Annotated in this window: 54 protein-coding genes, 4 tRNA genes and 1 pseudogene (2 of these 59 only partly in view); 23 read left to right on the top strand and 36 right to left on the bottom strand. The window is 70.8% G+C overall.

Translation table 11 applies throughout. The features are described from left to right. The 6 genes in view from aroC to QM611_RS07775 are tightly spaced (at most 30 nt apart) and all read right to left on the bottom strand, a layout consistent with a single transcriptional unit that may run on beyond the window. A protein-coding gene (aroC, locus tag QM611_RS07800) for a chorismate synthase (protein WP_415079336.1) crosses the window boundary here: on the bottom strand, positions 1 to 457 show its 5' end (the start). The gene continues 755 nt to the left of window position 1, outside the view; only the first 457 of its 1212 coding nucleotides appear in the window; it begins with the start codon at positions 455 to 457; the stop codon falls past the left edge of the window. A gap of 30 nt (positions 458 to 487) precedes the next feature. Beyond that, positions 488 to 1318: a shikimate dehydrogenase gene (locus QM611_RS07795; RefSeq protein ID WP_415079335.1), complete on the bottom strand. Its 831-nt coding sequence runs from the start codon at positions 1316 to 1318 to the stop codon at positions 488 to 490. Further along, complete coding sequence (mltG, locus tag QM611_RS07790; RefSeq protein WP_415079334.1) at positions 1299 to 2522, bottom strand: endolytic transglycosylase MltG; 1224 nt, start codon at positions 2520 to 2522, stop codon at positions 1299 to 1301. Before mltG ends, QM611_RS07795 begins: the two co-directional genes overlap by 20 nt. Continuing rightward, a complete protein-coding gene (gene ruvX / locus QM611_RS07785; RefSeq protein ID WP_415079333.1) occupies positions 2522 to 3022 on the bottom strand; it encodes a Holliday junction resolvase RuvX in 501 nt (166 codons plus the stop codon). The genes mltG and ruvX overlap by 1 nt, the downstream gene beginning before the upstream one ends. 3 nt (positions 3023 to 3025) lie before the next feature. Continuing rightward, positions 3026 to 5683: an alanine--tRNA ligase gene (alaS, locus tag QM611_RS07780; RefSeq protein WP_415079332.1), complete on the bottom strand. Its 2658-nt coding sequence runs from the start codon at positions 5681 to 5683 to the stop codon at positions 3026 to 3028. Next, positions 5680 to 5877, bottom strand: coding sequence for a hypothetical protein (locus QM611_RS07775; RefSeq protein ID WP_415079331.1), 198 nt, complete (start codon positions 5875 to 5877; stop codon positions 5680 to 5682). The genes alaS and QM611_RS07775 overlap by 4 nt, the downstream gene beginning before the upstream one ends. A gap of 110 nt (positions 5878 to 5987) precedes the next feature. On the opposite strand from QM611_RS07775, the gene QM611_RS07770 reads away from it, so the two are divergent. Genes QM611_RS07770 through QM611_RS07750 form a run of 5 tightly spaced genes read left to right on the top strand, consistent with a single transcriptional unit; the run spans position 5988 to position 10619 of the window. Further along, the gene (locus QM611_RS07770) at positions 5988 to 6812 is read left to right on the top strand and encodes an ABC transporter ATP-binding protein (RefSeq protein ID WP_415079330.1); all 825 of its coding nucleotides are present in this window, start codon (positions 5988 to 5990) and stop codon (positions 6810 to 6812) included. A gap of 36 nt (positions 6813 to 6848) precedes the next feature. Beyond that, on the top strand, positions 6849 to 7871 hold the full coding sequence (locus QM611_RS07765; RefSeq protein WP_415079329.1) for an aliphatic sulfonate ABC transporter substrate-binding protein: 1023 nt from the start codon (positions 6849 to 6851) through the stop codon (positions 7869 to 7871). Position 7872: 1 nt separating this feature from the next. Then, positions 7873 to 8754 (top strand): ABC transporter permease, encoded by an 882-nt coding sequence (locus QM611_RS07760; protein ID WP_415079328.1) that lies wholly within the window; start codon positions 7873 to 7875, stop codon positions 8752 to 8754. Further along, positions 8755 to 10053: an O-acetylhomoserine aminocarboxypropyltransferase/cysteine synthase family protein gene (locus tag QM611_RS07755; RefSeq protein ID WP_415079327.1), complete on the top strand. Its 1299-nt coding sequence runs from the start codon at positions 8755 to 8757 to the stop codon at positions 10051 to 10053. 47 nt (positions 10054 to 10100) lie between these two features. Beyond that, positions 10101 to 10619, top strand: a complete 519-nt coding sequence (locus tag QM611_RS07750) for a CoA-binding protein (RefSeq protein WP_415079354.1) — start codon at positions 10101 to 10103, stop codon at positions 10617 to 10619. Positions 10620 to 11009: 390 nt separating this feature from the next. Here QM611_RS07750 and rpsD read toward each other — a convergent pair whose 3' ends face one another. The 4 genes from rpsD to QM611_RS07730 all read right to left on the bottom strand — a co-directional run bounded on the left by rpsD (position 11010) and on the right by QM611_RS07730 (position 15353). Continuing rightward, positions 11010 to 11639, bottom strand: a complete 630-nt coding sequence (rpsD, locus tag QM611_RS07745) for a 30S ribosomal protein S4 (RefSeq protein WP_415079326.1) — start codon at positions 11637 to 11639, stop codon at positions 11010 to 11012. 369 nt (positions 11640 to 12008) lie between these two features. Then, positions 12009 to 12977, bottom strand: a complete 969-nt coding sequence (locus QM611_RS07740) for a hypothetical protein (RefSeq protein WP_415079325.1) — start codon at positions 12975 to 12977, stop codon at positions 12009 to 12011. A gap of 12 nt (positions 12978 to 12989) precedes the next feature. Next, a complete protein-coding gene (locus QM611_RS07735) occupies positions 12990 to 13907 on the bottom strand; it encodes a hypothetical protein (RefSeq protein ID WP_415079324.1) in 918 nt (305 codons plus the stop codon). A gap of 111 nt (positions 13908 to 14018) precedes the next feature. Beyond that, a complete protein-coding gene (locus QM611_RS07730; protein WP_415079323.1) occupies positions 14019 to 15353 on the bottom strand; it encodes a replication-associated recombination protein A in 1335 nt (444 codons plus the stop codon). Between the two features lie 100 nt (positions 15354 to 15453). Between QM611_RS07730 and QM611_RS07725 the strand changes: the two genes are divergently transcribed. From QM611_RS07725 to QM611_RS07715, 3 genes are all read left to right on the top strand, one after another. Continuing rightward, positions 15454 to 15771, top strand: coding sequence for a dioxygenase (locus QM611_RS07725; RefSeq protein ID WP_415079322.1), 318 nt, complete (start codon positions 15454 to 15456; stop codon positions 15769 to 15771). A 366-nt stretch (positions 15772 to 16137) separates the two neighbouring features. Next, entirely contained in the window at positions 16138 to 17403 is a 1266-nt protein-coding gene (locus tag QM611_RS07720) for a DUF349 domain-containing protein (RefSeq protein ID WP_415079353.1), read from the top strand. Between the two features lie 66 nt (positions 17404 to 17469). Continuing rightward, entirely contained in the window at positions 17470 to 18054 is a 585-nt protein-coding gene (locus tag QM611_RS07715) for a hypothetical protein (RefSeq protein WP_415079321.1), read from the top strand. Here QM611_RS07715 and QM611_RS07710 read toward each other — a convergent pair. From QM611_RS07710 to pdxS, 10 genes are all read right to left on the bottom strand, one after another. Beyond that, entirely contained in the window at positions 18041 to 20299 is a 2259-nt protein-coding gene (locus QM611_RS07710; RefSeq protein ID WP_415079320.1) for a RelA/SpoT family protein, read from the bottom strand. The two genes, QM611_RS07715 and QM611_RS07710, sit on opposite strands and share 14 nt — an antisense overlap. A gap of 53 nt (positions 20300 to 20352) precedes the next feature. Then, complete coding sequence (gene secF / locus QM611_RS07705; protein WP_415079319.1) at positions 20353 to 21342, bottom strand: protein translocase subunit SecF; 990 nt, start codon at positions 21340 to 21342, stop codon at positions 20353 to 20355. After that, positions 21342 to 23057 (bottom strand): protein translocase subunit SecD, encoded by a 1716-nt coding sequence (gene secD, locus QM611_RS07700; protein ID WP_415079318.1) that lies wholly within the window; start codon positions 23055 to 23057, stop codon positions 21342 to 21344. The genes secF and secD overlap by 1 nt, the downstream gene beginning before the upstream one ends. 36 nt (positions 23058 to 23093) lie before the next feature. Continuing rightward, positions 23094 to 23513: a preprotein translocase subunit YajC gene (locus tag QM611_RS07695; RefSeq protein ID WP_415079317.1), complete on the bottom strand. Its 420-nt coding sequence runs from the start codon at positions 23511 to 23513 to the stop codon at positions 23094 to 23096. Positions 23514 to 23594: 81 nt separating this feature from the next. Beyond that, on the bottom strand, positions 23595 to 24683 hold the full coding sequence (gene ruvB / locus QM611_RS07690) for a Holliday junction branch migration DNA helicase RuvB (RefSeq protein ID WP_415079316.1): 1089 nt from the start codon (positions 24681 to 24683) through the stop codon (positions 23595 to 23597). After that, entirely contained in the window at positions 24676 to 25299 is a 624-nt protein-coding gene (gene ruvA, locus QM611_RS07685; RefSeq protein ID WP_415079315.1) for a Holliday junction branch migration protein RuvA, read from the bottom strand. The genes ruvB and ruvA overlap by 8 nt, the downstream gene beginning before the upstream one ends. Before the next feature lie 54 nt (positions 25300 to 25353). Further along, a complete protein-coding gene (gene ruvC, locus QM611_RS07680) occupies positions 25354 to 25920 on the bottom strand; it encodes a crossover junction endodeoxyribonuclease RuvC (RefSeq protein WP_415079314.1) in 567 nt (188 codons plus the stop codon). Between the two features lie 56 nt (positions 25921 to 25976). Beyond that, on the bottom strand, positions 25977 to 26735 hold the full coding sequence (locus QM611_RS07675) for a YebC/PmpR family DNA-binding transcriptional regulator (protein WP_415079313.1): 759 nt from the start codon (positions 26733 to 26735) through the stop codon (positions 25977 to 25979). Between the two features lie 274 nt (positions 26736 to 27009). After that, a complete protein-coding gene (gene pdxT / locus QM611_RS07670) occupies positions 27010 to 27606 on the bottom strand; it encodes a pyridoxal 5'-phosphate synthase glutaminase subunit PdxT (protein WP_415079312.1) in 597 nt (198 codons plus the stop codon). Between the two features lie 63 nt (positions 27607 to 27669). Continuing rightward, positions 27670 to 28581 (bottom strand): pyridoxal 5'-phosphate synthase lyase subunit PdxS, encoded by a 912-nt coding sequence (pdxS, locus tag QM611_RS07665; protein WP_415079311.1) that lies wholly within the window; start codon positions 28579 to 28581, stop codon positions 27670 to 27672. Positions 28582 to 28653: 72 nt separating this feature from the next. Between pdxS and pdxY the strand changes: the two genes are divergently transcribed. Beyond that, complete coding sequence (pdxY, locus tag QM611_RS07660) at positions 28654 to 29505, top strand: pyridoxal kinase PdxY (RefSeq protein ID WP_415079310.1); 852 nt, start codon at positions 28654 to 28656, stop codon at positions 29503 to 29505. A 48-nt stretch (positions 29506 to 29553) separates the two neighbouring features. On the opposite strand, the gene QM611_RS07655 is transcribed toward pdxY, so the two are convergent. From QM611_RS07655 to QM611_RS07625, 7 genes are all read right to left on the bottom strand, one after another. After that, complete coding sequence (locus QM611_RS07655; RefSeq protein WP_415079309.1) at positions 29554 to 30030, bottom strand: hypothetical protein; 477 nt, start codon at positions 30028 to 30030, stop codon at positions 29554 to 29556. Positions 30031 to 30120: 90 nt separating this feature from the next. Continuing rightward, positions 30121 to 30627, bottom strand: coding sequence for an HIT family protein (locus QM611_RS07650; protein WP_415079352.1), 507 nt, complete (start codon positions 30625 to 30627; stop codon positions 30121 to 30123). A 175-nt stretch (positions 30628 to 30802) separates the two neighbouring features. Beyond that, positions 30803 to 32740, bottom strand: a complete 1938-nt coding sequence (gene thrS / locus QM611_RS07645; protein WP_415079351.1) for a threonine--tRNA ligase — start codon at positions 32738 to 32740, stop codon at positions 30803 to 30805. Between the two features lie 111 nt (positions 32741 to 32851). Beyond that, positions 32852 to 33361 carry a glycine cleavage system protein R gene (locus QM611_RS07640; protein WP_415079308.1) on the bottom strand — a complete coding sequence of 170 codons (510 nt, stop codon included), beginning with the start codon at positions 33359 to 33361 and terminating at the stop codon, positions 32852 to 32854. A 292-nt stretch (positions 33362 to 33653) separates the two neighbouring features. Next, positions 33654 to 33725: transfer RNA gene (locus tag QM611_RS07635), tRNA-Val, on the bottom strand. 28 nt (positions 33726 to 33753) lie between these two features. After that, a tRNA-Cys gene (locus tag QM611_RS07630) sits at positions 33754 to 33827 on the bottom strand. A 55-nt stretch (positions 33828 to 33882) separates the two neighbouring features. Further along, positions 33883 to 33955 (bottom strand) — tRNA-Gly (locus QM611_RS07625). A gap of 142 nt (positions 33956 to 34097) precedes the next feature. Between QM611_RS07625 and QM611_RS07620 the strand changes: the two genes are divergently transcribed. Then, positions 34098 to 34173 (top strand) — tRNA-Val (locus tag QM611_RS07620). A gap of 155 nt (positions 34174 to 34328) precedes the next feature. On the opposite strand, the gene QM611_RS07615 is transcribed toward QM611_RS07620, so the two are convergent. The 3 genes and pseudogenes from QM611_RS07615 to QM611_RS07605 all read right to left on the bottom strand — a co-directional run bounded on the left by QM611_RS07615 (position 34329) and on the right by QM611_RS07605 (position 35838). Beyond that, the gene (locus tag QM611_RS07615) at positions 34329 to 34613 is read right to left on the bottom strand and encodes a hypothetical protein (protein WP_415079307.1); all 285 of its coding nucleotides are present in this window, start codon (positions 34611 to 34613) and stop codon (positions 34329 to 34331) included. A gap of 45 nt (positions 34614 to 34658) precedes the next feature. Continuing rightward, positions 34659 to 34919: pseudogene (locus tag QM611_RS07610) on the bottom strand (alpha/beta fold hydrolase); the annotation flags it as partial. Between the two features lie 355 nt (positions 34920 to 35274). Beyond that, entirely contained in the window at positions 35275 to 35838 is a 564-nt protein-coding gene (locus QM611_RS07605; RefSeq protein WP_415079306.1) for a TetR/AcrR family transcriptional regulator, read from the bottom strand. A 96-nt stretch (positions 35839 to 35934) separates the two neighbouring features. Between QM611_RS07605 and QM611_RS07600 the strand changes: the two genes are divergently transcribed. Beyond that, positions 35935 to 36669, top strand: a complete 735-nt coding sequence (locus QM611_RS07600) for an SDR family oxidoreductase (protein ID WP_415079305.1) — start codon at positions 35935 to 35937, stop codon at positions 36667 to 36669. A gap of 185 nt (positions 36670 to 36854) precedes the next feature. On the opposite strand, the gene QM611_RS07595 is transcribed toward QM611_RS07600, so the two are convergent. Beyond that, a complete protein-coding gene (locus QM611_RS07595; protein ID WP_415079304.1) occupies positions 36855 to 37928 on the bottom strand; it encodes an ABC transporter substrate-binding protein in 1074 nt (357 codons plus the stop codon). Between the two features lie 164 nt (positions 37929 to 38092). Further along, entirely contained in the window at positions 38093 to 38884 is a 792-nt protein-coding gene (locus QM611_RS07590; RefSeq protein WP_415079303.1) for a helix-turn-helix domain-containing protein, read from the bottom strand. Between the two features lie 195 nt (positions 38885 to 39079). Between QM611_RS07590 and QM611_RS07585 the strand changes: the two genes are divergently transcribed. From QM611_RS07585 to QM611_RS07555, 7 genes are all read left to right on the top strand, one after another. Next, a complete protein-coding gene (locus QM611_RS07585; protein WP_415079302.1) occupies positions 39080 to 40135 on the top strand; it encodes an ABC transporter substrate-binding protein in 1056 nt (351 codons plus the stop codon). Positions 40136 to 40251: 116 nt separating this feature from the next. Beyond that, positions 40252 to 41190, top strand: coding sequence for a FecCD family ABC transporter permease (locus QM611_RS07580; RefSeq protein WP_415079301.1), 939 nt, complete (start codon positions 40252 to 40254; stop codon positions 41188 to 41190). After that, positions 41187 to 42281 (top strand): FecCD family ABC transporter permease, encoded by a 1095-nt coding sequence (locus tag QM611_RS07575; RefSeq protein WP_415079300.1) that lies wholly within the window; start codon positions 41187 to 41189, stop codon positions 42279 to 42281. The genes QM611_RS07580 and QM611_RS07575 overlap by 4 nt, the downstream gene beginning before the upstream one ends. Continuing rightward, positions 42278 to 43141 carry an ABC transporter ATP-binding protein gene (locus QM611_RS07570; protein ID WP_415079299.1) on the top strand — a complete coding sequence of 288 codons (864 nt, stop codon included), beginning with the start codon at positions 42278 to 42280 and terminating at the stop codon, positions 43139 to 43141. The genes QM611_RS07575 and QM611_RS07570 overlap by 4 nt, the downstream gene beginning before the upstream one ends. 7 nt (positions 43142 to 43148) lie before the next feature. Next, the gene (locus QM611_RS07565; protein ID WP_415079298.1) at positions 43149 to 45017 is read left to right on the top strand and encodes an SIP domain-containing protein; all 1869 of its coding nucleotides are present in this window, start codon (positions 43149 to 43151) and stop codon (positions 45015 to 45017) included. After that, positions 45014 to 46738 carry an ABC transporter ATP-binding protein gene (locus QM611_RS07560; RefSeq protein WP_415079297.1) on the top strand — a complete coding sequence of 575 codons (1725 nt, stop codon included), beginning with the start codon at positions 45014 to 45016 and terminating at the stop codon, positions 46736 to 46738. Before QM611_RS07565 ends, QM611_RS07560 begins: the two co-directional genes overlap by 4 nt. Then, positions 46735 to 48477: an ABC transporter ATP-binding protein gene (locus QM611_RS07555; protein ID WP_415079296.1), complete on the top strand. Its 1743-nt coding sequence runs from the start codon at positions 46735 to 46737 to the stop codon at positions 48475 to 48477. The genes QM611_RS07560 and QM611_RS07555 overlap by 4 nt, the downstream gene beginning before the upstream one ends. A 24-nt stretch (positions 48478 to 48501) precedes the next feature. On the opposite strand, the gene QM611_RS07550 is transcribed toward QM611_RS07555, so the two are convergent. From QM611_RS07550 to zapE, 3 genes are all read right to left on the bottom strand, one after another. Further along, positions 48502 to 49011, bottom strand: coding sequence for a type II toxin-antitoxin system PemK/MazF family toxin (locus QM611_RS07550; protein ID WP_415079295.1), 510 nt, complete (start codon positions 49009 to 49011; stop codon positions 48502 to 48504). 117 nt (positions 49012 to 49128) lie between these two features. Beyond that, positions 49129 to 50355: an ammonium transporter gene (locus tag QM611_RS07545; protein WP_415079294.1), complete on the bottom strand. Its 1227-nt coding sequence runs from the start codon at positions 50353 to 50355 to the stop codon at positions 49129 to 49131. 194 nt (positions 50356 to 50549) lie between these two features. Further along, a complete protein-coding gene (zapE, locus tag QM611_RS07540) occupies positions 50550 to 51584 on the bottom strand; it encodes a cell division protein ZapE (RefSeq protein WP_415079293.1) in 1035 nt (344 codons plus the stop codon). Positions 51585 to 51717: 133 nt separating this feature from the next. On the opposite strand from zapE, the gene QM611_RS07535 reads away from it, so the two are divergent. Together QM611_RS07535 and QM611_RS07530 are read left to right on the top strand one after the other, a co-directional pair. Next, positions 51718 to 52620, top strand: coding sequence for a sulfurtransferase (locus QM611_RS07535; RefSeq protein WP_415079292.1), 903 nt, complete (start codon positions 51718 to 51720; stop codon positions 52618 to 52620). A 12-nt stretch (positions 52621 to 52632) separates the two neighbouring features. Further along, positions 52633 to 53076 (top strand): SufE family protein, encoded by a 444-nt coding sequence (locus QM611_RS07530; RefSeq protein ID WP_415079291.1) that lies wholly within the window; start codon positions 52633 to 52635, stop codon positions 53074 to 53076. Positions 53077 to 53103: 27 nt separating this feature from the next. On the opposite strand, the gene QM611_RS07525 is transcribed toward QM611_RS07530, so the two are convergent. After that, positions 53104 to 54312: an alpha/beta hydrolase family protein gene (locus QM611_RS07525; protein WP_415079290.1), complete on the bottom strand. Its 1209-nt coding sequence runs from the start codon at positions 54310 to 54312 to the stop codon at positions 53104 to 53106. A 25-nt stretch (positions 54313 to 54337) separates the two neighbouring features. On the opposite strand from QM611_RS07525, the gene QM611_RS07520 reads away from it, so the two are divergent. The 3 genes from QM611_RS07520 to QM611_RS07510 all read left to right on the top strand — a co-directional run. Next, the gene (locus tag QM611_RS07520; protein WP_415079289.1) at positions 54338 to 54928 is read left to right on the top strand and encodes a DUF3000 domain-containing protein; all 591 of its coding nucleotides are present in this window, start codon (positions 54338 to 54340) and stop codon (positions 54926 to 54928) included. Continuing rightward, positions 54921 to 56117, top strand: a complete 1197-nt coding sequence (locus QM611_RS07515) for a ribonuclease D (protein ID WP_415079288.1) — start codon at positions 54921 to 54923, stop codon at positions 56115 to 56117. The genes QM611_RS07520 and QM611_RS07515 overlap by 8 nt, the downstream gene beginning before the upstream one ends. Positions 56118 to 56192: 75 nt before the next feature. Beyond that, on the top strand, positions 56193 to 57127 hold the 5' portion of the coding sequence (locus QM611_RS07510; RefSeq protein WP_415079287.1) for a thiolase family protein. 274 nt of this gene lie beyond the right edge of the window; 935 of the gene's 1209 nt are visible here — the first part of the coding sequence; its start codon is at positions 56193 to 56195; the stop codon falls past the right edge of the window.

The raw sequence follows: 57127 nt of genomic DNA, 5'->3' as shown, positions 1-57127 counted from the left end.
AGGCGCGCGCGACCGCGCCGAGGGCGACCCGCGCCGCCGTCTCGCGCGCGCTCGCGCGCTCGAGGATCGGACGCGACTCGTCGAACCCGTACTTCTGCATGCCGACGAGGTCGGCGTGGCCGGGGCGCGGCCTCGTCAGCGCCGCGCCGCGGCCGCGCGAGCGGTCGGTGAGCTCGACGGGCTCGGCGCTCATCACTTCGACCCACTTGGGCCACTCGGTGTTGCCGATGCGCAGGGCAATGGGGCTGCCGAGCGAGAAGCCATGCCGCACGCCCGCGGAGATCGTGAGCTCGTCCTCCTCGAACTTCATGCGCGATCCGCGGCCGTAGCCGAGCTTGCGCCGGGCGAGGTCGGCCTGGATGGCGGCGCGCGAGACGGGCACGCCGGCAGGCAGGCCCTCCATGACGGCGATGAGCTCGGGGCCGTGCGATTCCCCGGCGGTGAGCACGCGAAGCATCCGGCTATTCTCCCACGGCCGCAGCGCGCGTCACGCGAGCGCCGACCGCATGGCGGCTAGCACGCGGTTCTCGTCCGACAGCTCGTGCTCGGCGTCGCCGTGCAGAAACACGCGCACCTGCAGGAGCGCTTGCTGCACCAGCATCCCCCGCCCGTCGACGGCCTGCCCGCCCGTGCGCTCCCACGCGGAGGCGAGGGATGTCGGCCAGTGCCCGTACACCACGTCGTACAGCAGGCCCCCCGACGCGGCGAGGGCGTCTGCCAGCGGGTGCGACACCGACGCGCCGCCGGGCAGCGTCGCGACCGTGAGCGGCAGCTCGCCCTCGGACGGGACCGGCGCCGCGTGCACGGCCAGCCCGAGCCGCGCGCCCAGCTCGCGCAGGTGCTCCGCAGCGTCGGGCCGGCGCGCGACGACCTCCACGCGCTGCGCGCCGAGCTCCGCGAGCGCAACGAGCGCGGAAGCCGCCGTCGCGCCCGCTCCCACGATGCGGGCGTCGGCGAGCTGGCCGACGCCGTGCGCGCGCAGATCGCGCACGAGCCCGCCGATGTCGGTGTTGAACCCGTGCGGCCCCGCCGCGTCGAGCAGCAGGGTGTTCGCGGCCCCGGTCAGCTCGGCCGCGCGGTCGCGCGTGGCCGCGGCCTGGAACGCGTGCCGCTTGAGCGGGTGCGTGAGCGACAGGCCGCGAAACGACGCGTCGAGCCCGGCGAGCTCCGCGGCGAACGCCTCCCCGCCCACTCGGCGCCGGCCGTAGGCCCACGCCAACCCGAGCGCGGCGTACGCGGCCGAGTGCAGCCGCGGCGACTGGCTGTGCTCGATGGGGTCGCCCCACACCTCGAGCCGCTCACGCGCAGTAGGCGGCATTTTCCTTGCTCGCGGCGCACCACTTCTGGAGCTTCTCGACGGCGGCGAGGTGTTCGTCGTAGGTCGTCGAGAACACGGTCTTTCCGGTCTTCAGGTTCACTGCGACGAAGTACAGCCACGAGCCTTTGGCGGGGTTCATCGCCGCCGAGATGGCGTCCTCCCCGGGCAGGCTGATGGGCCCGGGCGGCAGGCCCTCGTGCACGTAGGTGTTGTAGATGTTGTCCTCGTCGGCGCGCTGCTCCTCGGTCGTCCACACCGTGCCCTCCAGACCCGCGCCGTACGCGACGGTCGCGTCGGACTGCAGCAGCATCCCGTCGTCGATGCGGTTGAGGAAGACCCGGGCGATCTTCGGCATGTCGTCGACGTCGGGCCCCGCCTCCTTCTGGATGACCGAGGCGAGGGTCAGGATGCGCAGCCGGTCGTCTTCTTCGACCCCGAGGGCGTCGAGCCTGTCGAACATCTCGTCGACGAGCCGCTGGATCGCGTCGTGCGCGGTGATGTCCGGATCGAACGTGTAGGTGGCGGGGAAGAGGAACCCCTCGATGCTCGGCGCGTCGGAGGGCACACCGAATTGCGTGAAGTCCTTCGCCTCCTTGACCAGGTCGTCGTGCGGCAGGCCCGTGGCATCGGCGATGCTCTGCAGCGCGTCGGTGTACGACATCCCCTCGGTCACCACGACGGTGTTCTCCAGCTTGTTGGCGGAGTCCTCGAGCGCGGCCAAAGCGTCTGCCGCGGTCATCTGCTGCTGCAGCTTGTAGACGCCCGGGTAGAAGGTCGGGCTCTGCGACGTCTTGATGAGCATGTCGTAGAAGGCCGACTCGGTCTTGGTGACTCCCGCCTCGTAGAGGGTCTTCGAGATCGCGGAGGGCACGTCGCCCTCGGAGATCGTGACGAGCGCCTCGCCGTGCGCGAGCCCGGGCTCGTAGTCCTTCGGCTCTTCCCAGCCCATCACCTCGCGGATCTTGTCCTCGTACGTGTTCCACGCCCAGAAGCCGGCGCCCACGACGCCGCCGATGAGCGCGAGGACGATGCCGAGCACGATCCACCCGCCCACGCTCCGCTTGCGCTTCGGCTCGCGACGGGAGTCGCCGCGGGCGGGCTCGGCGAACAGGTCGTCGAGCGTGGGTCCGGCGGAGGGCCGAGGAGCCGCGCTGGCCGCCTCACGGGCGGCACGACGCGACTGGGGGGCTTCGGGGTCAGACATCACGTTCCGGGTTCGGGGGGCATGGACACGGTCTCGCCAGGCGCCTGTCCGGTGCGCTTCTCGACGTCAAGAGCCTGCTGGAGGAGCACAACCGCGGCGACTTGATCGACGATCCTACGCGACGAACGTTGGGATCTGCCGGAGTCGCGAAGCGCGGCGTGGGCCGACACGGTGCTGAGCCGCTCGTCGACCAGGCGCACGGGAACAGTGGATGCCGCGGCCACGGCGGCGGCGAACGCCCGCGCGTCCGCCGTGGAGGCGGTGTCATCCCCGCGCAGGCTCACGGGGAGCCCGACGACGATCTCGACGGCGGCGTGCTCGACGGCGAGGGCGACGACGCGGGCCACGGGGTCGCCGACGCGGCGCGGAACGGTCTCGACGGGCGTGGCCAGCAGGCCGTCGCGGTCGCTGCGGGCGACGCCCACCCGGGCGCGCCCGACATCCACCCCCAGTCGCGGCCCCGGGCGGAAGCCGGAGGCTTCGGGCTCGACCGGCGCCACGCGTCAGGCCGCCAGTGCCTCGCGCACGGCGCGCAGCGCCGCAGGGATCGCCGCGGCATCCGCCCCGCCGCCTTGCGCGATGTCGTCGCGGCCGCCGCCTCCTCCGCCGAGCGCCGAGGCGGCGGCCTTGGCCAGCACACCCGCCTTCGCTCCCGCCGCGCGAGCGGAGTCGGTGGTCGCGGCGATCACAACCGGGCGGCCGCTCACGTCGGCGGCGAGGGCGACCACGGCCGCCGCGGAGCCGAGCCGATCGCGCACGGCCAGCACGAGCGTGCGCAGGTCGTCGGCCGACCCCACCGAACCGACGGCCTCGGCAACCACCGCGAACGCGCCCTCCTGGCTCGCGGTGGCAGCGAGCGCGGGGGCGCGCTCGGCGAGCGCGCTCGCCTCGAGAGCGGCGATCTTCTTCTCGGCCGCCTTCAGGTTCGCCGACAGCTCGGCGACGCGGCTCGCGAGTTGCTCGCGCGGCGCCTTCAGGGCGCTGCTGAGCTCGGCGACGATCGCGCGCTCGGCGGCCAGCGAACGGAACGCGTCGAGCCCCACGAGCGACTCGATGCGTCGGCCGCCGGCGCCCACCGACGACTCGCCGATGATCGAGACGATCCCGACCTCGGCACTGGTTGCCACGTGGGTGCCGGCGCACAGCTCGCGCGACCACGGGCCGCCGATGTCGACCATGCGCACCACGTCGCCGTACTTCTCGCCGAACAGCGCCATCGCCCCGGCTGCTTTCGCCTCGTCGAGGCTGACGATCCGCGTCTCCACCGGCAGGTTGTCGTGGATCGCCCGGTTCGCGATCTCCTCGATCTCGGTCTTCGTCTCCGGCGACAGCGCCTGGCCCCACGAGAAGTCGAACCGCAAGTATCCGGCGCGGTTGAGCGAGCCGGCCTGGGTCGCGGACTTGCCGAGCGTGTCGCGCAGTGCGGCGTGCACAAGGTGTGTGGCCGAGTGCGCCTCGCGCGCGGCGCGCCGGTTGGCGGCGTCCACGACGGAGGTCGCCGCTGCGCCCACCGACACTTCGCCGGTGGCGACCTGCACCGTGTGGCTGACGAGCCCGGGAACCGGGCGCTGCACGTCGAGCACCTCGAGCTCGTAGCCGGGCCCGACGATGGCGCCCTTGTCGGCGACCTGGCCGCCAGACTCGGCGTAGAGCGCGGTCTCGGCGAGGATCACCTCGGCGACCTGGCCCTCGGCCGCGCGATCGGCGGAGCGGCCGTCGACAAGCACGCCGAGCACGCGGGACTCGGTCTCCAGGTTGGTGTAGCCGGTGAACACCGTCTCGCCCCGCGCGCGGAACTCGCTGTAGACGCTGAGGTCGGCGAGCGTTCGCTTGCGCGCGCGGGCGTCGGCCTTGGCCCGCTCCTTCTGCTCCTGCATGAGCGCGTCGAACGCGGCGCGGTCGACGCTGAGCCCTGCCTCCTCGGCGATCTCGAGCGTGAGGTCGATCGGGAAGCCGTACGTGTCGTGCAGCAGGAACGCCTCCGATCCGGACAGCGCCGAGCCGCCGGCATCCTTCGTCTTCCGCACCGACAGGTCGAGGATCGTCGACCCTGCCGCCAATGTCCGCAGGAAGGTCTCCTCCTCGGCGAACGCGTACTGCGAGATGCGCGCCCAGTCGGCCGCGACCTCGGGGTAGGCGGGCTTCATCGCGTCGCGCGAGGCCGCGAACAGCTCGGGAAAGGTCGGCGTGTCCACGCCGAGCAGGCGCATGGCGCGGATCGAGCGGCGCATCAGGCGGCGCAGGATGTAGCCGCGGCCCTCGTTGGACGGGGTCACGCCGTCGCTTAGCAGCATGAGCGACGAGCGCACGTGGTCGGCCACGACGCGGTAGCGCACGTCATCGTCGTGCGCGCGACCGTACGGTCGACCGGACAGCTCGACGGCGCGGTCGAGCACGGGTCGCACCTGGTCGGTCTCGTACATGTTCTCGACGCCCTGCTTGAGGAAGGCGACCCGCTCCAGGCCCATGCCGGTGTCGATGTTCTTGTTCGGCAGCTCGCCGACGATGTCGAACTCGGTTTTGCCGCGGACGTTCTCGATGAAGTCCTGCATGAACACGAGGTTCCAGATCTCCAGGAACCGGGTGTCGTCGACGGCGGGCCCGCCGTCCGCGCCGTACGCCGGGCCGCGGTCGAAGAAGATCTCCGAGTCCGGGCCGCCCGGTCCGGGCTGTCCGGTGTTCCAGTAGTTGTCGGCGCGGCCGAGGCGCTGGACGCGCTCGGGCTTGATCCCGATCACGTCGCGCCAGATCGCCTCCGCCTCGTCATCGGTCTCGTAGACGGTGACCCACAGGTCCTTCTCGTCGAAGCCGAGGCCGCCGTCGGCCTCCGAGGCGGTCAGCAGCTCCCACGCGTAGCGGATCGCGCCTTCCTTGAAGTAGTCGCCGAACGACCAGTTGCCGAGCATCTGGAAGAACGTGCCGTGGCGGGCGGTCTTGCCGACCTCCTCGATGTCGTTGGTGCGAATGCACTTCTGCACATCGGCGATGCGCGGATGCGGTGGCGGGACGACACCGGTGAGGTACGGGATCCACGGCACCATGCCGGCGACCGTGAACAGCAGCGTGGGGTCGTCGCTGACCAGCGACGCCGACGGCATGATCACATGGTCGCGCTTGTCGAAATAGGCCAGGAACCTCTGCGCGATCTCGGCCGTCTTCATTCGGCGGCCTCGTCGGCGTCGCCGGCGAAGCGTTGCTCCTGCTCGTGGTACGCGTCGGTGATGCGGTCGGTGAACGCGCCGAGCCGGGCGTCGACCTCGGCGAGCAGCTCATGACCGCGCGGAGACTTGTCGAGCAGGTGCGCCGCGACAATGCCGCCCAGGATGCCGACCAGGAACCAGAACAGGCTCTTCATGGCACCTATCGTACTTCTCCCGGATTGTTACGCGGGATAACACGTGGGCGCGCTCGCGCGGCGCGCGCGGCATAGGTTGGTCATCCACCCACCCCCGCGACGGAGTCGACATGTCCCTGCTCAGCGAGCGCGCGCACAGCGGCCCCCGCAGCGCGTCCGGTCGCGCCTTCGCGGTGGGCCTGGACGGGATCGGCCGCGTGTTCACCCGCGGCGGCTCGCCTCGACCCGTGCTGCGAGACATCCGGCTGAGCGTGGCAGCCGGTGAGATCGTGGCGATCATCGGCGCGAGCGGATGCGGCAAGTCCACCTTGCTGCGCATCGTCGGCGGCCTCGACCAGCCGACCGCGGGCCGCGCAACGATCGACGACCGCGAGGTGGCGCCCTACGACGAACGCTGCGCGGTCGCCTTCCAGGAGCCGCGGCTGCTGCCGTGGCGCACCATCGTGGGCAACGTCGCGCTCGGACTGCCGCCGCGCACCCCGGCCGCGGAAGGCCGCTCGTCTGTGGCGCGGCTGCTGGAGCTCGTCGGGCTCGCGGAGTTCGCGTCGCATCGGCCGAGAGAGGTCTCCGGCGGGATGGCGCAGCGCGCGGCGCTGGCCCGCGCTCTCGCCCGCAACCCCGGCGTGCTCCTGCTCGACGAGCCGTTCGGCGCGCTCGACGCGCTCACACGCCTGCGGATGCAGGACCTGCTGCTGGACGTGCACGCCGCAGCCCCCGCCACGATCCTGCTCGTGACCCACGATGTCGACGAGGCGCTGCAGCTGGCCGACCGTGTCGTCCTGCTGGGCAGCGACGACGACGGGCCCGGCGCGCGCGTCCAGGCCGAAATCGCGGTGCCCGGCGACCGCCCGCGCGACCGCGGGTCGGCCGAGCTCGCCGAACTGCGCGGTCGCCTTCTCGACGGGCTCGGCATCGATCGCCACGCCACGCGCTGAACCCTTGCCCGACATCCCACAAAGAACGAGAGAACCATGACCAACCGAGCGCTCCGCCTGACCGCCCTTGTCGCCGTTGCCGCAGCCGGCGCGATGCTCACCGGCTGCGTCGCCGGCGAGGGCCAGCAGGCGCCGGCCGAGAGCGGCGCCGACCCGATCGCCGGGCAGACGCTGAACATCGACTTCGCCACCTACAACCCGCTGAGCCTCATCATCAAGGACCAGGGCTGGCTGGAGGCCGAGGGCGTCACCGTGAACTGGGTGCAGTCCGCCGGCTCGAACAAAGCCAACGAGGCGCTGCGCGCGGGCGCGATCGATGTCGGCTCCACCGCGGGCTCGGCGGCGCTGCTCGCCCGCGCCAACGGGTCGCCCATCCAGGCGGTCGCGGTGTTCTCGCAGCCCGAGTGGGCGGCGCTGGTCGTGCCCGGAGACTCCGACATCGCGTCGGTGGAAGACCTCAAAGGCAAGGATGTCGCGGCCACCAAGGGCACCGATCCGTACTTCTTCCTGCTGCAGGCGCTTGACGCGCACGGGCTGTCCGCCGACGACGTCACGGTGCAGAACCTCCAGCACGCCGATGGCTGGGCGGCGCTGCAGAACGAGTCTGTCGACGCGTGGGCCGGTCTTGACCCGATCATGGCGGGGGCCGAGGCCGCGGGCGCGAAACTGCTGTACCGCAACCTCGACTTCAACAGCTACGGATTCCTCAACGCCCGCGAGGACTTCCTCCAGTCGCGGCCGGAGCTCGCGCAGCTCGTCGTCGACGCGTACGCGAAGGCACAGCAGTGGGCCGCGGACAACCCCGACGAGACCGCCGAGATCCTCGCCGACGTCGCCGGGCTAGACACCGCGGTCGCGCAGAAGGTGATCCTCGAGCGCAGCAATCTCGACGTCGACCAGGTTCCCGGCTCAGCCCAGATCGACGTGCTCACCACCATCGGGCCGATCTTCGTGGAGCTGGGCGACGTGGAGTCGCAGCAGAAGGTCGACGACGCGCTGGCGAGCATCGTGAACGACACGCTCGCGAAGAACGCCGATCCGAGCCGCGTCGGGGGTTGAGGTGACGACCGTGGCGCACGAGCCAGAGCGCACCGCTGACTGGGCTGGCCCCGACGTGCCCGCCCCGCCCGCGGCGATCGCTCAAGGCGACGCGGTCCCAGCCGCTGCGCGGTTCGGCCGGCCGCGCGGCATCCCGCTGTGGGGGCGCGTGGTCGGCGGCGCCGCGTTGCCGGCCGCGCTGCTGCTCGTGTGGCACCTCGTCTCGGCGAACGGCATCGTCGACACCTCGCTGCTGCCCTCGCCCGGCATGGTGGTCTCCGCCGGGGTCGACCTCGCCGAGCGCGGGCTGCTCGGCCTGTACGTGGCGATCTCGACGCAGCGTGTGCTCATCGGCTTCGCGATCGGCGCGAGTGTGGGCCTCGTGCTGGGCGCGGTCGTCGGGCTCTCGCGTGCGGGCGACATCCTGCTCGCGCCCACTCTCGGCGCGCTGCGCGCGGTGCCGTCGCTGGCCTGGGTGCCGCTGTTGATCCTGTGGTTCAAGATCGGCGAGGAGTCGAAGATCATCCTCATCGCCATCGGCGCGTTCTTCCCCGTCTACACGGTGGTTGCCGCCGCCCTGCGGCACGTCGACCGGCACCTGCTCGAGGTCGGCCGCACGTACGGGCTCACCGGGTTGTCGCTGTTTCGCGCCGTGCAACTGCCCGCCGTCGTGCCGTCGGTCGTCTCGGGTCTGCGGCTCGCGCTCGCTCAGTCGTGGCTGTTCCTGGTGGCCGCCGAGCTCATCGCGTCGTCGATGGGGCTCGGGTTCCTGCTCGTAGACTCGGGCAACAGCGGCCGCATCGACCGCATCTTCCTCGCGATCATCCTGCTCGCGGTGCTGGGCAAGCTGTCAGACTCGCTGCTGCGGGTCTTCGAGACGTGGGCACTTCGGAGGTGGGCCTAAATGTCAGACCACGAGTACGGGTTCCGCACGCGCGCCATCCACGCCGGCAACATCCCCGACGCGGCATCGGGCGCGCGCGCCCTGCCGATCTACCAGTCCAGCGCGTTCGTCTTCGACGACACCGACGACGCCGCCGCGCGGTTCGCGCTGCAGAAGTACGGGAACATCTACTCCCGCCTTGCGAACCCCACCGTGGCGAGTTTCGAGGAGCGGGTCGCGAGCCTCGAGGGCGGGCTCGGCGCCGTGGCGACGGCGAGCGGGCTGTCGGCGCAGTACCTGCTGTTCGCGGCGCTCGCCGGCGCGGGCGACCACATCGTCGCGTCGTCCAGCCTGTACGGCGGGTCGGTGACGCAGCTGGATGTCACGCTTCGCCGGTTCGGAGTCGAGACCACGTTCGTGCGGGGGTCGGATCCGGCAGACTTCGCGGCGGTGGTGACGCCCCACACCAAGCTGGTCTTCGCCGAGACGATCGCCAACCCGTCGGGAGAGATCGCCGACCTGGAAGGGCTCGCCGAGGTCGCCCACGACGCGGGCGTCCCCCTCGTGATCGACTCGACGGTCGCGACCCCGTATTTGAACCGGCCGATCGAGTGGGGCGCCGACATCGTCGTGCACTCCGCGACGAAGTTCCTCGGCGGCCACGGCACGACGCTCGGCGGCGTCGTGGTCGAGAGCGGCCGCTTTTCTTATCCGGCCGAGCGCTTCCCCCTCATGCACGAGCCGGTGCCGTCGTACGGCAACCTGTCGTGGGTCGGCAACTTCGGCGAGTACGGCTTCCTCGTGCGCCTGCGCGCCGAGCAGCTGCGCGACATCGGCCCCGCGCTCTCGCCGCACTCGGCGTGGCTGTTGGCGCAGGGCGTGGAGACCCTGCCCTACCGCATCCAGGCGCACGTCGACAACGCGCGCGTGGTCGCCGAGTGGCTCGCCACGGACCCGCGTGTCGAGAAGGTCTTCTGGGCCGGCTTGCCGGGGCATCCGCACCACGAGCGGGCGGCCAAGTACCTCCCGGCGGGGCCGGGCAGCGTCTTCGGGTTCGTCGTGAAGGGCGGGCGCGCGGCGGGCAAGGCCTTCATCGAGAACGTCGAGCTCGCGAGCCACCTGGCGAACATCGGCGACGCGAAGACCCTCGTCATCCATCCCGCGTCCACCACGCACGCCCAGCTCACCGAGCAGCAACTCGTGGACGCGGGAGTCGAGCCCGGGCTCGTGCGCATCAGCGTGGGAATCGAGGATGCCGCCGACATCCTGTACGACCTCGACCGAGCCTTGTCGGCCGCGGTCGCGGGGGGTGCGCGGTGAGCGACGGGACGGTCTCGACGCAGCTGGTCAACGGCCTCACATGTGAACTGCCCGCTGACTCGCCCCTCGCGCGGCTGCTGAAGTCGCAGCGCGCGTGGAGCGGTCCGAGCGCGCAGGAGCGGCAGCGCATCCTGAACACCGCGCGCTCGATCGCGATCGTCGGGGCGTCGGCGAACCCCGCGCGGGCGAGCTTCTTCGTCGGCACTTACCTGGTTTCGTCGAGCGACTACCGCGTGTACTTCGTGAACCCGAACGCGACCGAGATCCTCGGCCAGCCGGCCTACCCCGACCTCGCCTCGCTGCCCGAGGTCCCCGACATCGTCGACGTGTTCCGCCGGCCCGCCGACATCCCGTCCGTCATGAACGAGGCGGCCGCCGTCGGCGCGCCCGTGGTGTGGGTGCAGCTCGGGATCTGGAACGAGGACGCTGCCCGCCACGGCGAGAGCCTCGGCCTGAAGGTCGTCATGGACCGCTGCGTCAAAGTCGAGCACGCGCGCTTCCACGGCGGGCTGCATCTGCTCGGCTTCGACACGGGGGTGGTCTCGGCGCGTCGCGCCCGCGGCTGAGCGCGCCCGGGCGGGGTGTCGAGCGTTGTCGCGGGGCATCGAGCGTCTTGCGAGGCGCTCGCGCCCGCGCGCTGCTTCGCGCGGCAGTTTCCTTCAGTCGCGCGTGCGTCTCGCACGCGCGACTGCGGGTTCCTGTAGCGCGAGCCACCCACGCGGCGCGAGTCCCCGCACGGCCTCGGTCGCGCCGGCACCGGCGCTCAGCAGTCATCTTCTGCGGGTTCGCGCGCCTCGCACCTGCACATCGCGACTGCCGAGCGGCGCGCTGAACGCTCAGCAGTCGCCTTCGGCGGGTCTGGCGGCGGGCGTATCAGCAGAAGGTGCCTGCTGAGCATTGGGCAGACGCGCGAGAGGGCGCCGGGGTCTTCCCCCGACACCCTCTCGGCAACACGCTTAGCGCGCGGCGTAGTACTCGACGACGAGCTGCACGTCACACGTGACGGGCACCTCGGCGCGCTTCGGGCGGCGCACCAGGCGCGCCTGGAGCTTGTCGAGCTCGACCTCCAGGTAGCCCGGAACCGGGGGCAGCACGTCGGCGTGGCCACCGGCGGCAGCGACCTGGAACGGGTCGAGACCCTCGCTCTTCGGCTTGACGTGGATGAGCTGACCCGGCTTCACACGGAACGACGGGCGGTCGACGAGCTGGCCGTCGACGAGGATGTGGCGGTGCACGACCAGCTGGCGGGCCTGCGCCGTGGTGCGGGCGAAGCCCGAGCGCAGCACGAGCGCGTCCAGGCGCATCTCGAGCTGCTCGACGAGGTTCTCACCCGTCAGGCCGTCTTTGCGGCGGGCCTCTTCGAACTGGATGCGCAGCTGCTTCTCGCGGATGCCGTACTGCTCGCGCAGACGCTGCTTCTCGCGCAGGCGGACCGCGTAGTCGCTGTCGGCCTTGCGCTTGGTGCGGCCGTGCTCGCCGGGAGCGTACGGGCGCTTCTCGAGGTAGCGCGCGGCCTTCGGGGTGAGTGCGACGCCGAGCGCGCGGGACAGGCGGACCTTGCGGCGGTCCTGGGACTTCGTGACCACGAAGTATTCCTTCCGATGACGCGGCCGTGTCTCTCACGGCTCGCGGACGTATCTCCCTCTCCTCGCCCTGTCAGGACTGCACGCCGGGGCACGCCTGAAGGTCGGTGAAGAGAAGAGGGGATGCCCAAAAACTCGGTTTCGAGCCGCTCAAGTCTAACAGAGCCGCCCTCGCCCGTTCATCCGCGGGTGGATCGGGAAAGCCCCCCACCTTCCCGCGACGACGAGCGTCCACCCCACGCGCACAACGCCCGCTGACGCCTCGCGCTACAAATGCCCGCATTCGCGCCTGCGAGAAACGCGCGCGATTGAAGGAAACAGCCGCGCGAAGCCGATTGCCATCGTCTCGCAGAGTGCAGGACACAAGCGCGGTCAGGATGCCGCAACGAGCGTCGACTGGATGCGCACGACGCCGGTGCCGTACCTGCTGTCGACCTCGCGCTGGAGAGACCCGTCGTCGTAGACCACGGTGACCACGATGTCTTCGCCCGCCGTCTCGCCGCTGGTGGTGATGAAGCCGGGGGCGACCTCGATGATCTCCTTCGTGATCGCGCGGATCTCCCGGCGCGAGCGCTCCGCGGCGGTGACGCACAGCATCCCGCCCCACACTTTCCGCAGCTCTGCTTCGGCTGCGGCGACATCGCCGGCGACCATGACGTTCACAATCATGAGCTCGGGCTTGTTCCACGAGGTGGTCGACTCGCCTCGCTCCATTGCCGCGATCTCCTCCGGCGTCGGGTCGGGCTCGAGCGAGGAGTCCATCCATGACGAGGTGTAGCCGTCGAGCTTCGTGGCCCGGCGGAACACCCGGTCCATCGCCTTGTCGGTGGTCGTGGCTTCGTCGAGCACGTGCCAGCCGCCCGCGGGCTCGGGGCATCGCGTCGTGAAGTCGACGTCGTCGTCCGGCTCGGGCTTGGTCGACCAGTCGAAGTCGCGACCGTTGCCGACCTCGGTCGGGGCCAGCGTCTCGGTCGCCGGGTCCCACCATCCCGTAATGAAGAACTCCCCTTCGGGGCGGTGGAACTCGTCGCTGTACTCGCCCTCGTGCTCGGACCAGTCCCAACCGACGAGCGGGGTCCCGTCGCACTGAGCGGGGACGGACGCGAAGATCGCGCCGAGGCAGGCCTTGGCGCCCTCGTCGTCGTCGCCGATCACCAGCACCGGGTACGGAGTCGTCACAAGCGACGCGCCGGACACCGGGGGCATCTGGTTGGACGCCTCTGTCCTGCCAGGCGAGCCATCCGGAGCGGACGCGCACGCGCTGAGCACCAGAGCGCCGGCTACGGCCGCCGCCACTCCCGCGTATCGGAAGCTCACTGTCGCACCTGCCTGTTTGCTCATGCCCGCATCGTCTCAACTGACCGGAACGAGCGCCGACTCCACGCGCACGACACCGGTCCCGTGCCGCGCGTCGAGCTTTCGCTGCAGCGCGCCGTCATCCCACACGACGCTGATGTCCACCGTCCCAGCGCGGCCGTCGGGGCTGCCACCCAGCACACCAGGCACGGAATCCATGACCTCGTCCATGATCGAGAGCAGCTCGGCCTCGGTCCGCTCCGCGGCGGTGACGCACAGCATCCCTCCCCACACCTTGCGCAGCTCCGCCTCGGCCGCCGCCGGATCGCCGACGACCCTCACGTTCACGACGCTGAGCGTGGGGCTGTTCATCGCGCTCTCGAGCTCCTCGGGCGGCATCGTCGCCTGCACGTCCGGGGCGCTGGCCGGATTGCGGGACTGGTCCATCCACGAGGCCGCGAAGCCATCGAGCTTCGACGCCGCCTGGAACACGGCATCCATCGCCTGCGGCGTCGCCTTCGACTCGTCCACGACCTGCCACCCGCCGTCCGGCTCCTCGCACGGCGTGTCGAACGCGGCGACGCCCCCGTCGCCCGCCGGCCACTCGCCGTCGCGACCGCTGACCACCTCGGTGGGCGTGAACGTGTCGGCGGCGGGGTCGTACTCCCCCGTCACGACGAACTCGCCCCATCGCACGCCGGACGCCTGGTCGTAGTCGCCCTCGTGATCCGCCCAGTCCCAACCGACGAGCGACGGCCCGCCGCACTGGGGCGGAAGCGAGGTGGCGACCCCGCCAACGCACAGCTCGGCGCCGTCTCCGTCGTCGAGGACGGTGACCGGATGCTGCGTGGTCACCCGCGCGGGGCCACTCGCCGTCGGAGCACCGCTCGGCGCGCCGGGAGTCGGTGTCGCGCAGGCCGTCAACGTCACGGCGAGCGCGGCGGCGGCCGCCGCGCCCAGGGCTCTGAAGGTCACGGTCACACTCTGCCAGTGTCGCGTCGGCTCGAGTCGTCTCGGGCGGTGAGATCGCGGCGTTTCGTCTCGCTCCGCTCGCTCAACGACCGGGACCGCTCAACGACCGTAGGCCTACGCGCCGTCGAGGATGCGGCGGATCTTCTCGAGCCGCGCCTGCACCTCGCGCTCGGCGCCGAGCGCCTTCGGCTCGTAGTAGCGCGTGCCCAGCAGCTCGTCGGGCAGGTACTGCTGCGCGAGCACGCCGATCTCGCTGTCGTGCGGGTACTCGTATCCCTTTCCGTGCCCGAGCCGCTTCGCGCCCGGATAGTGCGCGTCGCGCAAGTGCTTCGGCACGCGCCCGATGCCGCCGGCTCTGACGTCGGCGATGGCGCGGTCGATCGCGAGGTACGCGGCGTTCGACTTGGCGGCCGTCGCGAGGTAGGCGGTCGCCTCGGCGAGCGGGATGCGGCCTTCCGGCATCCCGATGAACGCCACCGCGTCGGCCGCGGCGACCGCGATCTGCAACCCGGCGGGATCCGCCAGCCCGATGTCCTCGGCGGCGGAGATCACGAGCCGGCGGGCGATGAACCGCGGATCCTCCCCCGCCTCGATCATGCGCGCGAGGTAGTGCATCGCGGCATCGACGTCCGACCCGCGGATCGACTTGATGAACGCGCTCACGACGTCGTAGTGCTCGTCGCCCTGCCGGTCGTACCGCAGCAGCGCCCGGTCGACGGCCTGCGCGACGTGCTCCGCCGTGATGGCCGGCGTGCCTTCCGTGGCCTCGGGAAGGGATGCCGCGGCCTCCAGCGCCGTCAGCGCTCGCCGCGCGTCGCCGGAGGCGAGGCGGATGAGCGCCGCGCGCGCGTCGGGCTCCAACGCCACTTCGCCCGCGAGTCCGCGCGGATCGTCGACGGCCCGGTCGATGAGCAGGCCCAGGTCGTCGTCGGACAGCGGCTGCAGCGTGAGCAGCAGCGAGCGGGACAGCAGCGGCGAGACCACCGAGAACGACGGGTTCTCGGTGGTCGCCGCAATGAGCACCACCCAGCCGTTCTCGACGCCGGGCAGCAGCGCGTCTTGCTGCGCCTTCGTGAACCGGTGGATCTCGTCGAGGAACAGGATCGTCGACTGGCCGTAAAGATCCCGCTGGGTCATGGCGTCTTGCATGACCTCGCGCACATCGCGCACGCCCGCCGTCACCGCCGACAGCTCGACGAACCGGCGGCCGGACGAGCGGGCGATCGCCTGCGCGAGCGTGGTCTTGCCGGTGCCGGGCGGCCCCCACAGGATCACCGACACCGCGCGCTGCGACGCGGCGTCGGAGCTGGCGAGCTGCACGAGCGGAGACCCCGGCTTCAAGAGATGGCCTTGGCCGGCGACCTCGTCGAGGGATGTCGGGCGCATCCGCACCGCCAGCGGCGTCTGCCGGTGCGCGTCGCCGGCGAACAGGGCGGTGGGAGAGCTCACCGCTCCAGGCTAGCCGCGCCGTATGACACCGCGGTTTGGATGCCCCCGACGTCGATGCGTAGAGTCGTGCGAGGTCGAGTTCGACGGTCGGGAGGGTCGCGTGGCGGCGGGAAACAAGGGGCGCGCTGCGCGCGAGGAACGCGAGCGGGCCCGGCTGTACCAGGCACGAGCCGCGTACCACGAGGGCCAGCAGCGGCGCCGCAAGCGCGACAACGTCGTCGCGGGCGTGGTCGGCGGGCTGCTCCTTCTCGGCGTCGTCGGCGGGCAGATCGCGTACTACACGGTGGGCCCCGGCACGCCGGAGCCGACGCCAGATCCGTCGTCGAGCACCAGCGTTCCCGCGACGCCCGACCCGGGAGTGAGCGAGTCGCCGGTCACCGGCGCCTCCGAGTCGCCGGCGCCGGCGCCGTCGGAGTAGGCCGCGGCAGGCATCCTCAACTCCGCGCTCCTCCACTCCGAGAGGGCTCATCCCCTAGGCTGGGTCGCGTCCTTTCCGACACCAGGCGGCATGCGCCGCGACGAGGTGAACCCGATGACTGTGCCCGAAGAGTCACCCCTAGATCAGGCTGCGACCGACGCCGTCGACGAAGACGCGTCGATCGAAGCGCCCACCGGCGCGGAGCCCGACACGACGGATCAGTCCGGTTCGGCTGCGGAGGCGGATGCGGCGGACGAGCCTGAGAATGTCGAGCCCGATCCTGCTGAGTCTGAGCACACAGAGCCCGAGCCTGCGGCAGCGGCCGCGCCGACCCCGATCCCCGGACCCCGCCCGGTTCCGCGCCCGATGCCCCGCCCGCCGGCGACGTCGTCGATCCCGATCGTTCCCACCAAGGAATGGGGCCGCGTCGCCGAAGATGGCACGGTCTCGGTGCGCGAAGGCGATGGATGGCGCGAGGTCGGCCAGTACCCGGACGGCACCCCCGACGAGGCCCTGGCGTACTTCGCGCGCAAGTTCACCGACCTCGCCGACAAGGTGGCGCTGCTCGAGCAGCGCCACCGTGGCGGCGGGGCATCGGCCGCCGAGCTGCGAACGGCCGCCCAGCACCTTGCCACCGAGGTCGAGGGCGCCGCGGCCGTCGGCGACCTTAATGCGCTCTCCGATCGGCTCACCGCGCTCACCGACGAGCTCGGCGCCGCCAGCGCCGCCGAGGCGGCCGCGGCGCGAGAGGCCGTCGAGGAGGCGATTCGCCAGCGCACCGAGGTCGTCGAGAAGGCGGAGGCAATCGTCGCCCGCGACCCCAAGTCGATCCAGTGGAAGCAGACCACCGCCGAGGTCAGCGCGTTGTTCGAGCAGTGGCAGTCCCAGCAACAGCACGGGCCGCGTCTGCCGAAGTCGGTGGCGCAGCAACTGTGGAAGCGATTCCGCGACGCCCGGTCGGTGCTCGACCGCCGCCGCCGCGAGTTCTACGCCGAGCTCGACGAGGTGCACAAGGGCGCGCGCGATCGCAAGACCCGCCTCGTCGAGAAGGCGGAGGCGCTCGCGCCGAAGGGCGAGGACGGCATCGGCGCGTATCGCGAGCTCCTCGACCAGTGGAAGTCCGCCGGCCGCGCGGGCAAGAAGGCCGACGACGCGCTGTGGGCGCGTTTCAAGGCCGCCGGCGATGCTCTGTACGCTGCCCGCGGCGCGCGTGAGGCCGCCGAGGCCGAGGCGTCCAAAGAGAAGATCGACCAGCGCCGCGCGCTGCTCGACGAGGCCAAGGCGGTTGGCGACGAGAAGGACATCGCCAAGGCCCGCGCGCTGCTCACCAGCATCCAGCGCCGCTGGGACGAGGTGGGCCGCATCTTCCCCCGCGAGAAGGAGCGCGCGCTCGACGACAGCCTGCGCAAGATCGAGCAGGCCCTCCGCTCGCGCGAGGACGCCGACTGGAAGCGCAACAATCCGGAGACGAAGGCTCGCGCCAACGACATGACGCGGCAGCTGACCGACGCGATCGAGAAGCTCGAGGCCGAGCTCGCCGCCGCGAAGAAGGCCGGCGACAAGAAGGCCGTCGCCGAGGCCGAGGAGGCGCTCAAGGCGCGCAAGGCGTGGCTCGCCGCCGTCGGCGGCTGAGCACGGGTTATCCACAGCGCCCCAACCACTCCGCACGCGCGGCCGCCCGTCGGGCACGCTGGAAGGATGCCGCCCACCCGCGCAGCCTGCTACGTGTACTTCGCGCACGCCGGGCTTTCGCCGGCCGAGCTGTCGGCCGCGCGCCTGGACGGCCACCTCGTCGAGCTCGGCGAGGGCTACATCCCCGCCGACGCGGTGGAGACGCCGGCCCTGCGCGCCGCCTCGCTCACGCCGATCCTCGGCGACCTGCTCGCCGCCACGCACTCCAGCGCAGCGTGGGTGCACGGGGCGCTTGACGCGCCGCCGCGGCGGCACACGGTGCAGCGGGCGGTCGACCACCGCATCGGCCATGTCGTCGGCCGCGGCGTCGTGTACCGCGACGGCCGCCTGCCCGAGCACGACATCGTGCGGATCGGCGGGATGGCGGTGAGCTCCCCGTCACGCACGCTCGCCGACCTGGCGCGGCAGCGGGTCGTCGGGGCGGACCTTGACGACGAGCGCCAGCTCGACCGCGCGATCGCCCGGCTGGGCTCGCGCACGCGCGTCGTGCGCGGCGCCATCGTGCGGCTCGCCGTGCAGGACGGCCCGCCCGGCAAGCCCGCCGCGCTCGACCTGCTGCGCAGGCTGGAGCGGTCGGCTACGAGGTGGTGACGCGGTACACGTCGTACACAGCGTCGATGCGGCGCACGGCGTTCAGCACGCGGTCGAGGTGGACGGTGTCGCCCATCTCGAACACGAACCGGCTGATGGCGAGCCGGTCATTCGTCGTCGACACGGTCGCCGACAGGATGTTGACGTGGTGCTCGCTGAGCACGCGGGTGACATCCGACAGCAGCCCCGCGCGGTCGAGCGCCTCGACCTGGATCTGCACGAGGAACACGCTTTTGCTGGTCGGCGCCCACTCCACGTCGATGACGCGGTTCGGGTCGGCCATGAGCGATTTCACGTTCGTGCAGTCGGCACGGTGCACCGAGACGCCCTGCCCGCGCGTGATGAAGCCCATGATGCGGTCGCCCGGAACCGGCGTGCAGCACTTGGCGAGCTTGACGAGGATGTCGGGCGCCCCACGCACCAGGATGCCCGAGTCGCCGGTGCGCGCCGAGTGTCGCGTGCCGACCGGCGGCAGGTCGATCGGGCCGGTGTTCGTGTCGAGCGCGCCCACCAGCGCACTCACCTTCTCGATCACCGACTGCGTCGACACGTGCCCTTCGCCGACAGCGGCGTAGAGCGCGGAGACATCCTCGTACTTCAACTGCTGGGCGACCTCGGCGAACGAGTCCTGGCTCATCAGACGCTGCAGGGGCAGGTTCTGCCGGCGCATCGCGCGGGCGATCGCCTCCTTGCCCTGCTCGATGGCCTCCTCGCGTCGCTCTTTCGTGAACCAGCCGCGGATCTTGCTGCGCGCCCGCGGGCTTTTCACGAAGCCCAGCCAGTCCTGGCTGGGGCCGGCATCCGGGTTCTTCGACGTGAACACCTCGACGACGTCGCCGCTTTTGAGCTCGGACTCCAGCGGCACGAGGCGCCCGTTCACCTTCGCGCCCATCGTGCGGTGGCCGACCTCGGTGTGCACGGCGTACGCGAAGTCGACCGGCGTCGCCCCGCCGGGCAGGCCGATCACCCGTCCCTTCGGCGTGAACACGTACACCTCTTTCGCGCCGATCTCGAAGCGCAGCGAGTCGAGGAACTCGCCCGGATCGGCGGTCTCGGCCTGCCAGTCGGAGATGTGGGCGATCCACGCCATGTCGGCGTCGATCGCCCGCCCCGACGGCTTGCCGCCGCCGTTGACCTGCTCCTTGTACTTCCAGTGCGCGGCGACGCCGAACTCGGCCTGCTGGTGCATCTCGTGCGTGCGGATCTGGATCTCGACGGTGCGGCCGCCAGGGCCGATCACGGTCGTGTGCAGCGAGCGGTAGAGATTGAACTTCGGGGTCGCGATGTAATCCTTGAAGCGGCCCGGAAGCGGCGTCCAGCGGGCGTGGATGGCGCCGAGCACGGCGTAGCAGTCGCGCACGCTGTTCACGAGCACCCGGATGCCGATGAGGTCGTAGATGTCGTCGAACTCGCGGCCGCGCACGACCATCTTCTGGTACACGGAGTACAGCTGCTTGGGCCGGCCCATGACGCGGCCGCGGATCCGCAGCTCGCGCAGATCCTCGTCGACCGCGTCGATGACCTGGTGCACGTACTCCTCGCGCTGCGGGGTGCGCTGTTTCACGAGCGAGTCGATTTCGGCGTAGATCTTCGGGTGCAGCACCGCGAACGAGAGGTCTTCGAGCTCGGACTTGATCGCCTGGATGCCCAGCCGGTGCGCCAGCGGGGCGTAGATCTCCAGCGTCTCGGTCGCCTTCTTGGCGGCCTTCTCGGGCGGCACGAAGCCCCACGTGCGCGCGTTGTGCAGCCGGTCGGCCAGCTTGATGATGAGGACGCGGATGTCTTTGGACATCGCCACGATCATCTTGCGCACCGTCTCGGCTTGCGCGCTCTCGCCGTACTTGACCTTGTCGAGCTTGGTGACGCCATCCACCAGCATCGCGACCTCGTCGCCGAACTCCGCCGTCAGCTCGTCGAGGCCGTAGCTGGTGTCTTCGACGGTGTCGTGCAAAAGGGCCGCGGCGATGGCGCGCGGCCCGAGCCCCAGGTCGGCGAGGATCTGCGCGACCGCGACCGGGTGCGTGATGTACGGCTCGCCGCTCTGGCGCTTTTGCCCCTCGTGCGCGCGCTCGGCGACGGCGTAGGCGCGTTCGATGACGCTGAGGTCGCCGCGGGGGTGGTTGGCGCGCACCGTGCGCAGCAGGCGCTCGACGTCGTCGCTGCGCGACGACCGGGAGAAGATCCTCGGAACGAGGCGGCGAAGCGACGGCGGGCTCGTGCTCGTGGGAGGAACCGTCTCCGTCATCCGTGCACCTCCGATCGCCCGACAATCCTACGCCGCGCGAGCGTGCTCTCGGATCACGCGGCGGCGGCGGCGCGCTCGCGTGCGATCAGCACCTTCTTGTCGCGGGAGAGGACGCTCTTCTCGTTCTCGCGGAGCAGCGAGTACAACGGCGCAGCCACGAACAGCGTCGAGTACGCCGCGACGATGATGCCGACGAAGATCGACAGCGAGATGTCGCTGAGCGTCTCGGCGCCGAGCCAGAACGCGCCGATGAACAGGATGGCGCCCACCGGCAGCGCGGCGACGACCGTCGTGTTGATCGAGCGGACGAGCGTCTGGTTGACGGCGAGGTTCACCGACTCGCCGAAGGTGCGGCCCGACGCTTCGCCGTCTTCTCGCGTGTTCTCGCGGATCTTGTCGAAGACGACCGTGGTGTCGTACAGCGAGTAGGCGAGGATCGTCAGGAATCCGATCACCGCGGCGGGCGAGATCTCGAACCCGGCGAGGGCGTAGATGCCGATGGTGATGACGAGCACGTCGACGAGGCCGAGGATCGCGGCGACCGACATCTTCCAGGTGCGGAAGTACAGCGCCAGGATCAGGAAGGTGAGCGCGAGGAAGATGGCCAGGCCCCACAGCGACTGGCGCGTGACATCCGCTCCCCAGCTCGGGCCGATGAACGACGACGTCACCTCGTCGATCTCGACCTTGTAGGCGTCGGCGAGCGATTGGCGCACTTCCTGCGTCTGGTCGGAGGTCATCTGGTCGGTCTGCACGCGCACCGCCGTGTTGCCGACCGTCGTGACCTTGGTGTGCGCGTCGGCGACGATCTTCTCCACTGCGGGTGCGGCAAGCGACTGGTTGGGGGCGCTGAGACCCGACACCGTGAACTGCGACCCGCCGGTGAACTCGATCGAGAACTGGATCGGGCGCAGCAGCGGCACGAGCGCCGAGCCCACGACGAGCAGGATCGCGATGAGGAACCACAGTCGGCGTCGGCCAACGAACGGGAAGGAGACCTTGCCGGTGTAGAGGTTGTTGCCGAAGCGGCTCATGGCGCCCATCAGTTGTCACCCTCCCTCGTCGAACCGGGTTTTTCGGCGAGCTCCGCGCGCTTGCGCTCGGCGATGGTCTGCCGCCGCTCGGCCTCGCCGCGCGATTTGGCGGCCTTGCGGGCTGCCTGGCCCTTGCCGCCAGCGACCGCGGGAGCCCGGAACTGCGCGCGGCCGCGGTAGACGGCGCCCAGCGCGTCGGGGTTCATGCCGGAGAGCGGATGCCCGTTGCCGAAGAAGCTCGTGCGGGCCAGCAGCTGCATCACCGGATGCGTGAACACGATGAAGATCAACACGTCGATGACGGTGGTGAGCCCGAGGGTGAACGCGAAGCCCTTCACGGTCGCGTCGGCGAGGATGTAGAGCACGACGGCGGCGAGCACGTTGATCGACTTGGAGATGTAGATCGTGCGCTTCGCGCGGCTCCAGCCGTCCTCGACGGCGCCGGTGATGCTCTTGCCGTCGCGCAGCTCGTCGCGGATGCGCTCGAAGTAGACGATGAACGAGTCGGCGGTGAACCCGATCGAGACGATCAGGCCCGCGACGCCGGCCAGCGACAGGCGGAAGCCCATGCGCCACGCGAGGATGCAGATGCACAAGTAGGTGAGCACCGCCATCACGCCCAACGACGCGATGATGACGAAGCCCAGGGCGCGGTACGAGATCAGCGAGTACAGCGCGACCAGCGCCAGGCCGATGAGGCCGGCGATGAGGCCGATCTGCAGCTGCTGCGAGCCGAGCGTGGCCGAGATCGTGTCGGAGCTGACCACCGCGAAGCTCAGCGGCAGTGCGCCGTACTTGAGCTGGTCGGCGAGGGTCTTCGCCGTCTCCTGCGTGAACGAGCCGGAGATCGACGGCCGACCGTCGGTGATCACCGCCTGCATGCGCGGCGCCGAGATAACCGAGCCGTCGAGCACGAACGCGAACTGGTCGCGCGGCGAGTCCGCCCCGTACAGCCGTGTGCTCACCTTCGTGAAGGCCTCGGTGCCCTCGGCGTCGAAGTCGAGCTGCACGTTCCACTGGCCGTTCTGCGAGTCCTGGCCGAAGGTCGCGTTCTCGATCGCCGAGCCGTCGAGCTCGACGGGGCCGAGGATGTACTTGACGCTGCCGTCGGCCTCGCACGTGATGAGCGGCTCGTCCTTGGGCGCGTTCGCCGGGTCGTTGGCGGTGTCGGCGCAGTCGTACGCCTGGAACTCGGCCTGGAGCTTCGGAGTGATCCAGTTCAGGTCGCTGCCGTCGGTCGGCGACACCGTCGGCGTCGCCTCGAGGGCCGGGTCCGGCGTGGGATAGGGGGTCTCGTTGCCGTCCTCGCCGACGAACGTCGTCGAGGGCGCGTCGGCGAAGATCACGGCCCGCAGCTGCAGCTGCGCCGCCGACTCGATGCGCTTGCGCGTCTCGTCGTCGGCCTGGCCGGGGATCTGCACCACGATCTGGTTGCCGGCCTGGGTGGCGATGTCGGCCTCGCCGACGCCGGAGGCATCCACTCTCTGGCGGATGATGGTCGCGGCCTGGTTCATCTGGTCGGTCGTGGGCTCGGCGCCGTCCGGCGTCGAGGCCTGCAGGATGATCTGCGTTCCGCCCTGCAGGTCGAGCGCGAGCTCCGGGGTCCACGAGCTCTTCTTGAACACGTAGACGCCGAGCGCGTTGATGCCGGCGAGGACTGCGGCAATGATCAGCAGTCCGAGCAGAGCACGCCAGGCATGCCGAACAGGGGTCGATGTGGCCACGGAGGGTCGCTTTCTGCGTTCGCGCGAGCGCGCGCGTCAGTCTTCTTTCTTGTCCTTTGGCACGTCGTCGACCTGAAGTCGCGCGGCGGTCTCTTCGGCGGTCTCGATGAGCGGGGCGTCATCCAGCGGCATCGCGTCGTCCATCGGCACCGCCTCTTCCTCGGGCTCGTCGGTGGGCGACACGATGCGCAGGATCGCCTGGCTGTGCACCTTGATCTCGACCCCGGGCGCGATCTCGACAACCGCGGGCTGGTCGAGGTTGTCGGGGTCGTACGACACGATGGTGCCGTACAGGCCGCCCTGCATGAGCACCTCAGCGCCCGGGACGGTCTGGCGGGCTTTCTGCTCCTGCTCGGCCTTCATTCGCTGCGTGCGTCGCCGCGAGCTCACGAACATGAACACGAGCAAGACGCCGAGAACGAGGAGCAGGCCGTACTGGCCGAAGAATTCACCCATGCGGGAGTGGACACCTTTCGAGAATGGCACGCCTCGAACGGGCGGAACCGGGAAGGGATGGCGGCGAGATGCCTCTACGGATTATAGGTCATCGAATCTCAGGGCGTTCTCCGCCCGGGGCGCGCCGAGATGCGCGTACGCCGCCGGTGTGGCCGTGCGCCCGCGCGACGTGCGCGCGATGAAGCCGATCCGGACGAGATACGGCTCGACCACGCTCTCGACCGTCTCGGCCTCCTCGCCCACCGCCACCGCGAGGGTGGACAGCCCCACCGGCCCGCCGTTGAAGCGGTGCACGAGCGCGTCGAGCACGGCCCGGTCGAGTCGGTCTAGGCCGATGGAATCGACGTCGTACAGCTCGAGCGCGGCGGCCACGGCCGCGATGTCGGCCCCGCCCGGGACCCCTGAGCCTGCTCCCCCGACCCCTGAGCCTGCTCCCCCGACCCCTGAGCCTGTCGAAGGGCCGCCGTGCACGAGCACGTAGTCGCGCACCCGCCGCAGCAGCCGGTTCGCGATGCGCGGGGTGCCGCGCGAGCGGCGGGCGATCTCGTGCCGGGCGTCGGCGGCCAGCTCGACGCCGAGCATCGTCGCCGAGCGCGCGATGACCTTCTCCAGGTCGTCGGGCTCGTAGTACTCCAGGTGCGCGGTGAACCCGAAGCGGTCGCGCAGCGGGTTGGGCAGCAGCCCGGAGCGGGTGGTCGCGCCCACGAGGGTGAACGGCGCGAGGTCGAGGGGGATGCTGGTCGCGCCCGCGCCCTTGCCCACCATGATGTCGATGCGGAAGTCCTCCATCGCGAGGTAGAGCATTTCCTCCGCAGAGCGCGCCATGCGGTGCACCTCGTCGATGAACAGCACTTCGCCCGGCGTCAGGCTCGACAGCAGGGCCGCGAGGTCGCCGGCGTGCTGGATGGCGGGGCCACTGGACAGGCGCAGCGGCCGCCCGCTCTCATGCGCCACGATCATCGCAAGAGTCGTCTTGCCCAGGCCGGGCGGCCCCGACAGCAGGATGTGGTCGGCGGGCCGCTGCTGGAGGCGAGCCGCCTCCAGCAGCAGGTGCAGTTGGCCGCGCACTTTGGGCTGGCCGATGAACTCGCCAAGGGAGTGCGGGCGCAGCGCGCCCTCGATCGCGAGCTCGGCCTCGTCGATCGGCTCGTCGTCGCGCAGGTCATCCACGAGCGGCCCCCGCGGGGCGTGCCGGGCCGAGGGCGGCCAAAGCGAGGCGCAGCAGTCCGCTCACGGTTGCGCGGTCTGCTTCGGACGCCTCGGCCGCGACGGTCTCGAGCACTTCGGCCGCCGTGCGCTCGTTCCAGCCGAGGCTGACGAGCGCCTGGGCGACCTGCGCGAGCACGTCGGGCGCGGCATCCCGTCCCGGCCGCGGCGCCGCGGCGGACGCGACGAGCTTTCCGGTCAAGTGGACGACGATGAGCTTCGCGGTCTTCGGACCGATGCCCGACACGCGGCGAAACGGCGCGTCGTCGTCGGCTGCCACGGCCTCGGCGATCGCAGTGACGGTCAGTGACGACAGCACGCCGAGCGCCGACTTCGGGCCCACTCCGGGCACGCCCAGAAGCTGGGTGAACACACCGAGCTCGTCGCGGGTCTCGAATCCGAACAGCGACAGCGCGTCTTCCCGCACGACGAGGTGCGTGTGCAGCCGCAGGTCGTCGCCGGCGCGCGCCGCGCGCGCAATCGCCGGTGGCACCGCGACCGAGAGCCCGACTCCCCCGACCTCGACCACGACCGAGTCGGGATCGGCGTGCAGAACGGTTCCGCGCAACGACGAGATCATGTGCTCGAGCCTAGGCCGACACTTCGCAGCTTTGTTCGAGCGACACGCGTGATCTCATCTGCGGGCGAGCCGCTCAGCGTCCGCCCACGCCCGCTGAGCGGGGGTGAGCGCGCCGGTCGCGGAGGCCTGCGGCGCTCCCCCGCGCCACGCGTGGCACAGCGCCAGCGCGAGGGCGTCGGCGGCATCCGCCGGCTTCGGCAGCTCGTCGAGGCGCAGGACGCGCGCCACCATCGTCTGCACCTGGCGCTTGTCGGCCGAGCCATAGCCGGTGATCGCCGCCTTCACCTCGGTCGGGGTGTGCGTCGAGGCGGGGATGCCGTGCTCTGCCGCCAGCAGCAGCGCGACGCCGCTGGCCTGCGCTGTGCCCATCACCGAGTGGCGGTTCTGCTGGGCGAAGACGCGCTCGACGGCCAGCACGTCGGGACGGTGCTCTTCGAGCACTGAGCGGATGCCGCGCGCGATCGCGGCCAGCCGCGTCTCGATCGCGGCGGTCGCGTCGGAGCGCACCACGCCGACATGCACGAGCTGCGCCGAGCGGTCGGGGGCGACGTCCACGACGCCCACGCCGCAACGGGTCAGGCCGGGGTCGATGCCCAGCACGCGCAGACGACGGGATGCCACATCCTCACGCTATGCGCGGCCGGCCCCCGCCTGCCCCAGACACTCCGCGGCGGGAGTCAGTCGTCGGCCTCGAGCTCGGCCTGCACCTCGGCGGTCAGGTCGAAGTTGCTGAACACGTTCTGCACGTCGTCGCTGTCTTCGAGCGCGTCGATGAGGCGGAACACCTTGCGCGCCGTGTCGGCGTCGACCTCGACCTTCAACGACGGCACGAACTCCACGTCGGCGGACTCGTAGTCCAGGCCCGCCTCTTGGATCGCCGAGCGCACCGCGACCAGATCATGCGCGTCGGTGATGACCTCGAACCCCTGCGCGTGCGGCTCGACCTCCTCGGCGCCCGCCTCGAGCGCGGCCATCATCACGTCGTCCTCCGTCGTGCCCTCGTCGGAGACGACGATGACGCCCTTGCGGTGGAAGTTGTACGACACCGAGCCGGGGTCGGCGAGCGTGCCGCCGTTGCGCGTGAGCGCCGTGCGCACCTCCGCGGCCGCGCGGTTGCGGTTGTCGGTGAGGCACTCGATGAGCAGCGCGACGCCGTTCGGCCCGTAGCCCTCGTACATGATCGTCTGGTACTCCACCGCCTCGCCGGAGATCCCGGCGCCGCGCTTGATGGCGCGGTCGATGTTGTCGTTGGGAACCGACGTCTTCTTCGCCTTCTGCACGGCGTCGTACAGCGTCGGGTTGCCTGCGAGGTCTGCGCCGCCGATCTTGGCGGCCACCTCGATGTTTTTGATGAGCTTGGCGAACGACTTGGCACGGCGCGCGTCGATGACGGCCTTCTTGTGCTTGGTCGTCGCCCACTTGGAGTGGCCGGACATGCGCACCAGTCTACGATCACCGCGAGACGGCAACGGCGGGACGAGACTGCGGCGAAGGCCGCGGTCTCGTCGTGACCATGCAGTCTCGCAGGACGACACGGTGGTTGTGTCACCGACGGCACACCGGCGCGTGGGTGCACATCGACGGCACCACGGCGCTCACGGGCGCGCAAAGGCGGAGGCAGGCGACGCTGCGCTGCTCGATGTCGTCGTGGCGACGACCCCGACAACGTCGACGAGACGGTCTCCGCAATCGCGGGCCTGGCGGCCCAGGTCAGCCTGCAGCCCTGACGCGCGCGAGGAAGCGCTCGTGGAAGCGCGTCTCGCCGGAGACCTCCGGGTGGAAGGATGTCGCGAGCAACGCGCCCTGCTCGACCGCCACGATGCGGCCGTCGGCGAGACGCGCCAGCACGTCGACGGCCGGCCCGACGCTCTCGACCAACGGAGCGCGAATGAACACCGCGTGCACCGGCGGCGCTCCCAGCGCGCCGACCTCGAGATCGGTCTCGAAGGACTCGACCTGGCTGCCGAACGCGTTGCGGCGCACCGTGGCATCCAGTCCGCCGAAGCTCTCTTGGCCGGCGATGCCGTCGGTGATGCGGTCGGCGAGCAGGATCATGCCCGCGCACGTGCCGTACACGGGCATCCCGCCCGCGATCGCGTCGCGCAGGGGCTCGCGCATCCCGAACGCGCGGGCGAGCTTGTCGATCACGCTCGACTCCCCGCCGGGAAGCACGAGCCCGTCGATGCCCGCCAGCTCGTCCGGCCGCCGCACCAACACGACCTCCGCGCCCAGCCCGGTCAGCACGCGCGCGTGCTCGCGCACGTCGCCCTGGAGCGCGAGGACTCCGACGCGGGGGCTAGCGGCCACGTTCGTGGCGCGACAATGGGGCGGAGAAGGCGGGCATGCCGTTCAGGATCATGCGGGCTCGCGCTACCAGCCGCGCTCGGCGAGGCGGTGCGGCGCGGGCAGGTCGGCGACGTTGATCCCGACCATCGCCTCGCCGAGCCCGCGCGACACCTCGGCGATCACCGCGGCGTCGTCGTAGAACGTCGTCGCCTTCACGATCGCCGCCGCGCGCTCGGCGGGGTTTCCCGACTTGAAGATGCCGGAGCCGACGAAGACGCCGTCGGCGCCGAGCTGCATCATCATCGCCGCGTCGGCGGGAGTCGCGACACCGCCGGCGACAAACAGCACCACCGGCAGCTTCCCGCTCGCGGCGACCTCGGCGACCAGCTCGTACGGCGCCTGCAGCTCCTTGGCGGCGACGTACAGCTCGTCCTTCGACAGTGAGCTCAGCGCCGCGATCTCGCCGTTGATCTTGCGGATGTGCTTGGTCGCCTCCGACACGTCGCCGGTGCCCGCCTCGCCCTTCGAGCGGATCATCGCCGCGCCCTCGTTGATGCGCCGCAGCGCCTCGCCGAGGTTCGTCGCGCCACACACGAACGGCACGGTGAAGGGCCACTTGTCGATGTGGTTGACGTAGTCGGCGGGCGAGAGCACTTCCGACTCGTCGATGTAGTCGACGCCGAGCTGCTGCAGCACTTGCGCCTCGACGAAGTGGCCGATGCGGGCCTTGGCCATCACCGGAATCGAGACGGCCTCGATAATGCCGTCGATCATGTCGGGATCGCTCATTCGCGACACGCCGCCCTGCGCGCGGATGTCGGCGGGCACGCGCTCGAGCGCCATGACGGCGACCGCGCCGGCATCCTCCGCGATCTTCGCCTGCTCTGCCGTGACGACGTCCATGATGACGCCGCCCTTCAGCATCTCGGCAAGTCCGCGCTTGACTCTGCGTGACCCGGTCTGCGAAGGCGAGCCGGTCTGGGGGGAATCGGGCATCTCCCCAGTCTATTTCGCGGCGCGACGGGCGGACGGGTGTGTGATGCCGCGTGCCGGTGGCAGGATCGAGTCGTGAAGATCCTCTCCATCCAGTCCGCCGTCGCCCACGGGCACGTCGGCAACTCCGCCGCCGTGTTCCCGCTGCAGCGCATCGGGGTCGAGGTGCTCCCGGTGTACACCGTCAACTTCTCGAACCACACCGGATACGGCGCGTGGCGCGGGCCGCTCATTCCCCCCGCCGACGTCGCCGACGTCATCACGGGCGTCGAGGAGCGCGGCGTGTTCGGGCAGATCGACGCCGTGCTGTCGGGCTACCAGGGCAGCGAGGGCATCGGCGACGTCATCATCGACGCCGTGGCGCGCGTGAAGGCCGCCAACCCTGCCGCGGTCTACTCGTGCGATCCGGTCATGGGCAACGCGAAGAGTGGATGCTTCGTGGCCCCCGCCATCCCGATCCTGCTGCGCGAGCGCGTGGTGCCGGTTGCGGACATCATCACGCCGAACCAGTTCGAGCTGGGCTTTCTCACCGACACCGAGCCGGACTCGCTCGCCTCGACCCTCGCGTCGGTCGACGCCGCCCGGGCCATGGGGCCGCGCGCCGTGCTGGTGACCAGCGTCGAGCGGCCGGACCGCGAGCCCGACACGATCGAGATGCTCGCCGTCGACGACGCGGGCGCGTGGATTGTGCAGACGCCGCTGCTGCCGCTGAAGGCGAACGGGTCGGGGGATGTCACGGCCGCGCTGTTCACGGCGCACTATCTGGAGGCGAAGGATGCCTCAGTGGCCCTCGCCCGCACAGCGTCGAGCGTGTTTGACCTGCTCGAGAACACGCATCGGTCGGGCGAGCGCGAGCTGCGGCTGGTCGAGTCGCAGGAGTCGTACGCGCACCCCCGCATGCAGTTCGACGTGCGGCAGGTGCGGTGACGGGTGTGGCCCGCCTCCGTCGGAGGCGGGCCACACGTTGTCGCGGTGTCAGGAAGTGCAGGCCGTGGTGAGCGCGCTGGCGGCATCCTGCAGCTCGGTCGTGACGTCGGTGAGCCCCGACGCGTCGCCGCTCTGCGCCTTCTCGAGGGCCTCGCTCAAGCTCGTGTAGGCGTCGGCCATCTGGGTGACAGCGGCCTTGACCTCGGGGTTGGTGATCTCCCCCGCCAGCTCGCGCAGCTTCTCCTCCATGCTCGCGAGCGCCTCGGTCGCCTTGCTCATGTCGCCGGAGCTGACGACATCCATCAGGTCGGAGCTCTCGGTTTGCAAGTCGGCGAGCTGGGCGCACGCCTCGAGCGCCGACTCGTCGGAGGCAGTGGTCTCCGCGGGCGTCTCTTCGGCCGTCGCGGCCGACGTGCTCTCGGTCGGAGTGGTCGAAGCCTCCGTGGACGCGCTGCTGGCACAGCCGGTCAGCGCGGCGAATCCGACCGCGGTGACAAGGACGAGGGCGGACAGGGTCTTGCGCATGTGCGATTCCGTTTCTGTGTGGGGACGACTCAACTGAGCCCGGCATATTCTTTCATGCACCGGGCCGGAACCGTAATGCCGGGCCGCGGGTCAGAGCGGCCAGGCGGCGGCGATCGTCTCGCGCACCTCGCCGAGCAGCTGGGGCAGCGCCTTGGTCTTGGCGATGATCGGGAAGAAATTGGCGTCGGTCGCCCAGCGCGGGACGACATGCTGGTGCAGGTGCCCGTCCACTCCGGCGCCGGCCACGCGGCCCTGGTTCATGCCGAGGTTGAAGCCGTCGCACCCCGAGACCGCCCGCAGCACGCGCATGGCTTGTTGGGTGAGGGCGCCGATCTCGGCGACCTCTTCCGCCGTCGCGTCGTCGTACAGCGGGATGTGCCGGTACGGGCACACCAGCAGGTGTCCGGAGTTGTACGGGTACAGGTTCAGCAGCACGTACGCGGTCGTTCCGCGCGCGACGATGAGCCCGTCGGCATCCGTCCGCTGCGGTGCGGCGCAGAACGGGCACTCCTCGCGCAGGGGCTCGGGGCCGGCCTGGATGTAGGCCAAGCGGTGCGGCGTCCACAGCCGTTGGAACTCGTCGGGGACGCCCGCCAGCCCTTCGACAGGCTCAGGGACCGGGTCGGCAGGCTCAGGGACCGGGTCGGCAGGCTCAGGGACCGGGTCGGCAGGCTCAGGGACCGGGTCGGCAGGCTCAGGGACCGCTTCGACAGGCTCAGGGACCGGGTCGCCGGGTTTCGTCTCGCTGCGCTCGCTCAACGACCGAGATCCTTCACGCGAAGTCCGCGGCGGAGTTGACGAGGGCGTGCGACGCGATGGCTTCGGCGATGCGGCGCACCGCGACATCCACCGGCACTCCGTTTTCTTGCGACCCGTCGCGGAAGCGGAACGACACGGCGCCGGCCGCGCGGTCCTGCTCCCCCGCGATCAGCAGCAGCGGCGTCTTCTGCGTCGTGTGGGTGCGGATCTTCTTCTGCATCCGGTCGTCGCTGTGGTCGACCTCGGCCCGCACTCCGAGCGCGCGCAACTGTGCGATCACGTCGTCGAGGTAGTCGGCGTACTCCTCCGCGACCGGGATCCCGACGACCTGCACGGGCGACAGCCACACCGGGAACGCGCCCGCGTAGTGCTCCAGCAGGATGGCGAAGAACCGCTCGGCGGAGCCGAACAGCGCGCGGTGGATCATCACCGGGCGGTGCTTCTCGCCGTCGGGCCCCGTGTACTCCAGCTCGAACCGCTCCGGCAGGTTGAAGTCCAGCTGCACGGTCGACAGCTGCCACGTGCGGCCGAGCGCGTCCTTGGTCTTGAGGTCGATCTTGGGGCCGTAGAAGGCGGCCTCGCCGGCGACCTCGGTGAGTTTGAGACCGGATGCCTGGGCCACCCGCCGCAGCGCGTCCGTCGCCGCCTCCCAGTGCTCCTCGTCGCCGATCCACTTCTCCTTCTCGTCGTCGCGCATCGACAGCTCGAGCTCGAACTCGGTGAGGCCGAAGTCGCGCAGCATCGACAGCACGAAATCGAGCACGCGGCCCGCTTCATCCTCGAGCTGCTCGGGCGTGACGAACAGGTGGGAGTCGTCTTGGGTGAACCCGCGCACGCGCGTGAGGCCGTGCAGCGCGCCGGACAGCTCGTAGCGGTACACGGTGCCGTTCTCGTACAGCCGCATGGGCAGGTCGCGGTACGACCGCGCGCGCTCGCGGTAGATGAGGATGTGCATCGGGCAGTTCATCGGCTTGAGGTAGTAGTCGATGCCCTGTTTCGTGACGGCGCCGTGCTCGTCGCGCTCCTCGTCGAGGTGGATGGGCGGGAACATGCCCTCCTTGTACGTGACCAGGTGGTTCGACTCGACGAACAGGTCGCGCTTGGTGATGTGCGGCGTGTACACGTAGGTGTAGCCGCCCTCGCGGTGCCGCTTCAGCGCGTGCTGCTCCATCTCCTGGCGGATGATCCCGCCTTTGGGGTGCCACACCGACAGGCCCGAGCCGATCTCGTCGGGGAACGAGAACAGGTCGAGTTCCTTGCCGAGCTTGCGATGGTCGCGCTTGGCGGCTTCCTCGATGCGGTGCTGATGGGCGCGCAGCTCGTCTTTGGTCGGCCAGGCCGTGCCGTAGATGCGCTGCAGCTGCGGGTTCTTCTCGCTCCCCCGCCAGTACGCCCCGGCGACGCGCTGCAGCGCCCAGCCGTTGCCGATCATGCGCGTGTTCGGCAGGTGCGGTCCGCGGCACAGGTCGCGCCAGACCACCTCGCCGTCGCGGCGCACGTTGTCGTAGACGGTCAGCTCGCCGGCGCCGATCTCGGCGCTCGCGCCTTCGGCGACGTCGGCGCCCGATCCCGGCCCGCCGGCGAGGCCGATGAGCTCGAGCTTGAAGGGCTCCGCGGCGAGCTCGGCGCGCGCCTCGTCCTCGGTCACGACACGGCGCACGAAGCGCTGCCCCTCGCGGACGATGCGCTGCATCTCCTTGTCGATGGCCTTCAGGTCGTCGGGCGTGAAAGGCTGTGCGACCCCGAAGTCGTAGTAGAAGCCATCGGTGATCGGCGGGCCGATGCCGAGGTTCGCCTGCGGGTGGAGCCGCTGGACCGCTTGCGCCAGCACGTGGGCGGCGGAGTGCCGCAGGATGCTGAGGCCGTCCGGGCTGTCGATGGCGACGGGCTCCACGGCATCCGTCTCCTCCACCGTCGTGGCGAGGTCTTTGAGGTCGCCGTTGACGCGCATGGCAACCACGGAGCGATCGGGGAACAGAGTGAAGCCGTCGACGGGAGATGACACCCGTCAAGGCTATCGCCCGGCCCCGCGTGCGCGATCCACGCGGATGGGCCGCGCTGCTCACACGACGGTCAGATCCACCTGGATCTCGCCGGCAAGCCGCTCCAGCTCCGCGGTCGCGGCGGCGAGGTCGGCGCCGTCCGCGACGCGCACGCTGACCGTCGCCTCGAACAGCGTGCCGCCAGACATCGGGGCGTCGAGCGTGCGGCTGGTGAAGCTGCCGATGCTCAGGCTGCCCCGCGACAACGCCGTCGTGATGTCTCGGACGATGCCCGGATGGTCATTGCCCAGCACCGTGAACACGAACGCGTCACCTGTCGCCGGCTCGGCATCGCTGGCGCCTTCATGCGGGGTCACCGTGAGGAGCCCGTCGAGGTGGTGCAGGTCGTCGTGGAGCGCTTCGAGCCGGTCGTCCGGAACGGAGACGAGCACGATGCCCGCGAACGCGCCGGCGAGCTCGGCGAGCTCGCTGCGCTCCCAGTTGCCGCCGTGTGCGGCCACGGTGTCGGCGAGCGCCTGGACGAGACCGGCGCGGTCGGCGCCGACCACGGTGAGCACGAGCTTCGCCATACGAGCGAGCCTAGTCCGCGCGCCGCGCCCGGGCCTCGCGCGACACAAACCCGCACTCGCGCCAGTGTTCGCGACTGCTGCGCGCTTCGCGCTGCACAAACCCGCACTCGCGCACGCGAGTCGCAGGCGCGCGTGCGCGTATCTGTAGCGCGGGCGCAGCGCCGACGCGAGAGTGTGGGATCGCTACGCGGATCGCCCCAGGCGGCACACGACGAAACGCGGTTCGGGAAGTCACAGGTCAATGTCTCTGCCTGGAACGCGAAAACCCCGGCTAATCCGGGGTTCTCTGGTGTGGGCGTTACTGGGATCGAACCAGTGACCTCTTCCGTGTCAGGGAAGCGCGCTACCGCTGCGCCAAACGCCCGAGTGCTGCTTCCGGTCGGGACCGGGAGTGGAGGTGGCGACGGGATTCGAACCCGTGTAAACGGCTTTGCAGGCCGGTGCCTAGCCTCTCGGCCACGCCACCGTGTGTGGTTCGAACCACGTGTCGTGATCACTCCGAAGAATGAACCCCGCACTCGAGCGGATGACGAGACTCGAACTCGCGACCCTCACCTTGGCAAGGTGATGCGCTACCAACTGCGCTACATCCGCGTGCTCCCACCGGGAACCTCATTGACTTTAGCCGATCGTCGCCGCCGCGCCAAACGCGCGGCAACGTGTGTCGCGCACGCGACGGTTCGTGGCATCCGGCGGCATCGGGTAGCATCGGTACCCGGCGCCCTCGGGGGCCGACGGGCGATTGGCGCAGTTGGTAGCGCGCTTCCTTCACACGGAAGAGGTCATCAGTTCGAGTCTGGTATCGCCCACCAAGAAGAACCTCCGGTCAGGCCGGGGGTTCTTCGTTTTCACCGCTTTTGGTCATTGCTTGCCGAGGCGGAGAACCACCCCGGAGTCACCTCCACGGGCACGACCGGGGCGGTAGGAAAAGCTGAGCAGCCGAACGTCGCTCTGCGCGGAGCTGCGTTCAGTCGCGAAGGGATCGCACCCACTCGATGATCGCGGTTGCGAGTCCGTCTCGATCGCGTACCCAGGTGAAGTGTGGGCCGGGCTTGGCCGTCGCTCGTGACGGAGTGTAACTCGTACGCGTGATGCGGGCGCGAGGCACCTTCGCCAGCAGCGCGTCTGTCGCCGTGCGGGGCGCGAGCACGTCTCCAGCCACGTCGATCGCAAGCAGTTCGCCGCGGTAGTCCGCGATGGCGACTTCGTAGTCGAACGTGCCGCTCCCGGCGGCGTATTGTCCGGTCCTCACGACACGAGACCAGTCGCGGACCACAGCCTCCGGCTGCCGCCCGCCGAAACCGAGTCGATCACCCGGCCAGTGCCCCAGCGCCCGCGCTGCCCCGCCGATCGCCTGCGAACCGAGAAGATAGCTCCAACGCCGGACGCCAGGGAACGCCCGATGCCAGGCCGACCCGCTCGCTGCCAGCACGACGGGTAATTCTGGGGAGAACCTCCCTGCGGCGATGAGACCGAGTTGACCGCCGAGGCTGTGTCCGACGATCGCCGCGTTCGCGTGCGGCAGGTGCTCGCGGAGCGCGGTGAAGACGGCGGGCAGGCGAGCGTGTCGTAGTAGCGAGCAGGCACACCCATCGCAGGAAGGAGCACGAGCACGACATCCGCGTGAGGTGACCCATGCAACTCAAACGACCACAGTCCAGCCGAGTCGGAGACGCTGACGATCAGCTCATCCCCGTGCGCGGACACGGGGCGTTCCACCACCGTCACGCGCCGACCACCCATAGCGTTAGCCTGCCAGGCCGCGGCGCGATCCTTGCGCTACAAGCCGACGCCGCGCCCGGTCGGCGCGGGTATCCGCGACGCGTTGCTGCGGGCGACACCGGCCCCGCTCATCGGGCACACCACGCAGCGAATCCAGCGGTGGACGGCACCGGAGGAGGCGGCAGTCGGCCTCAGCGCGGCGCGTTCGTGGGGAGTCCGCCGAGGTAGGCGCTCACAACGCGGACGGCATTGACCGGCGCGGCTCTGGCTGTTCGGTACATCAACAGCGCGTCGATGAGGCCCACGAGGTCGGGCGCATGCGTGCCAGGGTCGGCCACGTCGATCGCGCGCAGCAGCCGTTCGGCCTCGGCGGTCAACGGCGCCCGCACCGCGGCGCGGGCGGTGAGCGCATCGCGCAGCTCGTCGTCGTCGCGTAGCTCGAACATCAGGGCGAAGCGCGCCGCCTGCGCGTCCTCGCGCGCGGCCATGTGGTCGAGGACGCCCACAACCGCGCGCACGGCCTCGGCGCGAGTGAGCGCGGCCGGGATGCTCACGCCGTCGAGGTCGGCCTGGGAGCCCTCGGACAGCCGGCCTGCGACCAGGGCGATCAGGTCGCGGCGGGTGCGCGCGTAGTAGGAGGTGGAGCCACGGGGAAGGCCGGCCTCCGCATCGACTGCGAGGTGGGTGAGCGCGTGGACGCCGCTGCGCGCGATCAGCCGCACGCCCGCGTCGGCGATGAGGTCGCGTCGTCCCACGTCGTCCTCTCGACTACTTGCCCTCTACGATCTGAGAGCCTCTATGATCGTAGAGCTTATTGGATGGTGAGTGGTGAGTGGAGAGTGGAGAGTGCGATGCGGGTAGCGGTCCTGGGCGGCGGAGCGTCGGGCAGGGCGATCCAACGGGCGCTCACCGAGCGCGGCGCGACGGCCGAGCTGTTCTCCCGCACCACCGGGTTCGACGTGCTCACCGACGACGCGGCGGCGCGGCTGGGCGACGCGGAGGTGATTGTGGAGGCCACCGGCCGATTCGCCATCAGCCGCAGAGCCGCGACCGACTTCTTCACCCGCTCGACCCGCGCCGTCGCCAGAGCCGCCCGCACCTCGGGCGCGCGCCACGTCCTGCTGTCGATCGTGAACGCCGACCTGCCCCAGGTGCAGGGCTACGGCTACCTCGCCGGGAAGACCGCGCAGGAGCGGGTCGCCCGACAGGAAAGCCCGGAGCTGACGATCGTGCGCTCGACGCAATGGTTCGAGTTCGCCGCGCAGAACCTCGACCGGATGAAGCTCGGGCCGGTCGCGCTCGTCCCCGCCATGACGATCCAGCCCGTCGCGCTCGACGCCGTGGCCGACGTGATCGCCGAGGCCGCGACCGGCACCCGCGGCGGCGCGCTCCACGAGGTCGCCGGCCCCGAGGCCACGACGCTGTGGGACATGACCGCGCAACTCCCCGACAAGCGCGTCACCCCGATCCCGCTACGAATCCCCAGCCGCTACGGACAAGCCTTCCGCGACGGAACGCTCCTGCCCGCAGCCGGCATAGAAGTAGTCGGACCCCGCTACGCGGAATGGCTGGACGCCCGCACCTGAACGGACGCCCTCGCGCGGTTGCTGGCTATCCCTGCCACGGCCGACGTCTCTGCTCCTGGGCGGCGCGGAACCACCGCCGCAGCGCGGCGGCGGTGACGAGCAGGATCACCGCGAACAGGGTGTGGTCACGACCCCGAACAAGGGATTGCCGCCGATGGTGACGTCGTGGGCGCCGCGCCGCGCGATCAGTCAGCCAGCACGGCATCCAGCGCGGGAGCGATATGCGACGCGGCCCACGTCGCCGACAGCGGGCCGCTGCGAGCCAGCGCCCAGGAAACGTTCCCGTCGCTCTCGACTCCGTCGATGATGAAGGAGGTGCCGAGGTTCTCGATGAGGATCAGGTGACCGTCCTGCACCGCGCTGAGGTTCTGGAACAGCGGCTGGTCTGTGAGGGATGCGGAGTCGCCGTCGGAGTTGTCGGACACCACGAGGATGTCCGCATCGATCTTCGACAGCAACTCGTCGCTCACCGTCTGCCGATAGTCGAACTTCTCGGCGAGCGGGTTCGGCGCAAAGCCCATCCGCTCGAACACCCAGCTCGCCGGTCCGTCCGCTGAAGAGTGATACTCGAGACCGTCCTCCTGCCCGTAGTACACGACATACGTCGCGGTCAGACCGTCCAGCTCGGGGTGCTCTTCGCGGAAGTCAGTGAAGAATTGCTCCTCGGTGGCGAGCGCCGCCTGGGCAGCGTCCTGGAGGTCGAGCGCCTCGCCGACGCGAAGGATGTTCTCCTCCCAGTCCGCGGCGACGCTCCCCTCGCTCACACCCGCCTCGGTGGCGCCGAGGACCGGGGCGATCGCAGTGAGCTTGTCGTAGACGTCCGTCAGGTCGGTGCCCAGCACGATGATCAGATCGGGCTCGGCGGCGGCGATCGACTCGAGCGGGAACTCCTCGTCACCGGTGGTGAACCGCAGCGGGATCTCCTGCGTCAGGTTCTCCTCGATGAAGGCGTCCGTCGTCCACTCGCTCGCGATCACCGGAGTGCCGCCGAGTGCGACGACGATCTCGACGTCGTCCTGCGAACCGGTGATCGTCGCGATGCGCTCCGGCCGCTCGGTCAGCTCGGACGTGCCCCATGGCGTCGCCAGTGTCAGCGGGTAGGTCGTCTTGCCTTCCGCGGCGGGCAGCAGAGCGGACTCCGAGGCGGCAGGGGTGCTCTCCGACGGCCCGTCGCTCCCGGTGCACGCCGTCAGCATGAGCACGCCGGCGAGTGCGAAGGCGCCGAGGGCGCCCCGATGCGAGGAGATGGTTCTGGGCATGGGACTCCTTGAGCTCGCGCCGAACAGGCTTCGTGCGGAACGGAGACACACGCATCCCGCACCATTGGCTTAAATAAGGCCAGCCTACCCTAACATGGTGCAACGGAGCCAGCATCCCCCGCTCGCAACCCGACGGATGACGGCCGCGGACAGCCGCCGAATCGCTATCGTTGCGTTGAGTAGAGGGCAGAGTACTCCGTCGGCGTGATGCCGAATCGGCTCTTGAACACGCGCCGAAAGGCATTGACGTTCGAGTACCCGACGCGTCTCGCCACCGCCGGCAACGATGCGCTCGAGCGCAGCAGCAGGGCGGCGGCATCCATGCGGTTTCGGATGCGCCAGTCGCGCAGACACAGACCCGTCTCGGCGAGGAAGACCCGCTCAAGGGTGCGCCGCGAGGTGTGCGCCGCACGCGCCAACTCGTCGATGGACCGTTCGTCTCCGGGATTGGAGCGGAGGGCCTCGGCGACCAGCCGTGCCGCCCTCGAGACGGGCAGCGGAAGCGCCGTCACTGCGGCGGGCCTACCTTCGATCAGAGCGAACAGCTGCCGCGTGATGTTCGCCTGGGGCTGGATGATGCTGGTGCTCGACTGCAGATAGGCCAGCAGGAGCGTGCGCAGAGCGCGGTCCACGGAGATGAGTGTCGGCCCGCGCAGGGTCGTGGCTGTGGCGTCGCAGTCGAAGAACAACGGGATCAGCACCGAGTTCGCGCGCACCGTCAGGGCGTGCCGCACTTCCGCCGGCACCCACAGCGCGTGGGCGACCGGAAGGAACACGGCGACGCCGTCGAGCAGGAGATCCGTGCCGCCACCGCGCACCTGCCAGAGCAGCACGTGGTGGTCGTCGTGCACCCGCTCGGGGATCTCCACAGGCGGCAGGCTCAGTCGCAACGCCTCGAAGTCGTCAGCCACCTCTGCCGGGGGGCTTGCCAGGACCGGATCGCCGAGGGTGTTCATCGACCGATTCCCCTCCTCGCCGTGCTTCGGCGCTCGCACTGTCGCTTTCTGCGCACACGTTGGCGCAAACGGTGCGCCAGACAAGCTTAGCCTGGCCTAACCTTGGGGAATACTGGACTCGCGAGGCGCAGCCGCACGCTCGCGAGTCACGTGCCGCAGCCACCACGCAGCCTCCGTCTCAGAGAGAAGATCAGCATGCCCCGATCCGTTCGCCCGTCCCGATCGACGAGCGTTGTCGCCGCCCTGCTCGCCGCGGGCCTCGCCCTCACCGGCTGCTCGACGGATGCCGCACCGGCGCCGACGGCCTCGGCTGCCGACAGCCTGCTGCCGGCAGCCGAGGGATCGACGTCGTATCCGTTGACGCTGGAGACCTCCTACGGCAAGACGGTGCTCGAGGAGCGGCCCGAGCGCATCGCCGTGATCGGCGGCCTCGGCGACCAGGAGTCGGTGCTCGCGCTGGGCATCACCCCCGTCGTGGGCTCCGATAACGTCGCCTACCCGTGGACGGCCGGCACCGGTCTCGCTGAGATCGAGACGTTCGTCGACCCGTGGGCCGACGCCTTCGACATCGAGGCGGTGGCCGCCGCAGAGCCCGACCTGATCGTGGCGAGCACCTACGGCAACCTCGAGGACGACTTCGAGAAGCTCTCCGAGATCGCGCCGGTGCTCGCCGTCGAGGCGACCGGCGACTACTCCTGGGACTGGCGGGAGCTGGTCAGCGCGGTCGGTGACGCGACGGACCTGTCCGCCCTGGCCGACGAGGAGATCGCGGCGACCGAGAGCGCCACCACCGACGCCGCCGCCGCGCACCCCGAGTACGCCGGCCACACGGTGTCGATCATCATCAACCGCGGCCAGGAGTCCGGCATCGAGTTCGTCAACGTCGCCGGCTCCCCCGCCGAGGACCTGTTGAGCGAACTGGGCTTTGCCGAGCACCCGAATGTGGACAAGCTCAGCAGCTTCGAATATGGCGAAGTGAGCCTGGAGAACATCGGACTTGTCGACGCCGACGCACTCCTGGTCGCCCGGCACGGCGGCGACGGCACGATCGAGGACGCCACCGAGTGGCTGGAGGGGAACGCCCTCTACCAGAAGCTCTCCGCGGTCCAAAACGGCAAGGTCGCCTACCTCGACCCGAGTGAGGAAACCGGCGTGCTCGATCTCGCCTGGGCCTTCAGCTACCCGAATGTCCTCTCCAACCGCTGGACGGTCACCGAGCTGACGACAGCGTTCGAAGGGCTCTTCGACTGACCGAGACAGGGCTCGCGCCATCGGCGCCGGAGACCACGCGGGGCCGCCAGAGCGCGGCCCCGCGCGGTCGGCGTGCGCTCGCGCTGGTCGCCATCCTTGCCTCGCTCGTCCTCGCGATGCTCGCCAGCCTCGCCTTCGGCGCGAACCCGCTCAGCGTCGAGGCGGTGTGGGAGGGGCTCTGGCACCCGGACGACTCGGATGCCTCCATCATCGTGTGGACGCTGCGGCTCCCGCGCACGATCGTCGGCGTCGTGGTGGGGGCGGCGTTCGGCGTCGCGGGCGCGCTGATCCAGGCGCTGACGCGCAACCCGCTGGCCGACCCCGGCATCCTCGGCGTGAATGCGGGCGCGGGGTTCGCGATCACCCTCGGGGTCGGTCTGTTCGGGCTGTCCGGCATCACCGGCTACATCTGGTTCGCGTTCCTGGGCGCCGCAGCAGCCACGATCCTCGTCTACGTCATCGGGACGGTGGGCCGCGGCACGGTCAGCCCCGTCACTCTCGTTCTGGCGGGCGTCGCGCTCGGTGCTGTGCTGAACGGGTTCAGCACCTTCCTCACGCTCATCGACAAGTACACCTTCGAGTCGGTGCGCGACTGGGGCGTCGGCACGATCGCCCGCACCTCGCTCGACGATGCCGCGTCGGTGCTGCCGTTCCTGCTGATCGGCCTGGCTATCGCAGCGGCGCTGTCCGGACCGCTGAACGCGATCGCCCTGGGCGACGAGCTGGCGGCCTCGCTCGGGACGAACGTGATGCGCACTCGCGTGCTCGGGATCATCGCCGTCACCCTTCTCGCCGGCGGAGCGACCGCCCTCACGGGCGGGATCGCATTCGTCGGGCTCATGGTCCCCCACATCGTGCGCTGGTTCACCGGGCCCGATCAGCGCTGGATCATCGCCTACTCCACGCTGGCGGCGCCGGTGCTCGTGCTCGTCGCCGACGTGATCGGACGAGTGATCGCCCGGCCAGGGGAGATCGAAGTGGGGATCGTGACCGCGGTGATCGGTGCACCGGTGCTCATCGCCCTGGTGCGCACCCACAAGGCGAGCAGTCTGTGACCGGGGGGTCGTTGACGTCGAGCCGGCGTCGCATCGATTTCGGCTATGCGAGCTGCACGCTGCGGACGCGCTGGCTCTCCGCACACCTCGCGACACGCCTGCTGTGGGTCTCCGCGGCCTGCTTCGCCAGCGCGGTCGTCGCGGCGGTCGTCGCGATCACCCTGGGAGACTATCCGCTGGCCCTCGATCAGGTGATCACGGTGCTCGCCGGGGGCGGAGAGTCCTTCCACCGGATGATCGTCCTCGAGTGGCGCATGCCGGTCGCTGTGTCCGCCGTCTTCTTCGGCGCGCTGCTTGGCCTCGGCGGAGCGATCTTCCAGTCGCTGACGCGCAACCCCCTGGGCTCGCCCGACGTGATCGGGTTCGACGCCGGCTCCTACACGGCCGTCGTCATCGCCATCCTCATGTTCCACTCGAGCAGCTACTGGTTTCTCGCCACCGCGGCGCTGATCGGGGGGCTCGCGACCGCCTTCGTCGTGTACGTGCTCGCGTATCGGCGCGGCGTACAGGGGTTCCGGCTCGTCATCATCGGCATCGGCGTCTCCGCCATGCTCGGCTCGATCGACTCGTACCTCATCACCCGCGCCGACATCGACGACGCCATGACCGTGGGTTTCTGGGGCGCCGGATCCATCGGCCGCGTCACGTGGAGCTCGATGGGCTCGTCCCTGCTCATCGGAGCCCTGGTCATCCTGGCCGCAACGGCGCTCGCGCCCGCTCTGCGAAGACTCGAGCTCGGCGACGACGCCGCGACGAACCTCGGCACGAGGACAACACAGGCCCGCCTCGGCCTCATGATCGTCGGCGTCGCGACGACCGCGCTGGTCACGGCGGCCGCTGGCCCGATCGGCTTCATCGCCCTCGCCGCCCCGCAGCTCGCGCGGCGACTCACCCGCTCTCCCGGAGTGAGCCTGCTCGCCTCCGCTGCGATGGGCGCAGCGCTCCTCGCGCTGGCGCACCTGCTGTCGCTGCTCATCGCGCAGGTCTTCCGTTCGATCCCGGTCGGCCTGGTCACCGTGTGCCTGGGCGGCCTGTACCTGATGTGGCTGCTGATCCGCGAAGCCCGCACACCATACGGAGCCACCCGATGACCGTCACCCCACCGGAGAAGACCGTGACCACACCGGCATCCCGCGTCGCCGCGGAGGACGCCACCATCGGCTACGAGAAGCGCATCGTCTCGCGCGGCCTTTCCACCGCGATTCCCGACGGGTCGTTCACCGCGATCATCGGACCGAACGGATGCGGCAAGTCCACGCTGCTGCGCGCGCTCGCCCGCGTGCTCTCCCCCACCGAGGGACAGGTGCTGCTCGACGGCAAGGCGATTGGCTCCTATCGCTCGAAGGAGGTCGCTCGCCGGCTCGGGCTGCTGCCGCAGAGCTCGCTCGCTCCCGACGGCATCCGCGTCGCCGATCTCGTTTCCCGCGGCCGCGCCCCGTACCAGGGGCTGTTCCAGCAGTGGCGCGCCTCCGACGAGAACGCCGTCGCGCGGGCGTTGGAGACGACCCGCCTGACCGACCTCTCCGGCCAGGTCGTGGACGAGCTGTCCGGCGGTCAGCGTCAGCGGGTGTGGGTGGCCATGCTGCTGGCGCAAGACACCCCGATCATGCTGCTGGACGAGCCGACGACGTTCCTGGACATCGCCCACCAGTATGAGCTGATGGAGCTGTTCCGCACCTTCCACGAGGCGGGAAAGACCATCGTCGCCGTCCTGCACGACCTCAATCAGGCCGCCCGCTATGCCGACCACCTCATCGTCATGAAGGACGGCGACATCGTCACGACGGGACGTCCGCAGGAGGTCATCACTGCCGGGCTGATCGAGGAGGTCTTCGGACTCGGCGCGCTCGTCGTGCCCGACCCGGTCACTGGAACCCCCATCGTCGTCCCCCTCGACCCGCGCGCACCGGGTCCTGTCGATCCGTCCCCGAGCACCACCGACAAGGAGTGAGCCCCGCATGGCCCGCAGCCTTCGCCCCCTCAGCGTCTACCCGATCACGACCCGCACGCTCGACGTGCTCCGCGTCGCCGACGTCACCCCCGGAATGCGTCGAGTGACCCTCGGCGGCGCGGGACTGGCCGCGCACGTCGCCGCCAATGGCTACCCCGTCGCGGCCTTCCGCTCCGACGGGTTCGACGACGAGGGAAAGCTGATCCTCCCGCATCCCGACTTCCCCGACGCCGCAGGGCCTACGCAAGCCGACGGCGTGCTGAACTGGCCGCGCGGCGACGAGCGCCCGCTGGTGCGCACCTACACCGTGCGCCGGTGGGATCCCGTTGCGGGCGAGGTCGACCTCGACTTCGTGAGACACGGCGTGGGCCCCGCCACGACGTGGGCCTACCGCGTGCAGCCGGGCGAGCGCGTGCAATGGGCCGGCCCGAAGATGTCGGCACCGCATCCGGTCGGGGTGGACTGGACCCTCGTCGCCGGCGACGAGACCGCGTTGCCGGCCATCGGGCGATGGCTGGAGGAGTGGCCCGACGGCGCGCGCGGGCAGGTGTTCGTCGAGGTCGCCGAAGCCTCGCACCGGCAGCTCGGCCTGCCGGCGCCGGACGGGGTCGAGTTGACCTGGCTCACCCGTGACGGCGCTGAGCCGGGCACGACGACGCTGCTGTTCGACGCGATCCGCGGCGCGCAGTGGTGGGACGGGACGGTGTTCGCCTGGGTCGCCGGGGAGAGCGCCACTCTGACTCCCATCCGACGCTGGCTGCGGGGCGAGAAGGGCCTGCCGAAAGAGCAGGTCGAGGTCACGGGCTATTGGCGGCGCCAGGAGGTCGTCGTCGACGAGTCAGGCGCACTCGATCTGGACGCCACCGAAGACGAGAGCGGCGCGTTCCACGAGCTCAGCGAACTGGCCCCCGGGTTCGCGCTGCGCGTGGCCGCCACGATCGGGCTCGGCGCCGCGCTCGGCGCCGACACTCGCTCCGTGGCGGACCTGGCGGCCGCCACGGCGACGGATCCCGTGGGCCTCGGCAAGCTGTTGCGCTACCTCGCGGCCCTCGGCGTCACACAGTCCACCGACAGAGGGTTCCGGTTGACGGCTCTCGGCAGCGAGCTGGAAGACGACGACCTCGCCGCGGCTCTCGACCTCGGCGGCATCCACGCGCAGCGCGAGCTGGGCGGCCTGCTCGCCCTGCTCGCCGCCGTGCGCACCGGGCGCGGCGACCACGCGCGCTGGTTCGGGGCAGACTGGCGCGAGCGCAGTCAGAGCGACCTGCCGCTGCTCGCGGCGCGCGTCGAAGACGAAGCCGAGGTTGCCGACGACGTGGCGGGCGCCCTGGCATCCGCACCCGTCTTCGACGGACTCGGCGCGGTGACCGTGATCGGCCCGGGCGCGTCGACCTACGCTGTCGCGCTGGCCGACGCGCACACCGCGCTGCGCGCGACGGTGCTCGCGCCGCCATCGGAACTGTCCGCGCTGCGGGCGCTGTCCGGCGAGCCAGAGCGCGTCGTCTACACGCCCGGGAGCCCGCTTGCCCGGTTGAGCGACCCGGCGGATGCCGTGCTGTTCACCGGCGGGCTGCAGGCGCTCCCCGACCTCGACGCTGTGCACGTGCTGCGCGAGGCAGCGGCGAGCCTCAACCCAGGCGGGCGCGTGCTCGTCTTCGGCACGGTTCTCGAGGAGGAACTGGCCGACGAGCACAACTACGAGGACGACATCATCGACTTCGCGCTGACCGGCGGCGGGGCCCGCAGCGACGCGGAGCACGCGGCGCTGTTCGCCGCCGCAGGCCTGGACACGCGGGAGCGCACGACGATCGGCTGGGGGCTCACCCTCTATTCGCTGGCTCGCACAGCATGCCTTCCCACGCTCACAGGCAGGTGACGGTGACGCACGAGGCGCTGGGCCGGACGTGGTTCGGCATCCGCCTGCCGATGCTCCTGCAGGCACCGGCAGAGCCGCGCTCGTCAGCCCCGATCCGGCACGAGGGAGCGTCGGCGGCGAGACTCGCCGTGCGGGTGGTCTTCGCCGCCCGCCGGTTCACGCTGCCGGCCGGACTGCTGCTCGCGGTGAGCATGACCGGCGAGGCGCTCGTGCCGGTCATTGTCGGCGCCGCGATCGACCAGGCGATCGCCACCGGCGACCTCGGCCGGCTGCTGTGGTGGCTGGGCGTGCTCGCGGTCGACTTCGCGGTGTTCTCCCTCGCATTCCGATTCGGCTCTCGGCTCGGGATCTACGGGATGCAGCAGGTGCAGCATCGCCTCCGCACCACCGTCACCGACCGCCTACTGCATCCGGCAGGATCGGCGCACGGCCAGCCGGACGGCGCGGCGCTGTCTATTGCGACGAGCGATGTGTCACGGCTCGCGGCGAGCATGCAGCTCGGCGTCTACCCGGTCGGCGAGCTGGCTGCGATCGTGTTCTGCGCGGTGTGGCTGCACGCGCTCTCGCCCTGGCTGGGTGTCGCGGTGTTGGCGGGGTCGGCGACTCTGCTGGTGGTGCTGTTCGCCGCCGGCGGCCCTTTGCAGCGTCGGTCGCTTGCGCAGCAAGAGCTCGCCGGCGACGCCGTGGGACAGGCCGCCGACCTGCTCGCCGGGTACCGCGTGATCAAGGGGCTGCGCGCCGAGCGGGAGGCCGCACGCCGGTACCGTGAGGCCAGCCGCGCCGCGCTGCGAGGAACGCTGCGGGCCAAGACCGCGCACGGCGTCTTCCTCGCCGGCACCGACGCGCTGACCGGGCTGTTCACCGCCGCGTTGACGGTGCTCGCGGGGTTCCTCGCGCTGAGCGGGCAGCTCGGCATCGGCGGGCTGATCGCGTCGGTGGGGCTGATCCAGTTCCTGGTCGGCCCGCTCACGATGATGCCGACGAACGTCGGAGCGATCTGGGCCATCGGGGTCGCCTCCTCTCGGCGAGTGTTGAGCGTGCTCAACGCGGCGGTCGCGCAGGAGACCGCGGACCCCGCCGACCGGGGCGGCAGCGATGGCGTGCCGCCGGTGGTCGAAGCGGTGCTGCCGCCGCTGGCGCTCCGGGTCGAGCCGGGCGAGCTCGTGGGCGTTGTGGCAGACCAGGCCACGGCGGAGCGGCTGGTGCGGCTGCTTTCGGGTCGGTGCGGGCTCGACGAGGCGGGGCACGCGCTGCTCGACGGCGCCCCGGTGATCGCGCTCGGGGTTGAGCGATGGCGGTCCCGAGTGCTCGTCGCCCCGCACCGGGCGGAGCTGTTCGACGGGACCGTCGCGTGGAACCTCGCCACTCCCGGCGCCGACCCCGCCCGCATCCCGGGGGCGCTGGACGCGGCCGCGTGCGCGGACATCGTGGACGTGCTCCCGCACGGCCTGGACACTCCGGTCGGCGAGGGCGGAATGCGCCTGTCGGGCGGCCAGCGCCAGCGCATCGCGCTGGCCCGCGCGTACGCGGCGCACCCGCCCGTGCTGGTGCTGCACGAGCCGACCACCTCCGTCGACGCCGCCACCGAGCACGCCATCGCCGCCCGGATACGGGGAGTGCGGGGCGGGCGCACGACGATCCTCGTGACCAGCTCGCCGGCGCTGCTGGGCGTGTGCGAGCGGGTCGTGACGCTCCGCGCGGACGCGGCGGGGGCCGCGTGAGTGCCACGGCTCGCGGCGGTCTGCCGATCGCGAGCGGCCGGCAGACCTTGGCCGTCGTCGGGCGGCTGCTCGCCCGTCGACCCTGGCAGCTCGTCCTCGTGGTGCTCGTGCTGCTGGCCGGCGCCGTCGCGGGGCTGGCGACTCCGTGGGCGCTCGGGCTGCTCGTCGACCTCGTCGGCGGCGGCAGCGCGACCGGCGCCGCGGTGTGGGAGCTGGCCGCGGTGATCCTCGCCGCCACGATCGTCGCCGCGGGCGCGACCGGGGCGGGGGTCGTGCTCGCTGCCCGCCTGTTCGAGACGATGCTCGCGCACGTGCGGGAGGAGTTCATTGATCGCGCGCTCTCGCTGCGCCAGGGTTCCGTGGAGCGGGCCGGAACGGGTGATCTGGTCTCCCGCGCCAGCGACGACGTCGCCCAGATCTCCGACGCGATCCCGCAGCTCGTTCCCGCACTGACCTCGGCGCTGTTCACCCTCGCCGTCACGATCGGGGGGATGGCGGTGCTCGATGGACGCTTCGCGGTCGCCCTGCTGGTGACGATCCCGGTGTACGCGCTGACGGTGCGCTGGTACTTGGCCACGGCCCCGTCTGTCTACGCCGCCGAGCGCGTCGCGGCCGCGACGCGGGCGCACCATGTGCTCGCCGCGTTGCGCGGCCTGGACACCGTGCTCGCCTATCGGCTCTCCGGCGCGTTCTCGGCGCGGATCGCCGCTGCGTCCTGGGATGTCGTAAGGTGGGCGCTGCGAGCGCGCGTGGTGCAGAACATGCTCGCCGGCCGACTGGCCGTCGCCGAGTACCTGGGCCTGGCTGCCCTCCTTGCGACCGGGTTCTGGCTCGTGGACGCCGACCTCGCCACGATCGGCCAGGCGACGACTGCCGTGCTGTTGCTGCTGCAGGTGTTCGCCCCCATTGGGGAACTCATGTTCGTCATGGACGACGCCCAGGCGGCCGCGGCATCCCTCGGCCGGATCGTTGGCGTGAGCATGGGTCGGCCCGCGGACGCCTCGTCGCCCGCGAGCCCGTCGCCGCCCGCAACCGGCGGCCCACTCGCGTCGGCGCGAGGCGTCACCTTTGCGTACCACGACGCTCGGCCCGTGCTGCACGAGCTCGACCTGCACGTGTGCCCCGGGGAGAAGGTCGCCCTCGTCGGCGCCTCGGGCGCCGGCAAGACCACCATCGCCGCACTCCTGGCCGGCATCCACGAGCCAGCCGTCGGCACGGTCATCCGTCCTGAGCGGACCCTGCTGGTGTCGCAGGAGACGCACGTGTTCGACGGAACCCTCGCGGACAACCTGCGCCTCGCCTGTCCACAGGCGCCAGAGGCCGAGCTGGCCGATGCGCTCGCGCGCGTGCACGCGAGCGGGCTGCTGCGCTCTCTGCCAGACGGGCTCGCCACCCGCGTCGGGCACGCCGGACACCCGCTCACCGCCGCGCAGGCGCAACTGGTCGCGCTCGCGCGGCTGCTGCTGGCTGAGCCGGAGCTCGCCATCCTGGACGAAGCCACCGCAGAGGCCGACAGCGCCGACGCCGGGCTGCTCGATCGCGCCGCGCAAGCGGCCATCGCCGGGCGCGCCGCGCTGGTGGTCGCGCACCGTCTCTCCCAGGCCGCCGCGTGCGACCGCATCCTGGTCATCGACAGCGGCCGTGTCATCGAGCACGGCACCCACGCGCAGCTGGTGGCCGCCGGCGGGGCGTACGCGCGACTGTGGACAGCGTGGCACGCGGGGCGGGCGCCCGGCTGATGTCAGGGCCGCGGTGTCGCGGGCTCAGTTGCCGGCATTCCATCCGTAGCGCGCGCGCAGCGCGGCGGCGACACGCACGAAACGGTCGACGTCGAGAGCGCATGCCTCGCGCCGCATGCCTCGCGCGTGGACGCTGTAGAGCTGCTCGATGTCGACCCACGACGGGCGGCCTTCCGAGTCCCATGCGCCAGACCCGATCGACAGGTAGTCGCGGTCGCCGTCGTGCGCTTTGCTGGTCAACCGCACCGCGTAGACCCGGTCGGCGCCCGCTGTCGCGATGACGAGCACCGGCCGGTCCTTGCCTCGGCCGTCGTTCTCCTCGTACGGCACCCAGGTCCACACGATCTCGCCGGCGTCCGGGTCGCCGTCTGGCTGTGGCGCGTACGCGATGCGCAATGCGCCGGGAGCCGGCGGCGGAACCCGCACGGTGCGGGTGTCGTCGGGCTCACTGCCATCCCGCTCCCCCGCCGTGACGCGGCGCTGCGCCGGCCGGAAGAGGCTTGCGAGCGTGCCAATGAGACTTCGGGATGCCACGCCCCCACCCTACTCGCACGCCCTCCGCCACTCCGCGCAGAAGGAGGGCGCCGCGAGCATTCGCGGCGCCCTCCGAAAGGCGATGTCCCGTCAGGCGAGACTGGCCATGTGTGCCGGTCAGGCGATCTGGTCGGCCAGCACGTAGCCTTCTTCTCCGTGCACGACGGTGTCGACCCCGGCGATCTCGTCCTCGTTCTTGATGCGGAAGCCGATCGTCTTCTCGATGGCGAAGCCGAGCACAAGCGCGACCACGAAGGAGTACACGAGCACCGCGAACGCCGCCACGGTCTGCAGCGCGAGCTGCTCCCAGTTGCCGCCCACGAACAGGCCCGTGCCCGTCGCGAAGAAGCCAAGGTAGAGCGTGCCCATGACGCCGCCGACGAGGTGGATGCCGACGACGTCGAGCGAGTCGTCGAAGCCGAGCTTCCACTTCAGCTCGATCGCGAGCGCGCAGACCGCGCCGGCGAGCACGCCCAGCAGCAGCGCCCAGCCGGGAGTCAGGTTGGCACACGAAGGCGTGATCGCGACCAGGCCAGCGACGGCGCCAGACGCGGCGCCCACCGAGGTGGCCTTGCCGTCCTTCAGCTTCTCGACGATGATCCACCCGATCACCGCGGCGGCGGTGGCGCCGAGCGTGTTGATGACGATGAGCCCGGCGTTGCTGAAGTCGCCGAGGAACTCCGCGCCCGCGTTGAAGCCGAACCAGCCGAACCACAGGATCGCGGCGCCGAGCATCACCAGCGGCACATTGTGCGGCTTCTGAATGCCCTTCTGGAACCCGATGCGCTTGCCGAGCACGATCGCCAGCGCGAGCCCGGCGGCGCCGGCGTTGATGTGCACGGCGGTGCCGCCGGCGTAGTCGATGACCTCGGTGGAAAAGCCCCAGGTCGTGCCGAGGTTGAAAATCCAGCCGCCGTCGGCGCCCCACACCCAGCCGGCGACCGGGAAGTAGACGAGCGTCGCCCAGATGCCGGCGAAGATCATCCACGAGCCGAACTTCGCCCGGTCGGCGATGGCGCCGGAGATGAGCGCGGTGGTGATGATGGCGAACGTGGCGCCGAAGGCGGTGCTGACCAGCGCCTCGCTGTCGGCGGCGATGCCGGAGAGTCCGAAGTCGGAGAACGGATTGCCCGAGAACGCCCACAGCGTCGCGGGCGCGGCCATGTTCGCGCCGTACAGAATCCACAGCACGGCGATGAGACCGAGCGCGCCGAAACTCATCATCATCATGCTGACGACGCTCTTGGCCTTCACCAGCCCTCCATAGAAGAAGGCCAGGCCGGGGGTCATGAACAGCACCAAGGCGGTTGCCGTGATCGCCCAGGCGAATGCTCCAGTGTCCATTGGGTGTTACCTCATTAGCTCGAGTGGCAGGGTGCAGCGTCCGCTTCGGGAATCGGAGTCCGCTTCGGGTCGGACGATGCTGGGTGCAAGTCTCATACGCGCGGTGTCCCGCACGGTGCACACTGTGTTTCGCAGGTGTTACACGAACGGCTCTGCGGTAAACATCAGGTTTCGGGATGCAGCGAGCCGCAGGCTCAGCGCGACCCCTCGTGTGTGAGCGCCACCAGTCGGGACACGGCGCGCAAATACTTCTTGCGGTAGCCGCCGGCGAGCATCTCCGCCCCGAAGACCTGGTCGAGCGGGATGCCGGTGGCCCGCACCGGGATCTGCGCGTCGTACGCGCGGTCGATGAACGCGACCAGGCGCAGTGCGCTGGACTGGTCGGAGAGCTCGGAGACATCCCGCAGCCCGATCGCCTCCACCCCGTCGACGAGACGGATGTAGCGGCTGGGGTGCACGCGGGCGAGGTGGTCCACGAGCTCCGTGAACGCGTCGTCCGAGGCGACGCCGCGCGCCGCGGCGTCGTGGATCGCTGCCTCGTAATCCCGCGTGGACAGCGTTGTCGCGTGGCCGTCGATCGCGCGCTGCCGGTAGTCGACGCCGTCGATGCGGATCGTCTCGAAACTCGCCGCCATCGCGTGGATCTCGCGCAGGAAGTCCTGCGCGGCGAAGCGGCCCTCGCCGAGCGCGTTGGGAGGCGTGTTCGACGTGGCCGCCAGGCGCGTGCCGGATGCCACGAGCTCACCGAGCAGCCGGGTCATCACCATCGTGTCGCCGGGGTCGTCGAGTTCGAACTCGTCGATGCACAGCAGGTCGGACCCGCGGAACAGCTCGACGGTGGCTTTGTAGCCGAGCGCGCCGACGAGGGCCGTGTACTCGATGAACGAGCCGAAGTACTTGCGACGGGCCGGCATCGCGTGGAACACGGCGGCCAGCAGGTGCGTCTTGCCGACGCCGAAGCCGCCGTCCAGGTAAACCCCCGGCTTCATCTCCGGCGCCCGCTTGGCGCGGCCGAAAAAGCCGCCTCGCTTCGGCGCGGCGGCGACGCCGGCGAAGCGCGTGAGCAGGTCTTTCGCCTCCTGCTGCGAGGGGTGCGCCGGATCGGCGCGGTACGTGTCGAACGTCGCGTGGTCGAACTGCGGCGGAGGCACGAGGGCCGCCACCATCTCGTCGCCGGAGACCTGAGGGGTGCGATCGGCGAGGTGCACGATGCCCGTGGCCTGTGTCATGCGCGTCCTGTGTCGGAGTCTTACGAAAGGGCGGCGCGCGGGAGCGCGCCGAACTAGTCTCGAAGAGACGGATCAACCCTACCGTCCAGCCCCACCCCCAATCCGGCCGCCCGGCCGATCCGAGGAGCCATCCGTGACCGTCGAGTTCGACACCACATCCACGAAGTTCGCTGAGTACGCCGATCCTGGCCGACTGGTCACCGGCGACTGGCTGGAGCAACGCCTCGGGCAGCCCGGGCTCGTCGTCGTCGAGTCCGACGAAGACGTGCTGCTGTACGAGACCGGCCACATCCCGGGCGCCGTCAAGGTCGACTGGCACACCGAGCTGAACGACCCCGTCGTGCGCGACTACGTCGACGGCGCCGGCTTCGCCGAGCTGCTCAGTCGCAAGGGCATCTCGCGCGACGACACCGTGGTCGTCTACGGAGACAAGAACAACTGGTGGGCCGCGTACGCGCTGTGGGTCTTCTCGCTGTTCGGCCACGAGGACGTGCGGCTGCTCGACGGCGGCCGCGACAGGTGGATCGCGGAAGGCCGGCCGATCACGACGGATGCCACGGAGCGCCCGCGCACCGCGTACCCCGTGGTCGCCCGCGACGACAGCGTGCTGCGCGCGTACAAGGAGGACGTGCTCGCGCACCTCGGCTCCGGCCCGCTCATCGACGTGCGCTCGCCCGAGGAGTACAACGGGTCGCGCACGTCGGCGCCCGCGTACCCGGAGGAGGGCGCGCTGCGCGCCGGGCACATCCCGACCGCGCAGAGCGTGCCGTGGGCGCGCGCGGTCGCCGACGACGGCGGCTTCAAGCCCCGCGCCGAGCTGGAGGCGATCTACCGCGGCGAGGCGGGCTTGGGCGATGGCGACTCGATCGTCGCGTACTGCCGCATCGGCGAGCGGTCGAGCCACACGTGGTTCGTGCTGAAGCACCTGCTCGGGTTCGAGGACGTGCGCAACTACGACGGCTCGTGGACCGAGTGGGGCAGCGCGGTGCGAGTGCCGATCGTGGCGGGCGACGAGCCGGGCGAGCTTGCCCGGTAGACAATGGAGGGGATGACTGAGACCGCCCTTCCTGAATCGCTCGCCGAGATCCGAGACGAGTTCCTCGAGCTGCCAGAGCCCGACCGCCTGCAGTTGCTGCTCGAGTTCTCGGAGGAGCTGCCCGCGGTCCCGCCGGAGTACGAGGGGCGCCCCGAGCTGTGCGAGCGTGTGGTCGAGTGCCAGTCGCCCGTGTACATCGTGGTCGACGTCGACGCCGACGAGCGCGTCGCGATGCACGCCACCGCGCCGCGCGAGGCGCCCACGACGCGCGGCTTTGCCAGCATCCTCGCCCACGGGCTCACCGGCCTCACCGCCGACGAGGTGCTCGCCGTGCCTGACGACTACCCGCAGAGCATCGGGCTCACGCGCGCCGTGTCGCCGCTGCGGATCAGCGGGATGACCGGCATGCTGTGGCGCGTGAAGCGCCAAGTGCGCCAGAAGCGGCCCGTGCGGTAGCACGCGCTCTGGCTCCGGGCCGCGTGCTCACTCCGAAACGGCGGCGGCTCCCGTGGCCAGGCCGTGCTTGTCGAGCCATCCCGCGATCGCCGCGGTCCAGCGCTCCTGGTCGTAGTTCCACAGCTTCGTGTGCCGCGCGGTGTCGAACGCCTGGAACGTCACGAGGTCGGGTCGCGCGCTGACCAGCGCGTGCGACGCGTCGGACGGCACGAATCCGTCGTCGTCGCTGTGCAGGATCAGGATCGGATGGCACAGCTCCCTCGCCCGCGCGACCACGTCGAGCCGGTCGAACGGGATGGCGGTGTCCACCCGCGCGAATCCGCTCGCCCACGACGACTTCAGCGCGTTCACGGCGAGCCCGGCCACGGCGGACGGCACGTGCGTTGCCCGCGCCTGGAAGTCGAGGACCACCCCCCACTCCACGACCGGGGACTCGAGGATGACGCCCGCGATCGCGTCTCGGTGCGCCGAGGACAGCGAAGTCTGCAGCGCGATCGCGCCGCCCATCGACCACCCCATCAAGATCACGCGCTTCGCGCCGCGGCGGCGCGCGAAGCCGATTGCCGCGTCGACATCGCGCCATTCCGTCGCGCCGAGGCCGTACGTGCCCCGTCGGCTGCGCGGGGCGACGCGGTCGTTGCGGTACGACACGAGCAACGAGGTGATGCCGAGGTCGCGGAACACCGGAACCGCGCGCAGGCACTCGGCGCGCGTGGTGGCCCGCCCGTGGATCTGCACGACCCACGTGTCGGCGGGGTCCGGTGCGCGGAACAGCCACGCCGGGCACGAGCCGAGCGGTGATGCGATGGTCTCGGAGGTGAACGGCAGTTGCAGCTGTTGCGGGCTGTTGTAGTACCACCCGCTGAACGACGCATCGCGGCCGAGCCGGGAGTCGCGGCCGATGTGGGTGAGCAGCTTCCGCTTGACGCTCGTCTCGTCCTGGGCGAGCACGGAGCCCAGCTTCACGTAGGTCTCGGTGCCGCTGGTGACCAGCCCATAGCGGCCGGGGAGGGTGGTGTCGGGGGTCCGGGACAGCGTGATGGTCTGGGCGGATGTGTCGAGGTCGAGGATCCGAGTGTCCGGCGCCCGCTCGGCGGGGGTGACCACGCGCCGCGCGACCTTCACCGCGACAAAGCCCCACATCGCCAGGACGACCGCGAGCGCGCCGGACAGCGTGCCGATCGCGGCCTTGAGGCCGGCGGCGGAGCTCGGTGCGGCGTGCCTGGGGCGGTTCATCGGTGCATCACTCTAGTCTGTCTGCGTGGCAGCCGAACCGCCCCCGACGCCTGCGCCCGCCTTCCTTCGCGCTGCAGAGGACGTGCGCGCGCTCGCTTTCCGCGACGACCTCGTCGTCGACGAGATTCCCGCGCCCCAGGGACTGGCCCCTGAAGCCCTCGCCCTCGCCGGCGACGTGCGCCCCGACCGCGCCACGGGCGAGTCCGCCTACGGCACCGGCCGGTTCATCCTGCTGCACGACGCGGCGGCCCCGGATCCGTGGGGCGGGCCGTTCCGCGTCGTCACGTTCGCCCAGGCGCCGCTCGAGCCCGAGATCGGCACCGATCCGCTGCTCGCCGATGTCGCGTGGTCGTGGCTCGTCGACGCGCTCCGCTCGCGCGGCGCGCTGTTCTCTGCCGCCGCGGGCACCGCGACCAAGACGGTGTCGAAGGGGTTCGGCTCGCTCGAGCCGGAGGGCGAGGGCGCGCAGATCGAGTTGCGCGCATCGTGGTCGCCCGAGGGGCCGATCGGCCCGCACGTCGACGCGTGGGCAGAGTTCGTGTGCATGCTCGCCGGCCTCCCGCCCGGCTCCGAAGGGGTCGCTGTGCTCGGCGCTCGCAAGGCCGCCCGTGACTGACTACACGGTGATCGATTCCGCGGACGGCCTCGCCGAGGCGTCCGCCCTCTTGCGCGCCGGCGCCGGCCCTGTCGCGGTCGACGTCGAGCGCGCGTCCGGGTTCCGCTACTCGCAGCGGGCCTACCTCGTGCAGGTCTACCGGCGCGGCGCCGGGGTGTTCTTGTTCGACCCGCCGCCGATCGGCGACTTCTCCGAGCTGCAGCGCGCGCTCGACGATGTCGAGTGGGTGCTGCACGCCGCCAGCCAAGACCTGCCCTCGCTGCGCGAGCTGCGCCTGGAGCCGCCGTCGCTGTTCGACACCGAACTGGCCGCGCGCCTTCTCGGGCATGCGCGCGTGGGGCTCGGCGCGGTCGTCGAGGACACGCTCGGCATCACGCTGGCCAAGGCGCACTCCGCCTCCGACTGGTCGACCCGGCCGCTCCCCCAGTCGTGGCTCGAGTACGCGGCGCTCGACGTCGTGCATCTCGTCGACGTGCGCGACGCGCTGGCGGCCGAGCTCGACGAGCAGGGCAAGGTCGAACTGGCCCGGCAGGAGTTCCACGCGGTGCTCGCGCGCCAGCCCAAGCCGCCGCGCGACGACCCGTGGCGACGGCTCAGCGGCCTGCACACGGTGCGCGGCCGTCGCGCGCTGGCCGTCGCGCGCGCCCTGTGGACGGCGCGCGAGGATTACGCGCGGGAGCAGGATGTCGCGCCTGGGCGGCTGCTTCCCGACCGGTCGATCGTCGCGGCGGTGCGCGCCGACCCGGCCAGCAAGCAGGAGCTGGCGGCGAACAAGGAGTTCCACGGCCGCGCGAGCCGCACTCAGCTCGACCGCTGGTGGCACGCCATGCAGGCCGGCCGCGCCGATGAGAACCTCCCGCCCGAGCGGGTGCCGAGCGACACGCTGCCGCCGCCGCGCGCGTGGGCGGACCGCAACCCGGAGGCGGACGCACGGCTGAAAGCGGCGCGGCCGGTGGTCGAGGCGCGCGCGGAAGAGCTCGGGATGCCGACCGAGAACCTGCTCACTCCCGAGCTGCTGCGCCGGGTCGCGTGGTCTCCCCCGGCCGAGCCCAGCGCGGCCGCGCTGGGCGCCGCGCTGGCGTCGCTCGGCGCCCGTCCGTGGCAGGTTGACGAGACCGCACAGCGGATCGCGGATGCCTTTGTGGCTTCCGTTCAACCTGCCGACGAGGCATCCGAAACCGATTCGTAGGTTCGCCACACCCGATTCCGGGGCGATCCAGGGCGTGCCTAGGCTGACGTCGATCCCAACCTTTGGAGGCTTTGAGTGGCCGAGCTTTCGCACGTCTTCTTCGTGGACGGCATGCGCACACCTTTCGGGCGCGCCGGCGAGAAGGGCATGTACGCGCACACGCGTTCCGACGACCTGGCGGTCAAGGCGACGATCGGCGTGCTGGAGCGCAATCCGGGCGTCCCGCGCGACCGCGTCGACGACGTCGCCATCGCCGCGACCTCGCAGACCGGCGACCAGGGGCTCACGCTGGGGCGGTCGGTCGCCATCCTCGCCGGGCTGCCGCAGACCGTGCCCGGGTTCGCGATCGACCGCATGTGCGCCGGCGCGATGACGGCGGTCACGACGATGGCCGGCTCGATCGGCGTCGGAATGTACGACATCGCCCTCGCGGGCGGCGTCGAGCACATGGGGCGCCACCCCATCGGCTCCAACGCCGACCCCAACCCCCGTTTCGTCGCCGAGAAGATGGTCGACCCCGCGGCGCTGAACATGGGCGTGACGGCGGAGCGCATCTTCGACCGCCATCCGCACCTCACGAAAGAGCGCTCGGACCGATTCGGGATGCTCAGCCAGCACAAGGCGCAGGCCGCCTACGACGCAGGCAAGATCCAGCCCGACCTCGTGCCGGTCGCAATCAGGGGGGCGGACGGCGCGTGGGGTCTCGCCACCGAGGACGAGGGGCGCCGCCCGCAGACCACGATGGACGATCTCGCGGGGCTGAAAACGCCGTTCCGACCGCACGGCCGGGTGACCGCAGGCACGTCGTCGCCGCTCACCGACGGCGCCACGATGTCTCTGCTGGCCGGCGGCGCCGCCGTGAAGGAGCTCGACCTCGCCCCGAAGATGCGGCTCGTCTCGTTCGCGTTCGCCGGCGTGCAGCCGGAGATCATGGGCATCGGGCCGATCCCCTCCACCGAGAAGGCGCTGCGCAAGGCCGGCCTCGACATCTCGGATATCGGGCTGTTCGA

The organism is Microbacterium sp., from assembly GCF_047606685.1.
Classification (GTDB): Bacteria; Actinomycetota; Actinomycetes; order Actinomycetales; family Microbacteriaceae; genus Microbacterium.
The sequence above is the reverse complement of the archived record's forward strand: the minus strand, read 5'-3'. Positions and strand labels throughout refer to the sequence as shown.

Bases quoted from the DNA above. Each gene is read 5' to 3' on its own strand.
- zapE (WP_415079293.1), bottom strand. From the start codon at position 51,584: ATGACACAGGCCACGGGCATCGTGCACCTCGCCGATCGCACCCCTCAG.
- QM611_RS07715 (WP_415079321.1), top strand. From the start codon at position 17,470: ATGCCGCCCACCCGCGCAGCCTGCTACGTGTACTTCGCGCACGCCGGG.
- QM611_RS07590 (WP_415079303.1), bottom strand. From the start codon at position 38,884: ATGAACACCCTCGGCGATCCGGTCCTGGCAAGCCCCCCGGCAGAGGTG.
- QM611_RS07720 (WP_415079353.1), top strand. From the start codon at position 16,138: ATGCCCCGCCCGCCGGCGACGTCGTCGATCCCGATCGTTCCCACCAAG.
- QM611_RS07765 (WP_415079329.1), top strand. From the start codon at position 6,849: ATGACCAACCGAGCGCTCCGCCTGACCGCCCTTGTCGCCGTTGCCGCA.
- alaS (WP_415079332.1), bottom strand. From the start codon at position 5,683: ATGAAGACGGCCGAGATCGCGCAGAGGTTCCTGGCCTATTTCGACAAG.
- pdxS (WP_415079311.1), bottom strand. From the start codon at position 28,581: ATGCCCGATTCCCCCCAGACCGGCTCGCCTTCGCAGACCGGGTCACGC.
- ruvA (WP_415079315.1), bottom strand. From the start codon at position 25,299: ATGATCTCGTCGTTGCGCGGAACCGTTCTGCACGCCGATCCCGACTCG.
- QM611_RS07570 (WP_415079299.1), top strand. From the start codon at position 42,278: ATGACCGTCACCCCACCGGAGAAGACCGTGACCACACCGGCATCCCGC.
- QM611_RS07545 (WP_415079294.1), bottom strand. From the start codon at position 50,355: ATGGACACTGGAGCATTCGCCTGGGCGATCACGGCAACCGCCTTGGTG.
- QM611_RS07675 (WP_415079313.1), bottom strand. From the start codon at position 26,735: ATGTCCGGCCACTCCAAGTGGGCGACGACCAAGCACAAGAAGGCCGTC.
- thrS (WP_415079351.1), bottom strand. From the start codon at position 32,740: ATGCGCGTCAACGGCGACCTCAAAGACCTCGCCACGACGGTGGAGGAG.
- mltG (WP_415079334.1), bottom strand. From the start codon at position 2,522: ATGTCTGACCCCGAAGCCCCCCAGTCGCGTCGTGCCGCCCGTGAGGCG.
- QM611_RS07565 (WP_415079298.1), top strand. From the start codon at position 43,149: ATGGCCCGCAGCCTTCGCCCCCTCAGCGTCTACCCGATCACGACCCGC.
- QM611_RS07795 (WP_415079335.1), bottom strand. From the start codon at position 1,318: ATGCCGCCTACTGCGCGTGAGCGGCTCGAGGTGTGGGGCGACCCCATC.
- QM611_RS07640 (WP_415079308.1), bottom strand. From the start codon at position 33,361: ATGGCGAAGCTCGTGCTCACCGTGGTCGGCGCCGACCGCGCCGGTCTC.
- QM611_RS07695 (WP_415079317.1), bottom strand. From the start codon at position 23,513: ATGGGTGAATTCTTCGGCCAGTACGGCCTGCTCCTCGTTCTCGGCGTC.
- QM611_RS07775 (WP_415079331.1), bottom strand. From the start codon at position 5,877: ATGAAGAGCCTGTTCTGGTTCCTGGTCGGCATCCTGGGCGGCATTGTC.
- QM611_RS07595 (WP_415079304.1), bottom strand. From the start codon at position 37,928: ATGCCCAGAACCATCTCCTCGCATCGGGGCGCCCTCGGCGCCTTCGCA.
- QM611_RS07585 (WP_415079302.1), top strand. From the start codon at position 39,080: ATGCCCCGATCCGTTCGCCCGTCCCGATCGACGAGCGTTGTCGCCGCC.
- QM611_RS07770 (WP_415079330.1), top strand. From the start codon at position 5,988: ATGTCCCTGCTCAGCGAGCGCGCGCACAGCGGCCCCCGCAGCGCGTCC.
- QM611_RS07600 (WP_415079305.1), top strand. From the start codon at position 35,935: ATGCGGGTAGCGGTCCTGGGCGGCGGAGCGTCGGGCAGGGCGATCCAA.
- QM611_RS07580 (WP_415079301.1), top strand. From the start codon at position 40,252: ATGCTCGCCAGCCTCGCCTTCGGCGCGAACCCGCTCAGCGTCGAGGCG.
- QM611_RS07740 (WP_415079325.1), bottom strand. From the start codon at position 12,977: ATGAGCAAACAGGCAGGTGCGACAGTGAGCTTCCGATACGCGGGAGTG.
- secF (WP_415079319.1), bottom strand. From the start codon at position 21,342: ATGGGCGCCATGAGCCGCTTCGGCAACAACCTCTACACCGGCAAGGTC.
- QM611_RS07655 (WP_415079309.1), bottom strand. From the start codon at position 30,030: ATGCGCAAGACCCTGTCCGCCCTCGTCCTTGTCACCGCGGTCGGATTC.
- QM611_RS07755 (WP_415079327.1), top strand. From the start codon at position 8,755: ATGTCAGACCACGAGTACGGGTTCCGCACGCGCGCCATCCACGCCGGC.
- QM611_RS07710 (WP_415079320.1), bottom strand. From the start codon at position 20,299: ATGACGGAGACGGTTCCTCCCACGAGCACGAGCCCGCCGTCGCTTCGC.
- QM611_RS07525 (WP_415079290.1), bottom strand. From the start codon at position 54,312: ATGAACCGCCCCAGGCACGCCGCACCGAGCTCCGCCGCCGGCCTCAAG.
- QM611_RS07530 (WP_415079291.1), top strand. From the start codon at position 52,633: ATGACTGAGACCGCCCTTCCTGAATCGCTCGCCGAGATCCGAGACGAG.